43 protein-coding genes, 1 tRNA gene and 2 pseudogenes (1 of these 46 cut by a window edge) are annotated in these 57,671 nt (G+C 69.9%); 21 read left to right on the top strand and 25 right to left on the bottom strand.

Annotated elements, in window-relative coordinates; all coding sequences use genetic code 11:
• The 7 genes from kdpA to ACFXGA_RS00915 form a co-directional block, all read left to right on the top strand.
• Nucleotides 1–974 carry the 3' portion of a potassium-transporting ATPase subunit KdpA gene (kdpA, locus tag ACFXGA_RS00945; protein WP_378083058.1) on the top strand. Its footprint begins 649 nt before the window's first position, so 974 of the gene's 1,623 nt are visible here — the last part of the coding sequence; the start codon falls outside the window, past its left edge; it ends in the stop codon at nt 972–974.
• Entirely contained in the window at nt 971–3,025 is a 2,055-nt protein-coding gene (kdpB, locus tag ACFXGA_RS00940; RefSeq protein ID WP_378083056.1) for a potassium-transporting ATPase subunit KdpB, read from the top strand. Before kdpA ends, kdpB begins: the two co-directional genes overlap by 4 nt.
• Nucleotides 3,026–3,033: 8 nt before the next feature.
• The gene (locus ACFXGA_RS00935) at nt 3,034–3,576 is read left to right on the top strand and encodes a potassium-transporting ATPase subunit C (RefSeq protein WP_378083176.1); all 543 of its coding nucleotides are present in this window, start codon (nt 3,034–3,036) and stop codon (nt 3,574–3,576) included.
• Between the two features lie 23 nt (nt 3,577–3,599).
• Nucleotides 3,600–6,233 (top strand): DUF4118 domain-containing protein, encoded by a 2,634-nt coding sequence (locus ACFXGA_RS00930; RefSeq protein WP_378083053.1) that lies wholly within the window; start codon nt 3,600–3,602, stop codon nt 6,231–6,233.
• Nucleotides 6,230–6,910, top strand: a complete 681-nt coding sequence (locus ACFXGA_RS00925; RefSeq protein WP_378083052.1) for a response regulator — start codon at nt 6,230–6,232, stop codon at nt 6,908–6,910. Before ACFXGA_RS00930 ends, ACFXGA_RS00925 begins: the two co-directional genes overlap by 4 nt.
• Before the next feature lie 206 nt (nt 6,911–7,116).
• Entirely contained in the window at nt 7,117–7,770 is a 654-nt protein-coding gene (locus ACFXGA_RS00920; RefSeq protein ID WP_378083050.1) for an NAD-binding protein, read from the top strand.
• A 202-nt stretch (nt 7,771–7,972) separates the two neighbouring features.
• The gene (locus ACFXGA_RS00915) at nt 7,973–9,955 is read left to right on the top strand and encodes an amino acid transporter (RefSeq protein ID WP_378083174.1); all 1,983 of its coding nucleotides are present in this window, start codon (nt 7,973–7,975) and stop codon (nt 9,953–9,955) included.
• A gap of 639 nt (nt 9,956–10,594) precedes the next feature.
• On the opposite strand, the gene ACFXGA_RS00910 is transcribed toward ACFXGA_RS00915, so the two are convergent.
• Together ACFXGA_RS00910 and ACFXGA_RS00905 are read right to left on the bottom strand one after the other, a co-directional pair.
• On the bottom strand, nt 10,595–10,852 hold the full coding sequence (locus tag ACFXGA_RS00910; protein ID WP_378083048.1) for a hypothetical protein: 258 nt from the start codon (nt 10,850–10,852) through the stop codon (nt 10,595–10,597).
• 97 nt (nt 10,853–10,949) lie between these two features.
• Nucleotides 10,950–11,177: a hypothetical protein gene (locus ACFXGA_RS00905; RefSeq protein WP_378083046.1), complete on the bottom strand. Its 228-nt coding sequence runs from the start codon at nt 11,175–11,177 to the stop codon at nt 10,950–10,952.
• A gap of 26 nt (nt 11,178–11,203) precedes the next feature.
• On the opposite strand from ACFXGA_RS00905, the gene ACFXGA_RS00900 reads away from it, so the two are divergent.
• Both ACFXGA_RS00900 and ACFXGA_RS00895 read left to right on the top strand, forming a co-directional pair.
• A complete protein-coding gene (locus ACFXGA_RS00900; protein ID WP_378083045.1) occupies nt 11,204–11,512 on the top strand; it encodes a hypothetical protein in 309 nt (102 codons plus the stop codon).
• A gap of 57 nt (nt 11,513–11,569) precedes the next feature.
• On the top strand, nt 11,570–11,971 hold the full coding sequence (locus ACFXGA_RS00895) for a nucleotide disphospho-sugar-binding domain-containing protein (protein WP_378083044.1): 402 nt from the start codon (nt 11,570–11,572) through the stop codon (nt 11,969–11,971).
• A gap of 9 nt (nt 11,972–11,980) precedes the next feature.
• Here the strand turns inward: ACFXGA_RS00895 and ACFXGA_RS00890 are convergent, their stop codons facing one another.
• Nucleotides 11,981–12,823, bottom strand: coding sequence for a hypothetical protein (locus tag ACFXGA_RS00890; protein ID WP_378083042.1), 843 nt, complete (start codon nt 12,821–12,823; stop codon nt 11,981–11,983).
• Nucleotides 12,820–13,908: a hypothetical protein gene (locus ACFXGA_RS00885; RefSeq protein WP_378083040.1), complete on the bottom strand. Its 1,089-nt coding sequence runs from the start codon at nt 13,906–13,908 to the stop codon at nt 12,820–12,822. Before ACFXGA_RS00885 ends, ACFXGA_RS00890 begins: the two co-directional genes overlap by 4 nt.
• Before the next feature lie 250 nt (nt 13,909–14,158).
• On the opposite strand from ACFXGA_RS00885, the pseudogene ACFXGA_RS00880 reads away from it, so the two are divergent.
• Nucleotides 14,159–14,461 (top strand): annotated as a pseudogene (locus tag ACFXGA_RS00880) (IS481 family transposase); the annotation flags it as partial.
• Nucleotides 14,462–14,568: 107 nt separating this feature from the next.
• On the opposite strand, the gene ACFXGA_RS00875 reads toward ACFXGA_RS00880, so the two are convergent.
• A complete protein-coding gene (locus tag ACFXGA_RS00875) occupies nt 14,569–15,711 on the bottom strand; it encodes a hypothetical protein (RefSeq protein ID WP_378083039.1) in 1,143 nt (380 codons plus the stop codon).
• An 827-nt stretch (nt 15,712–16,538) separates the two neighbouring features.
• Between ACFXGA_RS00875 and ACFXGA_RS00870 the strand changes: the two genes are divergently transcribed.
• Nucleotides 16,539–17,699 (top strand): ImmA/IrrE family metallo-endopeptidase, encoded by a 1,161-nt coding sequence (locus ACFXGA_RS00870; protein WP_378083036.1) that lies wholly within the window; start codon nt 16,539–16,541, stop codon nt 17,697–17,699.
• The gene (locus tag ACFXGA_RS00865; RefSeq protein WP_378083035.1) at nt 17,696–18,934 is read left to right on the top strand and encodes a hypothetical protein; all 1,239 of its coding nucleotides are present in this window, start codon (nt 17,696–17,698) and stop codon (nt 18,932–18,934) included. Before ACFXGA_RS00870 ends, ACFXGA_RS00865 begins: the two co-directional genes overlap by 4 nt.
• On the opposite strand, the gene ACFXGA_RS00860 is transcribed toward ACFXGA_RS00865, so the two are convergent.
• From ACFXGA_RS00860 to ACFXGA_RS00850, 3 genes are all read right to left on the bottom strand, one after another.
• Nucleotides 18,864–19,550 carry a hypothetical protein gene (locus ACFXGA_RS00860; RefSeq protein ID WP_378083033.1) on the bottom strand — a complete coding sequence of 229 codons (687 nt, stop codon included), beginning with the start codon at nt 19,548–19,550 and terminating at the stop codon, nt 18,864–18,866. The two genes, ACFXGA_RS00865 and ACFXGA_RS00860, sit on opposite strands and share 71 nt — an antisense overlap.
• A complete protein-coding gene (locus ACFXGA_RS00855) occupies nt 19,547–19,867 on the bottom strand; it encodes a hypothetical protein (protein WP_378083031.1) in 321 nt (106 codons plus the stop codon). Before ACFXGA_RS00855 ends, ACFXGA_RS00860 begins: the two co-directional genes overlap by 4 nt.
• A gap of 175 nt (nt 19,868–20,042) precedes the next feature.
• Nucleotides 20,043–20,231 (bottom strand): hypothetical protein, encoded by a 189-nt coding sequence (locus ACFXGA_RS00850; protein ID WP_378083029.1) that lies wholly within the window; start codon nt 20,229–20,231, stop codon nt 20,043–20,045.
• An 86-nt stretch (nt 20,232–20,317) separates the two neighbouring features.
• Here ACFXGA_RS00850 and ACFXGA_RS00845 point away from each other — a divergent pair, with 86 nt between their 5' ends.
• Nucleotides 20,318–22,456: an ATP-binding protein gene (locus ACFXGA_RS00845; protein WP_378083172.1), complete on the top strand. Its 2,139-nt coding sequence runs from the start codon at nt 20,318–20,320 to the stop codon at nt 22,454–22,456.
• Nucleotides 22,457–22,479: 23 nt separating this feature from the next.
• On the opposite strand, the gene ACFXGA_RS00840 is transcribed toward ACFXGA_RS00845, so the two are convergent.
• Nucleotides 22,480–23,598 carry a HesA/MoeB/ThiF family protein gene (locus tag ACFXGA_RS00840; RefSeq protein ID WP_378083028.1) on the bottom strand — a complete coding sequence of 373 codons (1,119 nt, stop codon included), beginning with the start codon at nt 23,596–23,598 and terminating at the stop codon, nt 22,480–22,482.
• Complete coding sequence (locus ACFXGA_RS00835) at nt 23,598–23,762, bottom strand: hypothetical protein (RefSeq protein WP_378083025.1); 165 nt, start codon at nt 23,760–23,762, stop codon at nt 23,598–23,600. Before ACFXGA_RS00835 ends, ACFXGA_RS00840 begins: the two co-directional genes overlap by 1 nt.
• A gap of 251 nt (nt 23,763–24,013) precedes the next feature.
• Here ACFXGA_RS00835 and ACFXGA_RS00830 point away from each other — a divergent pair, with 251 nt between their 5' ends.
• The 3 genes from ACFXGA_RS00830 (at nt 24,014) to ACFXGA_RS00820 (ending at nt 29,647) form a co-directional block, all read left to right on the top strand.
• A complete protein-coding gene (locus ACFXGA_RS00830; RefSeq protein ID WP_378083023.1) occupies nt 24,014–27,790 on the top strand; it encodes a hypothetical protein in 3,777 nt (1,258 codons plus the stop codon).
• A gap of 487 nt (nt 27,791–28,277) precedes the next feature.
• On the top strand, nt 28,278–29,006 hold the full coding sequence (locus ACFXGA_RS00825; protein ID WP_378083020.1) for a hypothetical protein: 729 nt from the start codon (nt 28,278–28,280) through the stop codon (nt 29,004–29,006).
• Between the two features lie 26 nt (nt 29,007–29,032).
• Nucleotides 29,033–29,647: a hypothetical protein gene (locus ACFXGA_RS00820; RefSeq protein ID WP_378083018.1), complete on the top strand. Its 615-nt coding sequence runs from the start codon at nt 29,033–29,035 to the stop codon at nt 29,645–29,647.
• 269 nt (nt 29,648–29,916) lie between these two features.
• Here the strand turns inward: ACFXGA_RS00820 and ACFXGA_RS00815 are convergent, their stop codons facing one another.
• The gene (locus ACFXGA_RS00815; protein ID WP_378083015.1) at nt 29,917–31,095 is read right to left on the bottom strand and encodes a hypothetical protein; all 1,179 of its coding nucleotides are present in this window, start codon (nt 31,093–31,095) and stop codon (nt 29,917–29,919) included.
• A gap of 478 nt (nt 31,096–31,573) precedes the next feature.
• On the opposite strand from ACFXGA_RS00815, the gene ACFXGA_RS00810 reads away from it, so the two are divergent.
• A complete protein-coding gene (locus ACFXGA_RS00810; RefSeq protein WP_378083013.1) occupies nt 31,574–32,965 on the top strand; it encodes a hypothetical protein in 1,392 nt (463 codons plus the stop codon).
• A gap of 120 nt (nt 32,966–33,085) precedes the next feature.
• Here ACFXGA_RS00810 and ACFXGA_RS00805 read toward each other — a convergent pair whose 3' ends face one another.
• The 7 genes from ACFXGA_RS00805 to ACFXGA_RS00775 form a co-directional block, all read right to left on the bottom strand.
• The gene (locus tag ACFXGA_RS00805; RefSeq protein WP_378083011.1) at nt 33,086–33,670 is read right to left on the bottom strand and encodes a DnaB-like helicase N-terminal domain-containing protein; all 585 of its coding nucleotides are present in this window, start codon (nt 33,668–33,670) and stop codon (nt 33,086–33,088) included.
• 159 nt (nt 33,671–33,829) lie between these two features.
• Nucleotides 33,830–34,513 (bottom strand): restriction endonuclease, encoded by a 684-nt coding sequence (locus ACFXGA_RS00800; protein ID WP_378083009.1) that lies wholly within the window; start codon nt 34,511–34,513, stop codon nt 33,830–33,832.
• A 341-nt stretch (nt 34,514–34,854) separates the two neighbouring features.
• Nucleotides 34,855–37,170, bottom strand: coding sequence for a DUF6185 family protein (locus ACFXGA_RS00795; protein ID WP_378083007.1), 2,316 nt, complete (start codon nt 37,168–37,170; stop codon nt 34,855–34,857).
• 365 nt (nt 37,171–37,535) lie between these two features.
• Entirely contained in the window at nt 37,536–39,476 is a 1,941-nt protein-coding gene (locus tag ACFXGA_RS00790; RefSeq protein ID WP_378083005.1) for a hypothetical protein, read from the bottom strand.
• Nucleotides 39,473–40,042 (bottom strand): hypothetical protein, encoded by a 570-nt coding sequence (locus tag ACFXGA_RS00785; RefSeq protein ID WP_378083003.1) that lies wholly within the window; start codon nt 40,040–40,042, stop codon nt 39,473–39,475. The genes ACFXGA_RS00790 and ACFXGA_RS00785 overlap by 4 nt, the downstream gene beginning before the upstream one ends.
• Nucleotides 40,039–41,451: a hypothetical protein gene (locus ACFXGA_RS00780; RefSeq protein WP_378083001.1), complete on the bottom strand. Its 1,413-nt coding sequence runs from the start codon at nt 41,449–41,451 to the stop codon at nt 40,039–40,041. Before ACFXGA_RS00780 ends, ACFXGA_RS00785 begins: the two co-directional genes overlap by 4 nt.
• Before the next feature lie 683 nt (nt 41,452–42,134).
• Complete coding sequence (locus tag ACFXGA_RS00775; protein ID WP_378082999.1) at nt 42,135–42,635, bottom strand: hypothetical protein; 501 nt, start codon at nt 42,633–42,635, stop codon at nt 42,135–42,137.
• Between ACFXGA_RS00775 and ACFXGA_RS00770 the strand changes: the two are divergent.
• Nucleotides 42,516–43,208 (top strand): annotated as a pseudogene (locus ACFXGA_RS00770) (recombinase family protein); the annotation flags it as partial. The gene ACFXGA_RS00775 and the pseudogene ACFXGA_RS00770 overlap by 120 nt on opposite strands.
• Nucleotides 43,209–43,886: 678 nt before the next feature.
• Here ACFXGA_RS00770 and ACFXGA_RS00765 read toward each other — a convergent pair.
• Nucleotides 43,887–43,969 (bottom strand) — tRNA-Leu (locus ACFXGA_RS00765).
• Between the two features lie 335 nt (nt 43,970–44,304).
• Between ACFXGA_RS00765 and ACFXGA_RS00760 the strand changes: the two genes are divergently transcribed.
• The gene (locus ACFXGA_RS00760) at nt 44,305–47,295 is read left to right on the top strand and encodes a family 16 glycoside hydrolase (protein ID WP_378082997.1); all 2,991 of its coding nucleotides are present in this window, start codon (nt 44,305–44,307) and stop codon (nt 47,293–47,295) included.
• 46 nt (nt 47,296–47,341) lie between these two features.
• On the opposite strand, the gene ACFXGA_RS00755 is transcribed toward ACFXGA_RS00760, so the two are convergent.
• Complete coding sequence (locus ACFXGA_RS00755) at nt 47,342–50,119, bottom strand: BTAD domain-containing putative transcriptional regulator (protein WP_378082995.1); 2,778 nt, start codon at nt 50,117–50,119, stop codon at nt 47,342–47,344.
• A gap of 67 nt (nt 50,120–50,186) precedes the next feature.
• Nucleotides 50,187–50,774 carry an arginine deiminase family protein gene (locus ACFXGA_RS00750; protein WP_378082992.1) on the bottom strand — a complete coding sequence of 196 codons (588 nt, stop codon included), beginning with the start codon at nt 50,772–50,774 and terminating at the stop codon, nt 50,187–50,189.
• 198 nt (nt 50,775–50,972) lie between these two features.
• On the opposite strand from ACFXGA_RS00750, the gene ACFXGA_RS00745 reads away from it, so the two are divergent.
• Complete coding sequence (locus ACFXGA_RS00745; RefSeq protein ID WP_378082991.1) at nt 50,973–51,893, top strand: MBL fold metallo-hydrolase; 921 nt, start codon at nt 50,973–50,975, stop codon at nt 51,891–51,893.
• Nucleotides 51,894–51,896: 3 nt separating this feature from the next.
• Here ACFXGA_RS00745 and ACFXGA_RS00740 read toward each other — a convergent pair whose 3' ends face one another.
• The 4 genes from ACFXGA_RS00740 to ACFXGA_RS00725 form a co-directional block, all read right to left on the bottom strand.
• The gene (locus ACFXGA_RS00740; RefSeq protein ID WP_378082989.1) at nt 51,897–52,031 is read right to left on the bottom strand and encodes a hypothetical protein; all 135 of its coding nucleotides are present in this window, start codon (nt 52,029–52,031) and stop codon (nt 51,897–51,899) included.
• Nucleotides 52,032–52,357: 326 nt separating this feature from the next.
• A complete protein-coding gene (locus ACFXGA_RS00735; RefSeq protein WP_378082986.1) occupies nt 52,358–53,563 on the bottom strand; it encodes a hypothetical protein in 1,206 nt (401 codons plus the stop codon).
• 79 nt (nt 53,564–53,642) lie between these two features.
• Nucleotides 53,643–55,097, bottom strand: a complete 1,455-nt coding sequence (locus ACFXGA_RS00730) for a class I adenylate-forming enzyme family protein (RefSeq protein WP_378082984.1) — start codon at nt 55,095–55,097, stop codon at nt 53,643–53,645.
• A 50-nt stretch (nt 55,098–55,147) separates the two neighbouring features.
• A complete protein-coding gene (locus ACFXGA_RS00725; protein WP_378082982.1) occupies nt 55,148–56,635 on the bottom strand; it encodes a glycosyltransferase in 1,488 nt (495 codons plus the stop codon).
• A gap of 404 nt (nt 56,636–57,039) precedes the next feature.
• Between ACFXGA_RS00725 and ACFXGA_RS00720 the strand changes: the two genes are divergently transcribed.
• On the top strand, nt 57,040–57,671 hold a 632-nt coding region (locus ACFXGA_RS00720; protein WP_378082979.1), incomplete at its 3' end, for an alpha/beta fold hydrolase.

Below are 57,671 nucleotides of genomic sequence, written 5' to 3'. Positions count from 1 at the left end.
AGGCGATCAAGGAGTTGGGCACCAACGGCGGCGGGGTGCTCAACGCCAACTCCGCCCACCCGTTCGAGAACCCCAACGCCTGGTCCAACCTCATCGAGATCTTCCTGATTCTGGTCATCCCGGTGTCGCTCACCCGCACCTTCGGCACGATGGTCGGCGACCGCCGGCAGGGGTATGTGCTGCTCGGCGTGATGGGCGCGTTGTGGAGCGCGATGTTGGCGGTGATCTGGGCGGCGGAGGCGAGCGGCCTGCGTCCGTTGGAGGGCAAGGAACTGCGGTTCGGCGTCCCGTCGAGCGCGTTGTTCGCCAACACCACCACGGCCACGTCGACAGGTGCGGTGAACTCGATGCACGACAGCTTCACCGGGCTGGGTGGCGGCGGCGCGCTGCTGAACATGCTGTTCGGCGAGATGACGCCGGGCGGTGTGGGCACCGGCCTCTACAGCATCCTGGTGATGGCCGTGATCGCGATGTTCCTGGCCGGGTTGATGGTCGGCCGCACGCCCGAGTACCTGGGCAAGAAGCTGGGTCGCCGCGAAGTGACGGCGGCGGCGGTGTCGATCCTGGCCATGCCGACCGTGTTGCTGATCGGCGCGGGCGTCGCGGCCGTGCTGCCGTCCACGCAGGGCGCGTTGAACAACCCCGGTGCGCACGGCCTGTCGGAGATCCTCTACGCCTACGCGTCGGCGTCGAACAACAACGGCAGCGCGTTCGCCGGCATCACGGTGACCAACGACTGGTTCCAGGCGTCGCTGGGCGTGTGCATGGCACTGGGCCGGTTCGTGCCCGTCGTCGCCGTGCTGTGCCTGGCCGGGTCGCTGGCCGGGCAGCGGAAGGTGCCGGTCACGGCCGGCACGCTGCCGACCACCGGCCCGCTGTTCGCCACCCTGCTCGGCGGGGCGATCGTCCTGGTCGCCGCGCTGACCTTCGTCCCCGCCCTCGCCCTCGGTCCCATCGCGGAGGCCCTGCTGTGACCACCACCACCGAACACCCGCAGCGGACTCCGCAGGAGATTCGCGAACGCCACGCTCGGAATCCGAGCCGGCAGGTGGCTGCCGGGGTGTTCAACCCCCGCCAACTGCTGACCTCGCTGCCCGACGCGCTGCGCAAGCTCGATCCGCGTCACCAGGCGCGCAACCCGGTCATGTTCGTCGTGTGGGTCGGCTCGGTCCTCGTTACGGTGTTCGCCGCGACCGACCCGAGCGTGTTCACCGTCGCGGTGGCGGTGTGGCTGTGGCTGACCGTGCTGTTCGCCAACCTCGCTGAGGCCGTCGCCGAGGGCCGGGGCAAGGCCCAGGCGGACTCGTTGCGCGCGACGAAGAAGGACGCGGTCGCCCGCCTGACCGACGGCCGCACCGTGCCGGGCACCGAGTTGACGGTCGGCGACCTCGTCGTCGTCGAAGCCGGGGAGGTGATCCCCGGCGACGGTGACGTGGTCGAGGGCATCGCCACCGTCGACGAGTCCGCGATCACCGGCGAGTCCGCGCCGGTCATCCGCGAGTCCGGCGGCGACCGGTCCGCGGTCACCGGCGGCACCACGGTCCTGTCGGACCGGATCGTCGTGCGCATCACGGCCAAGCCCGGCGAGACGTTCGTGGACCGGATGATCGCCCTGGTCGAGGGCGCGCGGCGGCAGAAGACCCCCAACGAGATCGCGCTGACCATCCTGCTGTCCACGCTGACGATCATCTTCCTGCTCGCCGTCGTCGCGTTGCAGCCCTTCGCCGTGTACTCGGGCGGCGAGCAGTCGGTGATCGTGCTCACGGCGCTGCTGGTGTGCCTGATCCCGACCACGATCGGCGCGCTGCTCTCCGCGATCGGCATCGCGGGCATGGACCGGCTGGTGCAGCGCAACGTGCTGGCCACCTCCGGCAGGGCGGTCGAGGCCGCCGGGGACGTGGACACGCTGCTGCTGGACAAGACCGGCACCATCACGTGGGGCAACCGGCGTGCCACCGAGTTCATCCCGACGCCTGGCGTGGGGACGGACGCCCTGGTCGACGCGGCCCGGTTGTCGTCGTTGGCCGATGGCACCCCCGAGGGCCGCAGCGTGATCGAGCTTTGTGTGCAGCGTTACGGTCGGTCGGCCGACCCGACGGAGCAGGAGAAGACCGGCGAGTTCGTGCCGTTCACCGCGCAGACCCGGGTCAGCGGTATCGACCTCAACGGGCGGCGGGTGCGCAAGGGCGCGGCGAGCGCGTTCACCCTGGACGAGCCCACCCGCGCGGTCGTGGACGGGATCAGCGCCGAGGGCGGCACGCCCCTGGTCGTGGCCGTGGACGACCGGGTGCTGGGCGTGATCCGGCTGTCCGACGTGGTCAAGCCCGGCATGAGGGAGCGGTTCGCCGAGCTGCGCGCCATGGGCATCCGCACCGTGATGGTGACCGGTGACAACCCGCTCACGGCCCGCGCCATCGCCGCCGAGGCCGGTGTGGACGACTTCCTGGCCGAGGCCAAGCCCGAGGACAAGATGGCCCTGATCAAGAGGGAGCAGGAGGGCGGCAAGCTCGTCGCGATGACCGGTGACGGCACCAACGACGCCCCCGCGCTGGCCCAGGCCGACGTGGGCGTGGCCATGAACACCGGCACCTCGGCCGCCAAGGAGGCCGGGAACATGGTCGACCTGGACTCGGACCCGACCAAGCTCATCGAGGTCGTGGAGATCGGCAAGCAGTTGCTGATCACGCGCGGCGCGCTGACCACATTCTCGGTGGCCAACGACCTGGCCAAGTACTTCGCGATCCTCCCGGCGATGTTCGCCGCCATCTACCCGCAGTTGGACAAACTCAACATCATGCACCTGGCCTCGCCGCAGTCGGCGATCCTCTCGGCGGTGATCTTCAACGCGCTGATCATCGTGGTGCTGATCCCGCTGGCGCTGCGGGGCGTGCGCTACCAGCCCTCCAGCGCCTCCGCGCTGCTGCGGCGCAATCTGCTCGTCTACGGCCTCGGCGGCGTGGTCACGCCGTTCGCCGGGATCTGGCTGATCGACCTGCTCGTGCGACTCATCCCTGGAATCGGGTGACCCTGAAGGTGAACAACTTCGTCAAGCAGGCACTGGCAGGGCTGCGCGTCCTGCTCGTGCTCACCGTGATCACCGGCGTGCTCTACCCGGCCGCCGTGTGGGCCGTCAGCCGGCTGCCCGGACTGCACGCCAACGCCGAAGCCGTCGACACCACACTCGTCGCCGTCCCGCGCGAGGGCGACCAGTGGTTCGTGGCGCGGCCTTCAGCGGCCACGCTGCCCGCGTCGGGCGGCTCGAACAAGGGCGAGCTGAACACCGAGTACGACGCGGTGATCGCCGAACGCCGCACGGAGATCGCCCAGCGCGAGGGCGTCAACGAGGACCGCGTCCCGCCCGACGCCGTCACCGCCTCGGCCTCTGGCCTGGACCCGCACATCAGCACCGCCTACGCCGACCTCCAGGTGCCGCGGGTGGCCCGGGAGAACGGCCTGGGCGAGGACCGGGTGCGGCAGCTGGTCGCCGAGCACACCGGCGGCCGCGCCCTCGGGTTCCTGGGTGAGCCGGGTGTCAACGTCACCGCCCTCAACCGGGCGCTCGACGCGGCGGGGTGACAACGGGGAGGGGGACCACCGCGATGGTGGTTCCCTCCCTCGGAGTTGAGGCCGACGGGGTCCCGGAAAGGCACACTGACGTGGTGGACGGCAAGCGCAAGCGCGGGGAGCTGCGGATCTACCTGGGCGCGGCGCCGGGCGTGGGCAAGACCTTCGCCATGCTGGGCGAGGCGCACCGGCGGCGGGAGCGCGGCACGGACGTGGTGGTCGGTCTGGTGGAGACCCACGGGCGGGAGAAGACCGCCGCCCTGGTCGAAGGACTGGAGGTGTTCCCCCGTCGCACAGGCCACCACCGGGAAGTCGAGGTCACCGAACTGGACATCGACGGCTTGCTGGCCCGCGCCCCCGAGGTGGCGGTGGTGGACGAGCTGGCGCACACGAACGCGCCCGGCTCCCGCAACGCCAAGCGCTGGCAGGACGTCGAGGAGCTGCTCGACGCGGGCATCGACGTGCTGTCCACGGTCAACGTCCAACACCTGGAGTCGCTCAACGACGTCGTGGCCCGCATCACCGGGGTCGAGCAGCGCGAGACCGTGCCGGACGAGGTGGTGCGCCGTGCCGAGCAGGTGGAGCTGGTCGACATCACCGCGGAGGCCTTGCGTCGCCGGTTGGCGCACGGCAACGTCTACGCCGCGCACAAGATCGACGCGGCGCTGGGCAACTACTTCCGGGTCGGCAACCTCACCGCGCTGCGGGAGTTGGCCCTGTTGTGGGTGGCCGACCAGGTGGACGTGGCGTTGCGGCGCTACCGGTCCGAGCAGAGCATCACCGACACCTGGGAGACCCGCGAACGGGTCGTCGTCGCGGTCACCGGAGGCCGGGAGAGCGAGACGCTGATCCGCCGTGCCCGCCGCATCGCCGTCCGGGCGGGCGCCGACCTGCTGGTCGTGCACGTCCTGCGCGGCGACGGCCTCGCCGGCCCTCCGCCGGATTCGATCGCGAGGCTGCGCAAGACCACTGACGACGTCGGCGCGACCTTCCACACCGTGGTCGGCGACGACGTGCCCACCGCCCTGTTGGACTTCGCGCGCGGCGTCAACGCCACCCAGCTGGTGCTGGGCACCTCTCGCCGCTCGCGGTTGGCGCGGGTGTTGGACGAGGGCATCGGCTCGGCGGTGGTGCAGGCGTCGGGGTCGATCGACGTGCACATGGTCACCCACGCGGAGGCCCGGCGAGGCTTGCGGTTGCGGGCCGGCCGGGGCGCGTTGACCCCGTCACGCAGGCTGCTGGGGTGGGCCTTGGCGGTGCTGGTGCCCGCGTTGGTCACCGTGTTGGGGCTGCTCGTCCGCGACCAGTTGTCCTTCTCCACCGATCTGATCGGGTTCTTCCTGGCCACGGTGGTCGTGGCGCTGGTCGGAGGCCTCGGGCCCGCGCTCGGCGCGGCGCTGCTGGGCGCGGGCCTGCTGAACTTCTTCTTCACCGAGCCCTACTACAGCCTGGCGGTGGCGACCCCGGAGAACCTGGTCACCCTCCTGGCTATGGTCGTGGTGGCGGTCCTGGTCGCCCTGGTCGTGGACCGGGCGGCGCGGCTGGCCGAGCAGGGCGCCCGCGCCCGCACCGAGGCCGCGCTGTTGGCCTCCTACGCCCGCACCGTGCTGACCAGCCCATTCCCCCTGGCGCGGCTGCTGGAGAAGGTGCGCGAGAACTTCGGCCTGGAGTCGGTGGCGCTGCTGGAACACCGCGACGGCGAGTGGGAACGCGTCGCCTGCGTCGGGCCGAGGCCGTGCGACGAACCCGACGACGCCGACGTCGACGTGCCGGTCACCGCGGACGTGCACCTGGCGCTGCGGGGACGCGCCCTGCCCGCCGCCGACCAGCAGGCGTTGGAGGCCGCCGCGGGCCAGGCGTTGCTCGCCCTGCGCCAGCAGCGCATGGCCACCCAGACCGCAGAAGCCCAGCGGCGCGCCGAGACCACCGAACTGCGCACCGCGATCCTGTCCGCCGTCGGCCACGACCTGCGCACCCCGCTCACCTCGATCAAAGCCGCCATCGGCAGCCTGCGCGACCCCGACCTGCGACTGTCCCCCGAGGACACCGCGGAGCTGCTGGAGACCGTCGAGGTGTCGGCCGACCAGCTCACCGGACTGATCGACAACCTGCTCGACTCCTCCCGCCTGGCCACCGGCGCCGTCGCACCCCGACTGAGGCCCGTCACCTACGACGAGGCCGTCGCCCGCGCCCTGACCGGCATCGACGAGCGCCGGCTGGTCCTGATCGACGTCCCGGAGTCCCTGCCACCGGTGCTGGCCGACGTGGGGCTGCTGGAACGCGTGATCGCCAACCTCGTCAACAACGCCCTGCGACACGGCCGCCTCACCCCACGCCGCCCGGTCGACGTGGACGGCGACGGCACCATCACGGTCGACGAACCCGACATCGCCGTCCGCGCCAGCGCCCACGGCGACCAGGTGGAACTGCGCGTGGTCGACCACGGCCACGGACTGCCCAAGAACACCGCCGACACCGTCTTCGCGCCCTTCCAACGCCTCGGCGACCGCGACAACACCCCCGGCGTCGGCTTGGGGCTCAGCGTCGCCAAGGGCTTCACCGAGGCCATGGGCGGCGCCATCACCGCCGAAGACACCCCCGGAGGTGGCCTGACCATCGTCGTCTCGCTGCCCGTGGCAGCCCGAACCGACCAGGCGGCACCCGCATGACCACCGTGCTCATCGTCGACGACGAACCCCAGATCGTCCGCGCGCTGCGGATCAACCTGACCGCCCGCGGATACCGCGTCCTCACCGCCCACGACGGCGCCGGTGCCCTGCGGGAGGCGGCGGCGGGCACACCCGACATCGTCGTGCTGGACCTGGGCCTGCCCGACATCGACGGCACCGAGGTCATCGCCGGACTGCGAGGCTGGAGCACGGTGCCGATCGTCGTGCTCTCGGCCCGATCGGACTCCGAAGACAAGGTCCGAGCCCTCGACGCCGGAGCCGACGACTACATCACCAAACCCTTCGGCATGGACGAGCTGCTCGCGCGCCTGCGCGCCGCCCTCCGCCGCGCCGCCACGGCACAGGACACCACCGACCCCCTGGTGCGCACCGCGTCGTTCACTGTCGACCTGGCTGTCAAGAAGGTCCACCGCGACGGCACCGAGGTCCACCTCACCCCCACCGAGTGGGGGATGCTGGAAATCCTCGCGCGCAGCGGCGGCAGGCTGGTCACCCAGAAACAACTGCTCCAGCAGGTGTGGGGTCCGGAGTACACCTCCGAGACTCACTACCTGCGCGTGTACCTGGCCCAACTGCGCCGCAAACTCGAACCACACCCCTCACGCCCCCGGCATCTGCTCACCGAACCAGGCATGGGCTACCGCTTCCAAGCCTGACCCACGAACACCGTCGGATCCCTCTGTCCTCCTCTATTAGGCGGCAAGAGGCATCCTTGTCGCTACTACCGCGCCGGTATGTCCGACGTCCGCGTGATACCGAATGTGCAGGAGCGTGCCGGGTGCGGCTTCGGCAGGCGTCAAGACGGCGTAAAAGCCTCACGACTCCGAGCCGATTCGGCGCGGATATGTGTGACTGTGGCCGCGTGGATGTCCCCGACACGGCGACGCGGCCGGACGACTGCCTCGGATCGGGACCGGTGCTGATCATCGGCTACGGCGGGACCGGCGCGGCGGCAGCCGCCGCCGTCGGCGAACAGGCCGCGTCGTCCGAGGTCATCGTCGTGGAACGCCGGAGCGATCGCGCCAGGTCAGCCGAGTCGACGGGCTGGTCGGTGGTGGTCGGCGACGCCACCGAGGCCGCGGTGCTGCGCCGAGCGGGCGTGGCGCGGGCGCGGTGTGTGGTCGTGACCTGCATGGACGACGCGACGACCGCGATGGTGGTGACGTTGGTCCGCCGGTTGGCTTCCCCCGCGAGGGTCGTGGCGGCGATGCGCCAACCGCAGCACGTTCCGGCGTTGCGGCAGGCCGGAGCGGACCTGGTGATGGCCACCGAACGGATGGGCGCGAACCTTGCGGCCAAGACGGTAGCCGGACTGGATACCGCAGGCGCGACCCGGGTCATGCTCGCCGAGGGAGTACGGGGACGACGGCCGACCTCCGAGGAGATCGGGATACCCGTTCGGCAGTGCCATCCCGTGGTACTGGCCGTGCTGCGCGAGGGGATCCGCTATTGGCGCGACGACCCGGCGGTGAGCCACGTGAGCGAAGGCGACGTGCTGATCGGCTGGGCGCCGTGACATACGGCACCACCGGTACGCAACGCGGGAATAACCACCCATTCCGGTGTCAACCGCCAGATCAAGAGTAGCGCCGACTTTTTGTCCGTTTTGCCCTCTTGTTCGCCGACGTCGAGGCTGTTCGTCCGCCGTCGTCGCGCGCCACGGCAGGCAGCCCTGAATGCTGTTCGAGCACGACACGATCACCACCAGGAGAGATCGCATGACCGGCACGCCCGAACCCGCTGTCCCGGCACGTGTGGACAGTCCGGTCCGACCACCCGCGCCGTCGAGCGGCCTGGGGCGGTGGCTGCTGCGCCACCAGGTCGCCCCGGAGGGACCGGCCAGCGCCGAGAGCCACGCCGAGCCACACGCGTGGTGGAAGGTGATGTGCCTGACCGGCGTGGACTACTTCTCCACCCTGTCCTACCTGCCCGGCATCGCCGCGCTGGCCGCCGGGGCGATCTCGCCACTGGCCACCCTGCTGATCGTGGCGCTCACCCTGCTGGGCATGCTGCCCATGTACCGGCGGGTGGCCAAGGAGAGCCCGCACGGCCAGGGCTCGGTGGCGATGCTGGAGAAGCTGCTGCCGTTCTGGCGCGGCAAGCTGTTCGTGCTGGTCCTGCTCGGCTTCGTGGCCACCTCCTGGATCATCACGATCACCCTGTCCTCGGCCGACGCCACGGTTCACCTGGTCGAGAACCCGATCACCCCGTACTTCCTGCACGGCCACGAAGTCCTGATCACGGTGGTGCTGCTGCTGGTGCTGGGCGGCGTGTTCCTGCTCGGGTTCAGCGAGGCCGTCGGCGTGGCCATCCCGCTGGTGGCGGTGTTCCTGCTGCTCAACGCCGTGGTCGTAGGCGCGGGCGTGATCGAGGTGCTGGCCGAGCCCACCGCGCTGGACCGCTGGTGGGACGCGCTGACCTCCGGCGAGGGCGGGGTCACCGGCGTGGTCGGCCCGGCCGTCCTGGCGTTCCCGCTGCTGGTGCTCGGCCTGTCCGGCTTCGAGACCGGGGTGAGCATGATGCCCCTGGTCGCCGCCGACGGGCGCACCGAGCGGGAACGCCTGGACAGCCGCATCCGCAACACCCGCAAGCTGCTCACCGCCGCCGCCGTGATCATGTCCGTCTACCTCATCGCGACCAGCTTCGTCACCACCGTCCTGGTGCCCGCCGAAGCGTTCCAGCCGGGCGGTGAGGCCAACGGCCGCGCACTGGCCTACCTCGCCCACGACCTGCTCGGGAAGTGGGTGGGCACCGCCTACGACATCAGCAGCATCCTGATCCTCTGGTTTGCGGGCGCCTCCGCCATGGCCGGCCTGATCAACATCGTGCCCCGCTACCTGCCCGCCTACGGCATGGCCCCGGACTGGACCCGCGCCGTGCGCCCGGTGGTGCTCGTCTACACGGCCGTCTGCGTCCTGGTCACGATCATCTTCAACGCCGACGTCAACGCCCAGGCAGGCGCCTACGCCACCGGCATCCTGGCGATGATGGTCTCGGCCACCGTGGCCGTGGCCATCTCCGCGGGCCGCCGCCGGCAGCGCCGCCAGGCGATCGGGTTCACCGTACTGACCCTGATCCTGCTCTACGCCCTGGTCGAGAACGTCATCGAGAAGCCCGACGGCATCACCATCTCGTTCTTCTTCATCCTCGGCATCATCGCCGTGTCCCTGGTCTCCCGCGTCACCCGCACCACCGAACTACGCGTCAAGCACATCGAATTCGACGACGACGCCCGCCGGATCATCACCGACTCCATCGCCCACGACGGAGCCCTGACCCTGATCGCCAACCGCCGCCAGAGCGGCGACGCCGCAGAGTACGCGGCAAAGGAGACCGAACAGCGCGGCATGAACCCGGTCCCCGGCGCGGCCGACGTGCTGTTCCTGGAGATCGACGTCGTCGACCCCTCCGACTTCAGCGACGTGCTGCGCGTGCGCGGCATCGACGTCGGCGGCCACCGCGTGCTGCGCGCCGACAGCCCCGCCGCACCCAACGCCATCGCCGCGATCCTGCTCACCCTGCGCGACACCACCGGCGTGCGGCCGCACTGCCACTTCGAGTGGAGCGAGGGCAACCCCCTGGGTCACCTGTTCCGCTACCTGCTGCTGGGCCGCGGCGACACCGCCCCCGTCGTCCGCGAGATCATCCGCACCAACGAACCCGACCGCGACCGCCGCCCCGGCATCCACGTCGGCGGATAGCCACACGGGCTGGCTCGATCGGATGACTGCGGCGCCGGCGCCGCTATTCCATCCCTTGCCGACATGCGGGTCACGCGTTCGCGGGTGTTGGAGACACCAGCCGATCGGTCGACCCCTCACTCCACCGCTGCGACGCAATCATCGCGGGCGTGCTGGCCGACCTCGGTGTCAGTCGATCAGGACCGGCGACCTGAGGTGTGGTGGCGTTGCGCGATCCGACCACGTTTTCGGTTTGGCCGATGGTCGGTGGGGTAGCGGGGTACCCACCGCCGGGCGAACACGGCCGTGACCGCGGTCGACAGGTCGTGGGACGAGCCGGACGTCGGCCACTGCTCCTGCCCTCGCACCGGCAGACCTCCCACGAGCAGCGACCACCAGGTAGAGTCGAAGCAGGGTCGGGAACCACAAAGCCCCACGAGACTCCCAGGTGACCTGGAAATATCTCGCGGGGCAAATTATGTGTCCGAGCTTGTTGAACCCCCAAATGTGGGCTTCAGCCCATCTCGGACACCGCCACGGTGCCGCATAAGTCAAGCATAGCAACAACTTCCGCCCACTGTCCAGGTGGGCCACAGCCCCACCTCCGATGCGACGTGAATGCTCCGTTCATCACGCGAGCGGGCCAAACTTCTGGATACTTCAGGATAGCCTTGACGTAAACCCTTTTTGGACTTTGATCAATTCGCGCGTCGCGGCTACGGCCAGCGAAGAAACATGGTCATAGTCTGACTTGCAACCGATCGCGGCACTGATGGTGTGCCGGATGATGGCTGACGAGTGATCTTGCAGGTCGTTCAGCAGCGCATGAGTGTTGTCCGTGGGTGCCACTTCGGCAAGTACGAGCGCGACGGTTCGCGCAACGAGGGTGCCCGGCTCGGCGAGGCTGTGTTTCAGCATCGTGAGGATGAGCGGGGTGGTAGCTCCGTTGGCGACCAGGTCGGCCAGTGCGGCGGCATCGGCTCGTACTTCGGGTGCCGGTCGCGGATCAGAGGTATCAGGATGCCGGTGGCGGCGACGGGATCCAGGGGCAGCGCCAAGTCGTGGCGCGCTGGCGTTGTTCGGTGGTTCCGGGGAGCAGGTTGGGGAGCAGATCGTGGATGTGTGTGGAGTCGTCGTCGAGGTTGGTGAGTAGATGGGTTGCGACCCCGAAGTTGGTCGGTTGTCGGTGGAAGCGGTCGAGGACGGTGGCCGGGTGGGGGAGCATCGCTTCGACGATCGGCACGAGGTGCTGCTTGAACTCGGTGGGGAGTGGTTGGCAGGGTGTGTCAGCGTCTCGCTGGTCGCCCGCTTGTCGTGGTGCTCGACGTTGGGCTCGTTGAGCAGGGTGTAGATCGGTTCCCAGCGGGCCAGTCGGGGGTGGTTGTGGCGTGGGCGCTGCGCGCAGCGGGGCATGACGTCCGGGTCGCCGCCCGGCCGGACCTCGTCGACGCGATCGTCCAGGCCGGGCTGACGGCCGTCCCGGTCGGGAACGCGCTGGACCTGGCGGAGCTGAGCAGCAGGCCCGGCGCCGGGTCTGCGTCACCCTCGGCCTGTCTCGGCGCGACCTGTGGGGCGTGAAGCGGTTCTCCGCCGAGCACTCTGTTCGACGCGGTCGCGGACCTGGACATCGAGGTGGTGGCGACGTTGACCGCCCGGCAGCTCCGGTCGCCGACGGCGACGCCGGACAACGTCCGGCTGTTCGACTTCGTGCCCCTGGACGCGCTGCTGCCCACCTGCGCCGCGGTCGTCCACCACGGCGGCGCGGGCACGACCGGGAACGCGGTGGCGTACGGTGTGCCGCAGCTGGAGGTTCCGGGCAACGTGTGGGACAAGGCGGGGCTGGCGGACCTGCTGGCGGAGCAGGGCGGGGCCATGGTGGTGGACCCCGACGAAGTCACCCCCGAGGGGTTGCGCGCGGGGTTGACGAGGTTGCTGGAGGAGCCGTCGTTCGCGGCGGGCGCGGAGAAGGCGATGGCGGCGCCCACGCCCCACGAGAGCGTGCCGGAGCTGGAGCGCGTGGCGTCGGGGCCGGGGTGAGGGGATGCCTCACGAGCAGGGGGGTTCCTGGTCGGGAGCGGGGTTCGACACGGCGTCGCAGTAGGTGTGCGTGCGGGTGGGGCTCATTGTCCACAGTGCGGTGGGCGGCCAGTACCCCATCCCGCTTCCGTCCTCGGTAGCGAACATCGGGGCGTCCCCGTTTACCGGCACCACCCGGGACTCGCCGTCCTCTCCGACGCGGACCTCGACGCGGTAGGCGGAAGGGCCTGCCGAACCGCTGAAGTCGACGACTACCTCCAGGTCCGCCGACGACTGGGGTGTGAGCCGGTGCCGCTCGGTCAGCACCGCCGTTCGGAAACGTTGGTCGAAGATCGAGGATCCGCCGTTGACCGCCGCCCGAGGGGCCTCGGCGTCGGGGAACGGTATCTGCGCCCCGGGCCGCGGCAGACAGATCAGGCGGACCCTCGGCCCGTCGGCCGCGGTCTTCGGATACGGCGTGGTGTCCGGGGACACCTCGACTTGCACGTACTCGATGGTGGTGTGGTAGTTCGCCGACAACGTGATTGTGTGCGTCGCGTAGCCGGCGGGCAGCGCGCCCTCCTCGAGCGCCCACTCCCGAAGCCCGCGGCAGTCGGCCACGTCATCGGGCGGGGTGGCGCGAGCGAGTTGCTCCGATGCCATCAGCATCCACCCGTCATCGTCGGCGCGACCGCCCACCCGGACGCTTGCCTCGATCTCCGGCTCCCGGGCGGGCACCTCGCTCCACGACGTCTCCGGCGTCGTCGGCGGATTCTGCGGTTCCCGGGGTTCCCACCACACCACGAGGCCCGCGACGAGGCCCACGACGAAGGTTCCGACCAGGAACAGCGTTCTCCGCGTGCGCGTCTTCACCTGAACATCCCGCCCTCACCGCGCTCGACCCACTTGAGGCCGTTGGGCGGTCCGTAGCTGAAGCGCTGCCGGTAGTGGTCGGCGAAAGCCGTGGTGACGAACGGTTTTCCCTGGTCGTCCTTCACCTCGAAGACCTGCGGTTGCCCCTCGATCTCCGCGTGGATCTCTACGTGCCATTCGCAGTACGACTTGGTGGCGCGTCCGATGAGGTTGAACGGCTGGGTTTGACCCGGCTCCAGTTCGACGTTCTCGCCATAGGTCCACGGGTCGCCGAGGGTGCCGTCTTTGTTGGTGACGCGAGCTCGGGGATCGTCTTCTTCGAGGTCGAAACCGATGTCGATCACCTCGACACTGCCTTGCGCGCCCACCCACGCCAATGCGCCCGACAGCGGGGCTGTCCGCTTCACCTTGGCCTTGATGTCGGTGATCAGCACCGGTTTCGGCCAGTGGTTGACCACCGTCATCCTCAGCCTGGTGAAGTTGTGGAGCTCTCCCCAGTAGTGGTAGGCGATGTAGACCGGTTGCGCGGCGAGGGCGAGTGGACCGAGTTCCGGCTCGCCCTCGACCGCCAGCAGGTCCCGCACTTGCGTGTCCGAGAGCGGTTCGGCGAAGGCCCACCCGAACGCGTCACCGCGGATCTGGTAGGCCGCCTTTACTCCGAGGACGCCCTTGGATTGGGCTTTGGCCTGCTCCGCCTTGGTGACCTCATCCTGGGCCAAGGGTTCGATCGCGGGGTTGAGGAGCCAGTTGATCCCGCCGGCCGCCGCACCGCCCACGAGCGTTACCGCGATCCCGAGCACCAGATCGCGGCGCGGGATCAGCCTCCTGCGCCACAGCGCGCGGTTCGCCAGTTCCGCGATCCGGTTCGCGAAGCGCTCGTCGTGCCGCAGTTCGGCTGCGAGGGCGGCCGGGAGTTCGGGTGGAACCCGCCGGTCGCGGATGAACCCGGACCACAGCGCGGCGGTTCCCGGATTGTGAGCGAGTTTCGGTTCCACGAGATCGTGGAGGTGTTCCCGGGCGGAGCGTAGCGTTCTCGTGGAAGTCAGAGCTTCGAATGCCAACTCGGCTAAAGCATCCGGATCCATTGGCACTCCTCGTTCCGCGCGAAATTGCGCAAACTCTACCGAAGCGAAAATTCCACCTCACACGGCCCGGTGCCGCCGCCCGTAACCGCCCGGAGTGGTCCCGTGCCAGCGGCGGAAGGCGTGGATGAAGCTGGCCGCCTCGGCGCAGCGTGCCCCGCGGACCGTTCCGGGCGCGCACGCACGGCGTGCGCGGTGCTCTGCCAGTCGCGGCGGCGGCTGACCGGGTCGCGGCATCGGGCCAGGACCACCTCACTGGCCTCGGCGCTGGCACCGCATCGTCATCGACAACGGCGCCTGCCGCGGAAGCTGCGACTTCGTCATCGTGCTGCGCGACTTCGTCACCGGCGGCCCACGCCCTACATCCCGCGCCATGACGGCGAGGTCGGGCGCTACCCACGCACCTGACGAGGAACTACTCTGCGCTCACACCTGGACCAGCGAAAAGAACGCACCGATGCCCTGGCGGTCTGGAACGTGCACTGCAACTACCACCGCACCGCACCGCCGACAACCGACTGCCGCAATCCGACTCCACACCGGCGTCACTAACGTCCTGACGGTGGCCATCGTGTCGGGTGGTATGTGTGTGGCCTGCGCATGCACCTCTATAGCCGGAGTAGGTCCGAGGCCACCGCAGCTCGACCGAGAGGTGTGTCGTCGCTACCGTCCAAGCCGCGCGTCCGTGCGCGGCCAGGGCGAAACGTAGCTCAGCCCAGTCGTCATCTCCTGCTTGGAACTGTGCAGCGCGATCAAACGCCGTAGGGGATTCTGGTAGTAGCGGATCTCGTCCGTCGACAAGCTGACTGGGTCTCCAGGTGGCTGCAACTGCTTGGTCTCCCGGTAGGCCGCCCATGCGCGGCGGTTGGCTTCTTCATATCGATCATGAGCGTGAGGCGACTGGCCTGGGAACCACAGGTAGTTGCTCAGCTCCCAAGCGGCACTGCATGCCTGCTCAATCCCGTCCCGGCCGTCGATTTCAACCGAAGGTTTCTGCAGGGTCATCTCACAGAAGTTGCGCAGCTCAATGACGGCCAACACGATGATGTAGAGCAAGACGAGTTCACTGCTGTAGTGGTCGTACATCGGCCACCCCATCGAGGCATCCTTGCCGTACAGAAGCCTGGTGACGTCACTGATCGGATGGACGAAGGCACTCAGGAATCGATAGTGGACATCGAGCTTGGCCACCACGGCGTCATCAGCGAAGACGTTGGCCTTGAAGCTCTCTTTGAGACTCTGCCATCGTAGGTACTCCTCGTACATGGAGCGGTTCTGCTCGGCATAGGTCCGACGCTGTTCAGGGTCTGACAAGCCATCGTCCTCATGTTCGTGCACCGCTGGTGATGCCACGAACGGCGTAAAGTCTTGCAGCAAGAGGTAGTGCACGCTGATCGCCTGGCGGCTGCCGTCTTCGGCAGGCTCCGTGAGCAGGCCTTCGCGGACAATGCGGACTCTGCCGTTCCTGTTGCGAGTCCAGTCGGTAACGTCTTGCCACTTCGTACCAGCGGCACGTTCCTGCTCCCACGTCTGCCACATGTCTTCCGTCACGCCCGTGACGATCTGGACGTACCGGCGGCCGGAGAACACCAGCTTGTCCACCAGCGTCTGCTCCAACGCACTGCGCAGTAGCGCGCAGGCGGGGCCATATGCGTCGCGCTCGCCGAGGATGCCTGCCGACTCCAACGTGATGGCTAGCGACTTACATCGCTCTGCGGCATCAGCGTGGAACATGTGCATGGTCGAGCCGTGCCGAAGTGCCCGCGGCATGTCCATAAGGAAGCGGGCGAGCGACGAAGCCGCCACGTAAAGGTTCTGGTGTTCAACCTTGCCAGGCCAAGTCATCGAGGAGCCTCACCGCTCAGTCTGAGCGCGCTGGTGGTGCCCTACGCACGCTGCTGGAATATTGAGCTAGTTTACCGACAAGACGTCACGCAAGCAGACAGCAACACTCCCGAGCTTCCCTGCCTGCCCAAGTCAAATGAGCTTGTCTCGTTTTGACGGACATCTTGATCCTGCCATGGTTGTTCGGAGTCGGTGATGTGCCCTGGGTTCGATGGAGTCATGGCGGGACGGCACAGCACTCGGCCGAGGTGCGGCAGCGGGTGGTCCGGCTGGTCGCGGAGCACCGGGACGAGTGCCGTTCGTGGTGAGCGGCGGGGGAGCGTTACCAGTAGCGGCGGATGTCCAGGCCGGCGGTCATGCAGCCGATGGCGGCGTTGTCGAAGTAGCCCGATGGGTTGCGGCGTTCGTTGTATGGGCGGTAGGCGCGGCATCGCGCCTGCGGCGCCGACGTTGCAGCGGGTACCGGCCAGGTGGATGACCCAGCCGGCGATCCACAAGGGGTCGGCGGTGATGGGGAAGGACATGGTGCCGGTGCACTCCACATGCCGGAGCACGGTGTTGCCCTCGACGTGTAGTAGGAGGGCGCCGACGAGCTGTGGGCGTCACGGGCCCAGTCGGCGCCGATCATGGTCAGCACCTCCTCGCCGCGCACGATGCGCGTACCGCCGTCGATGGTCACCGGTTCTCCGGAGTGGCTGTTGGCGCGGTCATCGAGGCCGCGCCGCCATCGAGATGAATGGTGGTCGGTATATACCGTGGTACTCTTTCGAGGCGATCTTGGAGGTCAGGTGGTCGAACAGTCCGACGTCGCCGCGCAGCCGCGGATGCTGGTGCTCGCGCGCGAGTCGCGCGGGTTGAAGCAGGGTGACGTGGCTGATGCCATGAAGGAGCTGGAGGGCCACGGGTCGAAGGTGAGCCAGGCTTACGTCAGTCGCGCGGAGGCGGGTCGGCTGACGGTGTCCGGTGATCGGCTCGACCTGTACGCCCGCGCGCTCGAATACCCACCTGAACTGCTGGTCCTGCGCGAGGCGGAAGTCGGGGCTGGCCCCGGGCTGGTCCACCACCGGAAGAAGCAGGCGGTGGCCGCGCCGGACCTGCGTCGCATCCACGCGGTGCTCAACCTGACCCGCATCCAGCTCAAGGGCCTGCTCGGCGATGAGTCGCGCGTCGTGAAGTTCGCCATCCCGCGGATCTCGGTGGACGACTACACCCCGCCCGAGGAGGCCGCCGGCATGGTTCGCGTGGAGTGGGGGCTTCCGCGTGGGCCGCTGGACTCGGTGCTGTCGGTGCTGGAGGACGCCGGCGGGTTGGTGTTGCGTCGTGCCCTGGTCGCACCGGTGCCGCTGGACTCGGGCAACGAGAGCGTGCCGGTGGACGCGATCAGCGCGTGCGCGGCGGGGGAGGACCCGGTCGTGCTGCTCAACTCCGGTACTCCCGGTGATCGGCAGCGCTTCACGCTGGCCCACGAGCTCGGCCATATGGTGATGCACTCCATGCCGCATCCCGAGCAGGAGAAACAGGCCAACCGCTTCGCCGCTGAACTGCTGATGCCCGCCGCCGACATCCGGGACGAGTTCCGGGGTGCCGTCGACCTGCGGCTGCTGCTGTCGCTCAAGCAGCGGTGGCGGGTCTCGATGTGGGCGTTGCTGCGCCGGGCGCGCACGCTCGGGGTGATCAGCGACTGGCAGCACCGCACCCTGGCAGTCGAGATGTCCAGTCTCGGTTATCGCACTACCGAGCCGGGGCCGCTCGACGTCGAGCAACCCGTTGCCGTGCGGTCGCTGGTGGACTGGCACCTGAGCCGGGGAGCGGGCGTGGACGACCTCGCCCGGTTGACGCGCTTGACCCCCGACGAGTTCACCCGCCTCTACCTGGAAGGCACCGGCACCGAGGAGAGCGGTGTCACGGAGTCGTCCGCACCGTCGATCACCGCGGAGGTCGCACCATGACCAACACGTCCCCTGCCAACCTGCCCGCTCCGCGTCCGCCCACCGACGAAGCCCAAGCGCGTGCGGCCGCACTGCACGCGTTGGGCCTGCGGCCCGCACCGGCTGCTCCGCCGGGACCGGTCGGGGCGCTGACCGACCGGGTACTGGTCCACGCCAACCTCGACACCGACCGCAGCACGCTCATGCCGTTGCTCGCCGACGTCGACGGCCTGGTGCTCAGCGGCAAGAAGGCGTGCAAGGCCGTCCGCGAACTGCGACGCGGTCGCTACCAGGGACTGCTGCTCGCCGACCCGGAGGGCTACGCGAGTGCGGCGGCCACCGCGGAGGAACCCTTCGTTCTGCCGGCGGGGGACGGCTTGTTTGGCGCCTCGCTGAGTGAGGTGCTGCAGGGGCAGCGGGACGCGGGCGTGACCGCTGTGATGACCCCGACCGCGTACTTCCGCGCGGGCGAGATTGGCCCGCTCAAGGCGGCGGCCGAGATCGTGGCCGCCCTCGATGGCGACGACGTGCTCTTCAGCGTCCCGATCGACGTCGCCTGGCTCAGCAACGAGCACATCGACTCGCTCGTCGCCGTGCTCAAGCGCCTGGCCGTCCCCAAGGTCGTCCTGCTCGGAGGGCAGTTCGACCCGCTCAAGCGCTACAAGCCCGCGGTCGCCAACCTGCGCCGCCTGGTCGCCGAAGCTGGCCACGTCGCCGTCTTCCGCACCGATCTGACCGCCTTCGACGTCCTGAGCCACGGTGCCTTCGCGGCGTCGATCGGCACCGGCGGAAGCCTGCGCCACGTGGTGCCGATCGGTCAGTTTGCGCGGTCCAGCGGCAAGAAACCGGACTACTCGCCGAGCGTGCTGCACCCTGAACTCATGTCCTTCCACAAGGGCAGCCTGCTCGCCGAGCGCTTCGGTAACACCCAACCACCCCAGACCTGCCCGTGCCCCGCGTGCGGCGGCCGAGGGCTTGACAGCTTCACCGACAAGGCCGATCGCGGCGCCGCCCACGCCCACGGATTCCACATCTGGACCCCGTGGATCGCCGAGATGCACCAGTGCCGCGTGCTGGCCGAACGTGCGCAGTGGTGGAAGCGGCGCTGCGCCGACGCGGTTGCCCACTGCGACATCGTCAACGCGCTGATCGAACAGGAAGGCGCGTTCAACGCCCCCAACACGCTCAAGGCGTGGTCTGAGTTGCCCGCGTGGTGGGCTCCGGCACCGTCGACCAGCCGGTCGCACACGCCGTGATCTCGGCGTAGGCCTGCTCGGCGAACCGCCACTGCGCCGGGGTGTGCCGCCGGCGGGTGTACTGGCCGGGCTCGACCGCGACCTGCAACCGCTGACCGTCCAGCACACCGACACCGCAACCGTAGAACGACGCCCGGACGTGGAGCTCGCTCGGATCCGCCGGCACGGTGGGCAGCAGGATCATCCGGGCACAGAACGGGGCGAACCGACCCGCACGCCTCAACCCGACCTTCCAATCCCTGGCGGCCACGACGGCGAGGTGGACCGACAGCGGTGGCACCGCGCGACGTACGAGCTGACCGCCGTCGACGTCGACCGCGCCGGGCGGGCAGCGACGGAGGATTTCCCGTTCCCGATCCGTCAGGTCCTCCAGCGCGACCGGCAACCCTACCGGCATGCCCATGAGCACGTCCAGGACCGCCAGATCCGTCAACGGCTCGACCTGCTCGGTGACACGGCGGGACGCCTCCGTCTCGTCGAGCTCGTAGACAAGTCCCGCTGCCGACCCGAACAGGGTCACGATCGCGCTCTCGGCGAGGCGGACGTCCCGGCTCGAGCCGGTCGCCGGTGTGCTCTTGGCGGCGCGCACGGCCGCCGCCAGCGCGGTCGTGGTCATGACGCCTTCACCTCGATCATCGCGAGTTCTTCCGCCAGCGTGCGTAGGGACTGCCACACAGCACCCTCGGTCCTGCGGTACCAGCGACGACGATCAGGCAACTGCCGGGGTAGTTTCTCCGCAAGACCCGCTTGGAGCAAATCCTCGACGGGTCCGTAGTACACGCTCGCCGACACGCCCTGCTCGTCCGCGAGCGCCGAAAGGTTCACGCCCTCCTGTCCGGCAGTGGCCAGAGCGGCCAGTAACTCCAGCTTGTACCGGTTCCCGAACACCAACAACGACGCCCGGCGTCCTGGCGGGCACTCGGCGAGAGACATGGATCGAGAATAATGAATCGTGAATCGTGAATCAACCGCTCGGTCGTGACGGAGGTATGTGAGTTGCTCGGCCTTCGGCGGCGGTGACGGGAGCCGGGGTCTTCTGCAGATCGCGGGCCGCACGGACGAGAGCAGCGGCAGGGCGTTCACGACGCGCGGGTCGCCGTGGGCGCGGTCAGCCGTATCGCGGGTGCGGCGGCACCACACTGAAGATGTCGTCGAGGGACATGGTCTCGTCGGTGACCGCAACCATGCACTCCTCGACGCGATCGATGGAAGGCAATCCGGTTATGCGCAGTTCCAGCGGCGAACCGTCGTTGATCGCCGGGTGGCGGCAATCGGACGAGGTGGCCACGGCGGGCATCGCGATGGTGGTGGGTTTGCTGGCCGCCGCATGCCGTTGCGCGTATCCGGTCTCCGTGCTTCGGATTTGTCACCACTTTGGCGGTCGTGCTCGCGCGACGACGGACGACACTCGATTCGGTGGGGGACCGGTGGAGCGCGCGCAACGAGGTCAATGGAACGGTGGCGGGTTCCGTCGTGCAGGCGGGTGTCATCCATCAAGTGGTCCTGCCTGGGCACGAGGCAGTGCCCGTACCACGGCAGTTACCCGGCCCGGTGCCCGACTTCGTTGGCAGGGATGCCGCGGTGGTGGCTCTGGATTCCCTGCTCGCCACGACGAGCACGAGTGCGGTGCACGTCGTGGAGGGAATGGCGGGGGTGGGGAAGACGACGTTGGCGGTGTGGTGGGCGCACAAGGTCCAGGAGAACTTCCGGGACGGCACGTTGTTTGTGAACCTGCGCGGCTACGACCGGGAACAGCCTCTGCACCCGTCATCGGTGCTCGTGTCGTTCCTGCAAGGGCTGGGGGTGCCCGGTGCGCGCATCCCGACCGACCTCGACGCCCAGGTCGGCCTGTACCGGTCATCTCTCGTGGGGCGGCGAGTGCTGGTCGTGCTGGACAACGCCAGCAGTGCTGAGCAGGTCCGGCCTTTGCTGCCCGGTGCGACGGGTTGCCTCACGCTCGTGACCAGCAGGCGGGCGTTGATGGGCTTGGCCGTCAGCGACGGGGCGAGGTCGTTGTCGCTGCGGTTGTTCAGCCGCGGGGACGCGGAGCGGCTGTTGCGCGGTGTGATCGGCGATCACCGCGTCGACCGGGAACCGGAAGCGGTCGCACGCCTGGTGGACCTGTGCGCACGATTACCCCTTGCGTTGAGAGTCGCGGCCAGTCGGGTGGCTGCGCGGGGTCGGAGCCGGATCGCCGACCTGGTGGAGGAGATTGACGGTGACCGGCTCGACTCGCTGAGTGACACCGGAGACGAACGCAGCGCCGTGCGCGCCGTGTTCGACTGGTCGTTCACCCGGCTGCACCCGGACCCCGCGCTGTTGTTCCGGCGCCTCGGCTTGCACCCGACCCCCGAGTTCGGCTCGCACGCGGCGGCCGCGTTCGGCGGCACCGGCCCGCAGGCGGCCCGTCGGTACGTCGAAGCACTAGTGGACGCCAACCTGGTCGAGCCAATAGATCACCGGCGTTACCGCCTCCACGACCTGCTGCACCTCTACGCCGCGCGGCGGTGCGAGGCGGACGAGCCGCCGGAAATCCGTCTCGCCGCACTGCGCGCCGGCCTCAGCTGGTACGCGCACACCGCGCTCGTCGCCGATGCGTTGGTGTTCCCCGCGCACCCGCGGCTGGCCGTCGACCTCGGTGAGCCACCCGTGGAAGCGCCGGTGAGAGATCGGGACCAGGCGTGGGCCTGGTTCACCGCAGAGTTCGACACGCTGCTCGCGGCGCTGCGACAGGCGCTGGCGCACGACATGCACCGCATCGCCGTGGCACTGGCCGGCTCGTTCAGGTTCCTCGTGTTCAGGCCGCGCGCGTTGTGGCCGGTCCGGCTCGAAGCCGAGTCGCTGGGGCTGCACGCGGCGCGCGTCTTAGGCGACGTGGAGACCGAGACGACGTTCCTGCGCAGGCGGGCCGACACGTACCAGATGCTGGGCAGGTGGGCGGACTCGGACGCGGACCTGAGTGAGAACGTCGTGCTCGCGGAGAGGACCGGCGACGGGCTCCAACTCGGGAGGGCCTTGTGCGGCCTGGGACGCAGCCGCAAGTTGCAGGGCCAGCTCGAGGAGGCGCGGGAGGTGTACCTGCGCGCTCTGGACCTGGTGCGTGGCAGCGGGCACGTGGAAGCGGTCGTGGAGGCGAACCTGAGCCAGATCAGCGCCGGGCTCGGCCGCTACGTCGAAGCACTCGACCACGCGCGACGCGAGCTGGAGCTCCGCCGCGGCGGAGCGGATCCCGCGGCCGAGGGGTACGCCCTGCACGACGTCGCGGCGGCTTACCAGGGGCTGGGCGACGACGGGGCCGCCGTCGAGTTCGGAGAACGCGCCATCGACGTCTACCGGACCACGGCCGCGACCGAGGGCTACCTGGCCACGGCCTTGGAGACCGTCGCGCTCTCCTACGAGCGCCGGGGATCGGACGCCGCCGCTCGGCGCTGTCTCGTCGAAGCCGCGGCGATCCTCACCGAACTGGGCGATCCCCGCGCCGACCTCGTGCGGCGGAGGGTGAGCTCCGACCTCGCGTCGTGACCACGGGCCAGGTGCCGTCACGGTCAGTCCACACCGCCGCAGGTGGGGCAGTCGGGGTGAGGCACGTCCGGCCCGGTGTTGAGGTCGTAGTGGCGGCTCACGAAGTTGAGGTCGCTGATCCGGTTGACCGGCAGTGCCGGTACCCCGGTGAGCAGGCTGATCACCGACTCCGCCGCGAAGAGGCCGGTCAGCCCGGCGGTGACGGCCGAGGTCGCGTGGAGTGGCAGCACCGCCTCGGAGGATGGCGACCACGTGGTGCGAGGGGGCAGGCCGGCGAGCCGCTCCCGCTCGGCGGCGCGGGCGCAGTCATAGCAGGGGCCGGTTCCCGGCCGGTACGCACCCACTTTGGACAGCGGCCCGTGGTAGCCGCCGTACACCCACGGCACGCGGCTCTCGTGGCACACCCGGTTGGTCCAGGAACGGATGTCCGCAGGGCGGTCGGCGGCGAGGAGGACCACGTCGAAGCCCGCGACGACCTGCAACACGTCGTCGAGGTGGTCGAGGTGGCGGACCTCGCCGGTGACCAGGACGTGGGGGTTGCACGCCCGCAACCGCCGTACGGCGGCCTCCGCCTTGGGCGCGCCGACGTCCTCGGCGTGGTAGGTGAGCTGGCGGCTGAGGTTGGACGGCTCGACCACGTCGCCGTCGACGCAGTGCACGTGTCCGACCCCGGAGGCGGCCAGGGCGAGGGCGGCGATCCCGCCGACGCCGCCGAGCCCCAGCACCACGACCGCCGCGTCCTTGAGCGTCATCTGGGCCTCCCACCTGCTGCGGCGCGGCTTCCGATCCATCCAGGAGAACAACTCCGCGTTGCGGCTGTACCGCTCGAGCTCCGCCTGCGTCAGCCGGGTCGGCTCGGGCTCGGCGGCGTCCTCCAGGTGCCCGGCCGCGTGCAGTCGGTCGAGCGCGGCCGTGAGGTGGCCCTCGGACCGGTGCGGGAAGCGCATGCGCAGCTCGGCGGAGATCTGTTGGACGGTCCGTTTGCCGTCGAGCAGGTGCACCAGTGCCCACACCCACCCGTCCGGGTCGTCGACGAGGTCGCCGACTCCCTCCACCACGCCGCCGATCCGCACCTCGTGCAGGCCTTGGCGGACGGGGCGGTGGGTCGGCTTGATCCGCGGCCGGCGCATCGGTGCGGACATCAGCTCTCCACCGAGTCGTGGCAGAGCGTCGGTTCCCAGGACGCGGGCTTGAGCTCGAACAGGGGCATGTCCGCGAGCCGCAATTCGGCGGGATCGAGAATCCGCCCGGTCGGTAGGGTTCGCTGATCGGCCGACTCGACGGGACGTGCGATGAGCTGGAGCACGACGGACCTCCGCTGGGGCGGTCCCGACCCGGTGCCGGGGACCACGTGCTCCCGAGTGAAATACGAAGATCATTTATACGTCACTTGGTGAACAATGCCAGACCGTGTGACCTGCTTTTTTCGGATTTTGGCGAAGAACCGGAGCCAGTTCGGTGGGCGATGACCCAAGGGGCGGCAAGCCTGGCGCGCCCCCCAAGCCGGTGGTCGGCGAGGAACCGGGACTGTCCTATGTCACGGCTCTCGTCGCGTGGATGGAGGCTGCCGGCCTCGACCGGACGCGGCTGGCCGAGCGGATCGGCACCGTGCCCGCACGGGTCTCTGAGCTGCTCAGCGCCAAGGGCTGGAAAGCGAGCCCAGCGAAGCTCAAGTGGGCGTTGAAGATCATCAAGGCGTGCGGCGGCACGGAAGCGGACCTGCAGCATTGGACCACCTACCACGGTGAGGTCACGGCCTACCAGGTCGCCGACCACCCGACGGCGCTGCCCCGACCACCCGGTACCGAGGTCCGGCACGGCCGCGACGAAGCCGTCGACCCGGTGGTGCGCAGGCTGCGCCGCTTGTCCGCGCAGTTGGGCGCCGAGCTCGACGTCTCCGGCACCCCGCGTCTCGACGGCGACCAGGTCCTGCTCGGCCGCGGGCTGTACGTGCGGCGGACGCGGCAGACCGAGGTACTCGGCCTGCTGCGACCCGATCGCTACGACAAGCCGGTCCTCGTGCGCGCCGCCGCCGGAGAGGGCAAGAGCAGCCTGCTGTGGGGGCTGCACCACGACTTGGCCGGTGACCCGATGCTGGAGCCGTTCCTTCTCGACGCCACGTGGCTGTCCGAGGCACTGGACGAGCCGCCCCTGCTGTCCACCGACGATCTGCTGCGGGTCGCGGCTTCGGCGAGGGAGCGCGGCCACGTCGCGCTGTTCCTCATCGACACCGTCGACCTCGTCCTGCGCGACCGACGACCCCGGCAGCTGTTCGTCGACCTGTGCGAGGAGCTGACCGAAGCTGGAGCCGAGATCGCGCTCACCTCGCGCCCCGACGAGTCGCTGAAGCTGCCGGCGGCGCGGTTCCGCACGGTCGTGCTCGGAGAGTACGACGACGTCGAGCTGCCGGTCGCCGTCGACCGCTGCGTCGCCGCGTTCTGCACGGCGCCACCGACCGGTGCCCCGCTCGATGAACAGGTGCGCAGGCTCCTCATGGCGGAGGCCCGCGGGCTGCCCCTGCGCGACATCGTGCGCAACCCGCTGAAGCTGCGCCTGCTCTTCGAGCTGTACGCACCGGACTTCCCGCCGCAGGAGCACGACGTGTCCAGCCTCTACCGCGCCTATTGGCAACGCCGGGTGCACACCGACCAGCGCGGCGAGCTGGGCTTCGTGGACAAGAATGACCTGTCGCGACCAGCGGAGCTGACGGCCATCGCGATGCTCGCGGCGGGCCTGCCGGAGGTCAACGAGGAGCCTCTGCTCGAGTCGGCCGCCGCGGTGGCCTCGGCGTGGCACCGCGACACCCGGCGGCCCGCGGAGATCCGAGCCGAACTCGACGCGGGAGCCGACGGACTCGCCGGTCGGGGCGTGCTGATCCGCTCCGACCGGACACTGCGGTTCGTCCACCAGACGATGTTCGAGTACGCCGCAGCCATCGGCCTGCTCGACCGCGACCGGGAGCGCGCCCTGACCTTCCTGATCGACCACCTCGGCGCCACGCCGGATGACCTGTTCGTCGGTGCGATCGCCGAACAGGCGCTCATCCTGGCCCTTGACGACCCCCTCCTGGCACCCACCGCGCACGCCGTCCTCGACGCGGCCGTGACCGGCACGGTCCCGCTCCAGCGCATCGCGTTGGGCGTGCTGGCGCACCGCCCGTCGTTGCGCGACACGACCCGACGGCTGCTGGACGCCGTGGACGCGGCCGCGCGCCGCCGCTACGCCCGAACCGTGCCGACGGTGGCGGACGACGACGTCTCCCGGCAGGTAGCGGTGCTGGTCGGGGTGTGGCGCCTCGAACCGTCGGCCCGCGAGTCGGTCCTGGAGGCGCTGACCCGGTTGGCCGGGCGCGAGCCCGCGATCGTCGCGGGCGTGCTGAAGGACCTGAAGTGTGTCGCCAGCGCCCTGGCCTGGACGGACGCACCGGAGCGAATGGTCGAGATCACCGCCCGCGCGCTGGTGGCCGTAGCCGCCGCAGTCCCGCAGTGGGTGCGGGAAGGGATGTTCACGTTCTTCGACGACATGGTCAAGCGGAACAACCACCGTGCCGTGCCGCTGCGCCTCCTCGGCCTGATCGCCGACCACTGGGCGGAGTTGGGATCGTCGGAAGTCTGTGAGGCGGTCGAGACACGTGTCGTGGGGGCCCAGCGGGAGCGCAACGCGGCGGCGTCGGAGATGAAGAGGGCCCTCGGTCGCATCCGCGCGCTCGAGTGGCGGGACAGGCTGGCGGCCTCACTCGACCACGAGTGGTGGGACGACGTCGTCGACGAGTTGTGCGAGAAGCTCCAAGCCGACTACTACGACGTGCTCGCGAACGCCTGGCTGCACGCGATCGCCGAACTTGTGATCGGCGGCGCGCTGGACGCAGCAGGAGCCGTGCGCACCGTCCGCCGGCTGGCTATGATGCCCGGCTCCGGGGTGTTCGCGCTGGGCGACACGCTGTTCAACCGGCTTCTCGGCGCCGACGACGGCGCGGACGGTAACCCCGCGGTGGTGGTCACCCCGGCCGTCGTGGCACTGCTGGACGGACTGCCCGCTCCGGGGAACAGGCCCAAGCCCGGCGCACAACGGGCGGCGCACGCCGCGAGGCAGGCGCTGCGCAACGCCGAACTCCCGCCGGCACGGCTCGCGGCACTGCTCGCCGACGTGCCCGGCGCCGACGACGTGGACAACTGGCTCGCCGACGACCACCTGGTGGTGTTGGTGGTGCCCGCGGGTGTGGGCGGGCACGCCGTGGCACGCCGGGCCCTTGACCGGATCGCCGCCGATGCGGGCGTGCTGTCCGACCTCGGGCGCAAGAACGTCTCCTACGACCTGGCCCGGCACCTCGCCGCGCACCCGTGGCTGCTCGGCCCGCTCATCGACCTGTCGATCCGCCGCGCGTCCGCCGCACCGTTGTCCGACGTGGTCGACGAACCCGATGTGGCAATCCTGGCCGAGCTGAGCGCGCATTCCACGCGGCTGGTGGACCTGCTCGAACTGCTCTCCACAGGCAAGGGGGAGGCGCAGCGCGAAGCGGCGAGCCTGTGGCGGCGCCTTTACCGGGCGCGCGCCGTGCCCGCGCCGTCCCACAACGCGCTGACCGCGTGGTTCGCCTCCGCCTCGGAGCCCGCCGTGCGCGGCAACCTCGTCGACTTCACCGTGGATATCGCCTTGGACGACCCGAGCCGGCACCGCGTCGTGGACCGCATGGTGCGCGGGTTGTTCGAGGTGGACGCCGGAACGGGCGCGGTCGTGTCACCCCGCCACGGCAAGGCCGGGCACGTCCCCGGCAGCGCCAGGGCGAGCTGGCTGAGGTTGGCGTGCCGTGGGCTGCCGGTACATGAGGTCGACCTCGCTGAAGTGCTCCGCGTGGCCACCGCGTCGCCCGTCAGCGCGGACAACCTCGCGGTGGTCGGCCGGTTGGTGATCAGGCTCGTGGAACAGGGGGACACCGCGGTCGCGGCCGACCTGCTGCTGCGGATTGCGGGAGCCGCCGACCGGGTCTTGCTGTCGCTGAAGCAGGAGAGCGGCCTGGCGAACAAAGTGCGCACCCCGGCGCGGAGAATCTTCCGCACCGCGTCCGCCGACGTCCGGGACGCCCTGCTGGCGAAGGTGCCCGACCTGCCCCGGACCTTCGCCCGGGTGCTCGTGGCCTCCGCTGCCCAGGAGGACTTCGACGGGGCACGGCCCGCGCTCACCGCCCTGCTGGACCGCCGACTGCCCGACGGCGTGGCACAGCAGATCCACGACGACATCAAAGTGCGTTCGCGTTCGGCGGCCAGCGGCACCCTGCCCGAACTGATCGATCCCCTGACAAGAACCGAGGCTTCCGGCAGAAGAGGCCCCAGTTGAGCGATCAGGAGCCGCACCGTGGTCGAGAATGACTTCGCCGACCAGCGCCGGAGCACTGCGGGCAGGCCGGTCAAGCGGCTCGAGGGAACCGAGCCTGGCCTCTCGTACGTCATGGCCCTGCGGAAGTGGCCGGACGAGGTCGCCGGCATCAGCAGGACCGAACTCGCCAGGCTGCTCAAGTGCAGCGATACGACCCTGTCGACCACGCTCGGCACCCGGTGGAACTGGAAGGCGACCGACAGCCTCCTCAACCGGGCCCTGCAGATCATCGAGAAGTGCGGTGGCACGGACGAGGATGCGCAGCGCTGGGTCGCCTACCACCGTGCCGTCCAGGAATACCAGCGGACCGGATCTGGCGAGCTTCCGCAGCCGCCGGTGCAGCGTGACAGGGAAGCCGGGCGACCTGGGGAACCTGCAGCGGAGGGTGGCCGAACCGACCTGGGCAAGTCAGGCGACCCGTCGGCCGGACGTGTGCGTGGGGTGGGTGGTGCTCGGCTTGCTCGCGACCGCCGTTCTGCTGGCCGCCGGCGTTGTCTGGTACGTGCGCCAAGGACCGGTGGTGAAGATCGAGGTCGCAGCCGACTCGGACGAACTCGTGGTAACGCCGGCATTTCGGGACACCATGGGTAACTACGCGACGACACTGCCCATCGGCCAGGTTCCGGCGCCGCCGGACCGGCAGGACCGCTGCGCCGGAAGGCACCGATGGGCCCACAGCCCACCGATCAACGGAGTGGACGCGGGTTCCTCCGTGGCCAAGGTCGACATCACGGCGCTGAGTGAGGATCTCAAGATTGATCGAGCGGTCCTCGACGTGAGAACGCCGGAAGGCGACCCGCCCACCATGGTGCTCCTCGCCTGTCCTGGTCGCGGCGGCCCCAAGCCGCCACACTTGCTGGTGGCGGACCTCGACACCGGCGAGCTCCTCTTCTTCCCGGACGGGGACGACGAGCCTGACAACTTCGACCTGCGGATCACGGCCGGGGAGACCGAATCGATCTTCGTCATCGGGAGCATCCTAGAGACGCACGCCCGGTGGCGCCTCGAACTCGGTGGTGATAGCGGCGAGACCCGCATCGAGTACACGATCGGCCCGGATGGCGCCCGCGAGGGCAGGGCGGCCGCGAACCCGGACCAGCGGCCGTTCGAGACCATCGGGGAATTCCTGACGACGCCATACCGGTTCCGGGACGGTGCGTGGCAGCCGGGGCGTTGACCGACCGAGTGAGGTGAATCCCGATCATGTGGGTGGTACTGGCGGTTTCCGGGATCTTGGCGCTCTCCGGTTGCCACAGCGGCCCTTCCGACGACGGAGGCATCCCGCGATTGACCGTCGAGTCCACCGCCTCGACCACCGCCGAGCTCTCGTCGACCGCGAGCGTGCCGCCGTTCACCCCGCCGACCTCTCCCTCCTGCGCCCTGTTGACGGTCGACGAGATACGGGCTGCCCTGGGCGGCGGAGAGGTACAGGCGCCGTTCGGGACCCTGTTCCTCTCGACCAACGGATCCGCCGAGGTGCCGGTCGACATCGACATGTGCAGCTGGCAGCAACACGCCGGTGAGGACCCGGGTCGTCAGGTCCACGTCGAGGTGCGCACCACTCGATCGGCTCCCGACGCGGAACGGGAGTATGAATCCGCACTGGTCGAGCTGATCGACAACACGGCTCCCGGCTCCCGCCCGCTCCCGGTTGCTGAACTGGGTGAACAGGCTGCCTCGATCCCAGAGTGGCTGATCGCGCGGAAGGAGAGCGTCCTCTGCCTGGTCAGCGTGAGTCGGACCGACACCGGCGACGCACCGGACCCGGCCCTGCTGGAACGCCTCGCCCGCGCCGCAACCAACCGCCTCGGCTGGTAACCAACGATGGTGCCTGCCCTACTCACGTCCCGCCGAAGGCCCGGACGCGTGGCCACAGCGGTCGGGTCATAGTCGGAGCCGGCCGGAGTCCCGAGTTCGGCCAGGGTGCCGTCGTTCTCGACCCTGTGCCGCTCGAACAGTCATCGCTGCAAGTCACGTGCCGTGGGTGGAGGTTCGGCACCCGCAGCGTTCGACAACCCGGCTGAGGGCACCCAGGCTGGAGTCGACTGAACCGAAGTCAGATTTAGGTACGACGGTGGTAACAGAGGTCAGCAGCCTGATGAGCGCGGTCGAGGTGACGACGCGTTCCTGCCACCGGCGTGTCCTCGTCGCCTGTAGGGGTGTTTGACGCCCGTCATCGAGTAGGCCGTGTGTTCCAGGAAGTTCGGCACCGCCAAGGCGTCCTTCGCGGTGTCGAAGCCGGTCATGCGCTGCTGGCGGAGACGAATGCCAACCGGAACGACTACCCACAGTCGAGCAGGCCAGGCGCGTCGAGGCGCTACGGAGATGTCGACGCCGCATCTTGAGCAGGCGGCTCCTGCGGGAACTACCAGAAGTGCCTGTAGTCGGCTGGTTGCGCCGTCACGAGGGACCCCGACCGGCAGCCTGACATCGATCGCGATGTCGTCGGCTGGATCGAATTCGGTCCAGCTCGACACGTCCGGCGCGGTGCGATCGCTCTTCGGGCCGATCTCGGCGAGCCATGCGAAAGGGGTGTGAGCCACCTCCAGCAGCGCCCGCTCGGTCATCGCGGACAGGCTGATCTCCGCCGTGATCGGCTGGATCCGTACACGACTGCTGATGACCAGAGAGAGCCGTACCACGACCTCAGACGGTAGCCTCAGTCGTTCCCCGCCGAGCACGATCCTGCGCAGCACTGGGTAGCACGTCCCCAGGCCAGCGCTTCCGCTCATCGCCATCAGCATGAACAGCGCCTGCCTGATCACCGCCCCAGGGCGGAAAGCCCGCTGTGCCTGCAGTCGTAGGAAGTCGGGTGCACCTGTGTTCTCGACAGTGTCACCGGCCCATTGCTGCAGTCCGATGACGACGGCTGCGACGGCATCGCTGTACGCGGGGACGTACGCAGTGCCGCCGAAGGAGTTGCACGCAGCGCAGGTTGCGTATGCACCGGAGCCCTTCTGCATCGCCACCCACCCCGACTTGGGCATCTGCCCCACAGGGGAGTTGAGATCGGTGGCGAGGTCGATCGCCCGCCTGCGGTGTACGTTGCCGGACGACCGGGGTGGGACGTGCTCGAACGTCAGCTCCGCCGTCCTACCGCAGATCCGGCACGGTCCCAAGCCTCCCTTGACAACGGTGTGACCGCTGCTCGGCGCAGGGCCGAGCAGTACCGTCACATGATCGGCTGCCTGACGGGCAAGCTGGAGCTGTTCGGGCGTCAGCGCAGCGCTGTCCTGGTCGTTGAGGAACATCCGGTAGTCGGTCATCTGCTTTACTCTTTGGCGAGCAGGAGACGCTACCGGATTACGTGGTCCAGAACGAACGAGATATCGAGGCAAGGCTTTCATCGCAGCCGGGGTACGAGTACCGCTTGGCACGACCGCGCGAGAGCTTGATCGTTTTGTGCGAGTGGAAGCGCACCACAAGGGGGACTCCAGCCGCCTTGAGTGCCCGTAACCGCAGGTGTGCCGCTCGAAAGTCATCGCCGCTGGTAGAGCGAGGCACGACGATGCGGCCGGACTGTCATGAAGTGAAGAGTCGACGGAAGCTCGCAAGGGTTTTTGTGTCGATGGGCGGTTCGGATCCGTCGCAAGATCTGTCGATCGTTCGTCCTTCTGGTCGGGCGAACGGGTGAACCTGTTCGTACTCCGCCGCACGCGCAAAGGTCTCTTCTGCGTTGCCTACGTGCTGTGATCGATTTTCTGGTGATCGACTCTGGTGAGAAGGGGTGTACGAGGTGCGCTGGTGGAGGCCGTGTGTCAGCTGATGGCCCTGTGGTGTGGTATCGAGATGGCCGTGCGTGTATCCGGCGTCTTATGGGCCCTGTTGTCCACTCCTGTCTCGGTTCTCGTGGTGTTCGTCGGTCTGGCCTTGTCGGCATGGACGTCCTATGGGCTCAGCGACCTGAGCAGGCCCGTGCCCAGGGTCAAGGACGCACAGGTGCGTGAGGTGCCGAACCCTGCGCTGCGACCGTGGTTGCGTTCCTGTCAGGCACGCTGGGCCCGATCGCGGCGCAAGGCGGTCGGTTCGATCACCGGGGAGGTGATCTACCGAGTGAGCGTGCTGTCGCTCGCCGGGGCGATGGGCTTGGTCGCAGCCTCGGTCGCTCTTGCTCCCGTCATCGTCACGTTGACTCTTCGAGGACGCACGATGCCGGTCTGGAGCGCTCGTTCGATTTTGTTGCTCGGCGGGATCGCAGGTGTGGCGTCGTTGATCCACGTGTTGTGGTACTGGTCGCGTCGCTCGACGACCCCAAGGCGGTTCACCCCGCCGGTCCTGCTGCTGCCACGCGGAGAGATCGGTGTGGTCCGACGCGTGGAGTTCCTGAGGTCGGTGTACTTGTTCACCCAGCTGCGTCTGACGACGGGCGTCGCGTTCATCTGGGGCATGGCAGGCCCCGCCCTCGTATCACCGGACGAGGGGACCGGATTCCCGCTTGCGCCGGAACGTCTCCGTGATGTCGGCGGGGGTGGAGGCCAACAAGCCCTGTACGTGGGGCTGTGGTTCGGCGGAATCGCACTGGGAGCGATGGTCGCGCTGCTTCTCAAACGGCTGGTGGTGGTGCGTATGCCCGCTGCGGACGCCGCCGTGGCACTTCACCGCTGCCTGAACCCCAGCGACGGTCCGCGGGGAGGCGCCACCCGACACTCCGGCATCGTCGACCCCTTCGGTCAGCAACGCGTCCGGTTGGAACGCGCCACACGCACGCTCGAAGCGATAGGTCTCCGCATGGACCTCGTGCGCCACCATCATCCTGTGGCTTCGGTTCTGCACGGGTGCGCGCACTATCTCCGCAGGTTTGGGGCACGGACGGACTCTTTGACGCCGAACTGTCCAGCCGATGTGCAGCAGGTCCTGCGCGACGCGATCGCGGTCGTAGCCGGCGCTGTCCGCCCTGATTTCCTGCATCGGGTAGGCCGCGCGGTCGGTGCGTTTGACGAGGAAGGGATGCCTGAGTCGTCTCTACGGGCCAGGGCGCCCGGCCGTTGGGCGTCTCTGGTCGCCCGCATGGCCGACTCGGTGGACAAGTACGCCCGACTGGGCAACTCGGTGTGGGCCGTCGTCGTTCTACTGGTCATTGCCTACCTGCTCGCCACCGGCAAGCTCGATCCGACCAAGATCCAAATCCAGAAATGAGGGTGCGTCATCTCGGTCCATCGCCCGGTCAGATGACCACCGGCCGCCGGTGTTGATCGCCGTGGTCGGAATTGCGGCTTGCTCAAGCCTGCGCGCTCCTCGCCGAGCACAACGTCCGGGTCATCGCAGAACAGTCTGCCTGCGCAAGGCGATGTACTTCTTGAGCAGCACGAGGTCCGAGACGTGGGCGATGGTGCCCGAGTCGCGCAGGTCAGCCAGGCTGGGCCGCAGTGGCACCGGCTGCCGGGGACCGGGGTTGGTGGACAGTTGGGCGGTGACCACCACCGACGCGCCGGTGTCCAGGGCGAACCGCTCGGCGTGGGAGACCACGGCGTCCGCCTTGAGAGCCTTCGCCGGCAGCGACAGCACGTACTCCTCGCCGCCCGCCCGTTCCAGCAGGTTCCTGTGCCGCAGCAGCCCCACCACCTCAGTCGGACCGCCGGGCTGGCCGCTGCCGTACAGTTCCAGCACCGCGTCGGAGACCAAGTTGTGACCGAACCCGTAGAAGTCGTCATGCCGCAGAAGTTCGACCACGTCGGCGACGGCGTCCTTGCTGGTAATCACCGCGCCGAGCACCGCCTGTTCCGCCTGCAGGTCCTGCGGCAGCTCGACGCGGTCCGTATCGGCCGCGACGGTCACCTCGTCGACATCGGGCACCGATTCCGAGGTGGGTAAATCAGCAATCGGGTAGTTGTATCCGACCACCTCCGCCGCGCCCCACTACCGGGCACCGGATCCGTCCTGCACCCCTCGGCCAGCATCACCGGCACCGGTGCGGCCGGGTTGTTACGGGGCCAGTTCCGCTCGCCAACGCGAATTCAACCTCTATAAGTGTCCGGTCACTTCGGGTCGATATTTCGACTCTCAATCCTCCGCAATGGCAAAAGTGGACGCCTCGCGCTCCTCCAATACCCACTCCGAACCTTGTTTGAAGTAGTCGCCGTATTCATCAACGAATTGCTTAACGACCCAGTTTGAAGGAGGTCGGCCGATGATGTGCAGCAGTATGATATAGGCGATAAAACCATGCATCTTGGGATTGTTCCAATTTACGCTGCGACCCACGCAGAGGGGTGTGATGTTGTCGTCACAATCTATGTAATTAATTCTACCAAAAGTGTCGCAATCAAACTTTGAGGAAAGGCACAGGTCGACGTAGTCGCCGGTGTAGTATCCGTCCCCTGTCTTGGCGGGGAAATAACCGATTTCCTCCTGTGCGGACAATTTCTCGCACCGGATCGAAGCCTTCTCGGCTCTGCTCAGGGCGGGTTTTGTGAAGCCTGCACTGCTAAAAATTCGGCCACCTGTTGCGCCTATGTCGACCATGGTGCCGACCATGGCATCGACGATCTCGATCCCTACCACGTTTGAATAGTTTTTACACTCTACAATCTCGCGCGTTTTCGGCAACCAGATGTCGATCTGCCTCTTGCGCTGCCCTGTGGTGTCCGCGATCATGACATCGAGATCGAATTCAATATATTTGTCTTTCTCTGTCAAGTATCGCATCACTCGACGTTCGTAATTCTTGCCGTCAACAACGGGCACGTGGGTACCCTTTCGTGGATGTTCTTGGCTTCTATTGTTTTGGAGTCGAATTTTCTGTTCTGCGGACTCCCGGTCGACGACTTTTCGCTATGGCGGTAATCGCACTGTTCGATAGATTGGTGCGTGACCTGTCTAGAAGTGAAACGCTGTCGGGGTTGCTGTGGCGATGAATAGAGCGAGTTTCTTCCTTCTTTCTCGTGCGGACTTCCGCATTTTCTTGGCGGCTGATCGGGTGAAATCTGTGATGCTGAAGTGGCTGGTCGTACATAGTCGATCGCTCCAATCCGATCGACCCGCTGATATTTGCGGTATGCACCCTGTCTGGTATCCGGTGTTCCGGGTCATCGGCGTGTGAGTTGGGTTGGGTCGATGGTGGGGAAGGAGGCGTCGCCGCCGGTGAGGGCGGTCCAAATGGCCAGCACCGCGGCGGCCAGGGTGATGCCTTCGATGAGCCAGCGGGGCAGTCCTTCCAGGCCGAGGGCGGTGAGGAGGCGGTGCAGCCGGCCGGAGCGGGGTGCGTGTTCGTGCACGTCGTCGAGCGTGGCGAGGTCCAGGCGGAGGGCGACGAAGAGCAGGACCAGGGCGAACAATGCGACGTCGGCCAAGGGGATCCAGTCGGGGACGCCGTCGGAGGCGCGGGTGAGCAGGAACAGGGCTACCGGCGCTGCGGCGTAGGCGAGCACCGGGGATAGGGCCTTGGTGGGTCCGCGCTTGCCGGGCAGGTGCTGCCACGCCAGGCCGAGGGCCGCCGCAGCCAGGAGCCACTTGGCGGTTTCCCAGGCGATGGTGTCGACCAGGCCGAGCAGGACGGAGTCCTGCTGGTCGACCGACACCAGCGGGTAGGTGATCCACTTGGTGATCGTCAAGCCGGTGCCGGCGATGAAGGCGGGCAGGGCGGCCAGGCGGAGGGCGGTGCGCGCGGTGGCGGTCGGGGTGCCGCCCGGACCGGCCGCGATCAGCACGTGCACCGGCGACGGCGCGGGCCCGCGTGGTGGCCGGTCGGCGTACCACTGCTTCGCCCGGTGCCGCAGGTGTTCGGGGCGCAGGTCGTCGGTGTCGACGGCCGGGTGAGCCAGCACCGGGGTCCACAGCCTGGGCCACAACAGCCAGAACACCGCGACGGCGGCGAACCCCAGAAGCCAGGCCCACCACCAGATGCCCCACAGCGGGACGTCCCACCACATCGGACCGATCGCGAACAGCACGATCGCGGCGCCGACGGGGGACCGGTGCCCGCGTTCGAACCAGTGCTCGGCCCAGTACCGCCAGATCGCGACGGCGGCGATCAGCAGCGTCAGCCACGCCGCCTCGTCGAGCAGGTCGAGCGGGTAGTACCGGTAGATCTGCGCGGTGTCGCGGAACAGCGGCGGGTGGTCCAGCCACTGCTGCCGCTCGCGGTTGACGATCCTGAGCAGCAACTCCTCTAGGATCAGCACGGCCGCCGACACCGCTCCGACCCACCACAGCCACCGGGGCGTGTCCCTGCGGCGGCGCAGCAGCACCAGCAGCGCCTTGCCCACACCCACCACCAGCACCAGGCTGATGGTGAAGGCCGTGGTGGCGGCTGCGGCGTCGGTCAGCCAACTGCGCCCGGCCGACCGGCCCGGAACGGTGAGGGCCAACGCGGCGGCACCGAGGGCGAACAGCACCACCACCGCCGTCCGGGGCAGCCACCACAGCAGCGCCGCCGAGGCGAGCAGCACCAGCAGGACGACATCCGCGCCCCAGGCGATCACCGGCCAGGCGGGGGCATTGGCGGGCAGCACGGCATCGGTCACGGCCTGCGCGCCCGCCAACACCACGAGATAGGGCAGCGGGCGGACCGCCCGGCGGGCACGGCGGGCGGACACCGACTCGAACGACGCGGCCGGTCCCCGCGGCGCGCGGACGTGCCACCGCACGACCAGGCAGAAGGCCAGCGCCGACAGCCAGTACGCGCCCCAGGCGAAGGGCTTGTGCACGCGGTCGGCAGCCCGCGTGGTGACGGTGCTGCGCGTGTCCGGACGCAGCTCGGCCGACACCACCCGGTAGTCCGACGAAGCCGTCATCGCGCCGTCGCGGGAAGCGGCCGGCACGGACCGAGGCCACCGCAGCTCCGACCCGTCCAGCTCGGCCGACTGCCACGGTCGTGGTGCGGACAGCCACCCGTGCGGGGCGGTCAGCGTGACCTCCCAGGCGGCGAACCGCAGTCCGGCCGGGGAGTCGACGGCCAGCCGCCACGGCCGACCGGTCGTATCGACCTCGACGCTGGTGAAGTCGGCCCAGGCGGTGGACTGGTGCACGACGTCCGTGGTCGACCGGTGGGTGACGACCACGGCCCCGTCGCGCAGGACGACACCGGGCGGCGAGTCCCGCACCTCGAACGGCGACCGGTCCGGCCCCAGCAGGCACGCGAACGCGGTGCGGCCGTGCCCGCTCGCGGAGCCGGCCAGCAGGCTCTCCGTCCCGGGCACCGTGCGCGGGACCGTGATCCGCACATCGCTGGTGATCCGCGGGTAGTCCAGCCCGGCCACCGCCACCCGCACCCGCAGGTCCACCTCCGCACCCCGGAACGTGCCGGGATCGCACGTCGACGGCAGCCCCCGGTCCGGACCGCCCGGCGCCGCGAACCATCCCGCGCCCACCACCGCGACCACCGCCATGGTCAGGACGAACAAGACGGTAGGTAACCAGCGGGGCAGCCACCTCGAGGAAAGCCGCCACCCTGACAGGCAGAGGGCGACCAACGCGCGCGCTGGCGGTCCGGGACGCCGCAGATGGTGAGTCAACGCGGCAATCGAACGCCGTACGACACGCAAAGGATGTTGTCGCAGTTCAGCCAGGAGGACGCGGCGGGCACGGGCACGACGCGGAGACAATCCCACAGAACGACCTCACTACGGGGAAGACACAGCGAACACGGCGACTATCGGTACGGACCCCGTTCGCGTTAGCCGAGCTGCGATTCTCTCATCGATGAGGAAGGCCGTACTGCGATCCCGGCGCTGCATGTCCGTGTGGCTGTGAGTCAGTTCCGCTGGCTTCAGGCGTCGTCCGCTTCATCGATCTCACCGTGGATGGTGGTCACTCTTGCAGGACCGGGATGCTCGATAGTGGAAACGGTGGGGTGGTCGTAGTCGAAAACGATCTGAGCGTAGTGATTATGATAGGTATCGGGCAGTTCATTGTCGGCGATGATGACCTGGAGTCGCCCCGGCAACACGCCGACCTGAGTGGTCAGTCTGCGGTAGGTGGCCTCTGTGAGGTTGGTTGCGGTGTTCAACGCGAGCCGAGGGCTGTCGATGAGCAGAAAGGCTGGGTAGGCGGTCTCGGAGTGGCGCATGGCGACGGCAAGCAGAGAGCACCAGTAAGCGACCTGGGTGGCAGTCGTTACTCCGCCGGAGAGTTGGTTGTTCGCGGAGAAGACTTGCCCGTTGATGACCGGGAGATACTTCCGGTCGTCGATGGCGGCGGTGACGATGGTCGGGATCCTCATGGCTCGGACAGTCGCATCGAACTCCTCGCTCATCTCGGCGATGAGGGAAGTGCGGCGCTGCTCCAGAACGGATTGAGCCTGTTCGAGGCGGCTGAGTGCGGTCTCGCGTTGTACACGCAGGGCGTTGGTAGCGGCTTCCAAGTCCGCGACCTGATCCCACTGTCGCAGGATCGACTCCCAGTGTTCCTGGTCTGCCCGGGCCTTGGCCACTTGTTGGGAGGCGTCGCTGAAAGCTTGCAGGCGCGGGGTGATCCGTTCCGCGGTCCGCCTCTCCAGAATCTCGTTGAGGTGCGTGATGAGCCGCTCGCGTTCGGCGATCGCGCCGGTGACGGCGTCCTGCTGAGCCGTCAGCGCGGCGAGCTGCTCCTCCATCTCGGTCAACTGCTCGGTGAGCTGACGGATCTCGTACTGGTCCAGCTCCTGGTTCGCCGAAACCGGATCATCCTGGAGGCACAACCTGCAGGCATTGGCGGGTGCGGTTCGCTGTCGCAGCGACTGCATGCAGCGCGGGCAGACGGTGAACTCGATGTCGGCCAGGCGCTGTCCTGCTTCACGCATGCGGTTCAGGCGGTCGAGGTCGGCCTGTACGCGGCGATGCTCCGCCGTGTACTCGGCGTGACGGCGTGCCAGATCGGTATGTGCGGCGCGGGTATCGGCTAGGCCGCGTTCTGCATCGGTGAGCAGATCGCGCAACGTCCGGGTCTCCCGGTCGGAAACCGGGTCGAGGGATTCGCGCAGCTTGGCGAGCTGGTCTTCGGCTTCCGCCTGGGCCGCCTCGGCGAGGTCGAACTCGAGTTGGGCTTGTTCCCGGCCGCTGGTACCGCTGTCCCGGAGGAACTGCACCACGGTGCTGTGCTGGGTGTCCGCAGTCTCGATCTCACCTTTGAGTCTGCTGATCGTCGAGCGTAGAGCGAGGATCTCGGCATCGGTCAGTCCGAACAGGAGCTCGAAGACCGCTCTGCGCTTGGGTTCCCGGTAGTTCTCCTGGCTGTGGGCGATGTCGCGGTTGATCTGGCTTTGAGGGATGTAGAGGTAGGTCAGGATGTCGGCGAAGGTGATGCGGGCACCCTCGCGTGTGCTGTTGCCGCCTGCGGCGGCGCGCATGTCGTCGGGTAGACCCAAGCACTCCATCAGGAGGGTGTTCAGGGAAGGCTGGCGTTTGTCGCCGATGTGGTGGTCGGGTCGGCGTTCCTCGGTGATCAGGTCGGTGACGCGGACTGTTCCGCGTTTGGCCTTGTCCAGGCTGCGGGTCAGTCGCAGTCGTTCGTCACCGATCCATACATCGAGGCTGACGGACTCGATGTGGTTGACCGCCACCGGCGCCAGGATGGCATCGGTGCCGAACCCGAACTTGATCAGCTCCAGCAGGGTGGTCTTGCCGACGCCGGTGGGACCGGCCAGGACGGTGAGGTCGGAGGTGAACTGGTACTCGACGGGACCGTCGGTGGTGGTCAGGCCCACGGCGTCGATGCGGAAGCGGACGGTCACCGGATCACCTGCCGGTGTGGGCGGTCCATCAGATCAGCCAATCGTTGGTAGATGAGGTCTTTCAACGCGTTGCCGGTCATGCCGGTGGAGGCTTCGGCGATCGCTTCGCCGCGTTCGGCGATCTCGGCCCACTGGTTGCCCGCTGTCAGTTGCTCCGCCAGGCGCCTTCCAGCGGCGGTGGGCGTGACGGCCACGCTGCCCTTGCGAGCGGAGGTGTAACGCAGGAGCCCGCGGCCGATCAATGCGCCGAGGATGGCGTAGTACCGATCGTCCCAGGGGCCGTACTTGTAGCGTGTCATCGGGGCTTCGACGTCGGTGGGGGTGGCGATGTCTTCGGGGGCCAGGTGCAGGCGTGGGTCCCGTGCGTTGAGGCGGTCGAGTACCTCGGGTGCCAGGGCCGGGTAGCGCAGTAGGAAGTCCAGTTTGGCCAGCTTGGTCAGACCGTCGAGTTTTCTGGCGTGGCCCGTGGTGTTGGAGACGGCTGTGACCAACAGCAGGACCCGAGCTTGGTGGTAGGCGAGGTCCTCGCGCAGTAGCGCCAGCTCGGTTTGGTCCAGGTCGGTCATGACCCGGCCTCCCGTTCGGCGCGCAGGCGGTCGATGACGGCGTCGACGTCGAACCGCGGTCCGAACCACACCTTGCAGCGACCCGCCAGGTCGCAGATTCCGCCCAGCGCGAGGTCGGAATCCATACCCGTGAGCAGCTTGTCTTCAAGAGCGTCCACCTCCACCTGCAGGCGACGCCATAGGGCCACCCCTTGAGGTTGAGCGGACTCAGTGGCGTGATCACTGATCCTCTGGAGCAGCCGCTCGAACCGCTTGCGTTCCACTCGGGCCGTTGCCTCGCCGCTTTCGCGGTCACGCCAGTAGTCCTGGTAGTCGCCCCGTAGGCTCAGGGCGCGTTCCACGGCGTTGTCCGAGCAGCCACCAGCGTTCATCTTGACCGCCAGACGGGAAGTCAACGGCATCCGCGGCAGGGGTTCGTATCCACCGGGGATCATCAAGGCGGTGCTGATGGCCACCTCGATGTCGCTCATCGTCACGGTGCGTGCTGCGATCGTTCGCTGCATCTCTGGTGGGATCGTCGAGGAAGTGGCACCGCGCTGCAGGACGATCGGCAACTCACCGGCCGGCAGCGGTCCTCTGGCCTTCATCCGGGCACGGAACACGGTCAACACCGCTTCCCATACCGCTCCCGGCGAGCAGGTGGCACCCATCCGATCGAGCACCGGCTGGACGTACATGCCCGGAGCGGCGTAGCCGACGTGATCGCGCTGGACTCGTTTCTCGGCAATAGTGAGAGCGGCCAGGAAGCGGGCGACCTCGTTGTTGCGCTCCTGCTCGGCGACCGGGTGGGACACGACGTTGCCCGACGAATCCCTCCCCGTCCACCTTTTCTTAGTGTGCTCGCAGTGAGTGGTGATGGACTCACGCAAGTCGGCGACGACGTTGGCATGCTCAGGGCTCGTGATTACCGGTTTCCCGGTAGCGCGCATCCCTCGGAAGTGCTCGGCGGCAGTCAGCAGCTGCTGAGGTCGACCGTTGCCGAGACCGCCGGAGGTCACCAGTCGACACGACGGCGTTTCCTTCATGGCGGCCCATCGGTTGAACAGGTGTGCCAGGCCGCCATCGTCGGCGAGCTTGTTGATCGTGGTGTAGGCCCCGGCTGAGGGGTCGCGGTGCTTGCCCGACACCAACTCGACGTCGTCGCCCGACAGTAGGACCCAGTCTTCCTGCCATTCGCACAATACCTGGTCCTGACAGTCTGGCCGTAGTCGCCCGTCATCTCCCAGGGCATCGCGGTACAGAGCCAGGCCGTCTGCCGCCGCCATCGCCGCCTGCCAGTCGTAGCGGTCGGCCGTGTTGGCGCCGGAGTCGTCCAGCTGGGGAACCGCTTTGAGCAGCTCAGCCGCCGTCACGTCCGTCGAAGTCGGCTCGACAGCGACCGGCTGGGCGGCAACGGGCTCGGATGACACGCGGCGACTATATGTTCCGGTCACCGGGCATACGGCTGGCCCAACGGATTTTCACCCGAATGTCGTCGCATGTAGCTCATGTCCATCATTCCCAATCACGGTATTGCACTTTTGTCAATCTGATTGATCGGATCGGTATAACCCGCGATGTGGCTGGACCGTGCCCTGGGGGTGATGACATGGTCACTACCGTCTGTGTGCATTCGGTATGTATCCGTAAACAGGCCGTGTTCTCTTTGCTTCAAGTTGAGTCAACCCAGAGTCAACCCGGCCGAGTGGTGTCCTGTCCGTGCTTACGTGCGAAGCGGGCCCCCTTCCCCTGAGAAGGGGAGCAGGACTACGGAGAGGGCGGGCCGTCGAAGCGCGTCACCCAGATGGTGGGCGATGCCTATGGGTCCTGCTGTCGTCAACTGCTCCCTGTGGGTGAATCCGGCATGAGGCGCTGTCGGACACCGTCACTGCGGCGGTGGTGCCGCGTCACCTCGGCACGCATCTCACTCTCCGACACCAAGGACCGACCGTCGATGACCGTGTCCGCCCCTTTCCGGCCTGCGACGCTGGCCGAGTGGATCGCCGCCACCATCCCACCGGGCATTCCCGCCCTGGACGCCGCCCCGGCCGGGGTGTTGAAGTTCCTGTTCTACGGTCGGGCCTCGACCGCCGAGCATCAGGATCCGCGCACCTCACGGGCGTGGCAGTTCGACGTCGCCCGCAGGCTCACCGCCGGGCACGGCACGATCGTCGGCGAGTACTTCGAGACCGCCTGCTCCCGCCAGGTGCCCTGGCCACAACGACCCCAGGCCGCAGCCCTGCTCCGCGCGATCGCCGATCCTGCCAACCGGGTCGACGCGGTCGTGGTCGGCGAGTACGAACGGGCCTTCTTCGACAACGCCCAACTCGATGCCCTGCGCGTGGTGCTGGAACGGCACGGCGTGCAGCTGTGGCTGCCGGAGGCGGGTGGTCTCGTGCGGTTCGGCAGTCCTCTGCACGAGGCGCTGCTCACGGTGCTCGCGGCCCGCTCGCAGGCCGAGGTGGTCCGTTCTCGGCACCGGGTCACGATCGCCATGCGGATGCAGACCGTCGAGCAGGGCCGCTACCTCGGTGGCCGGCCACCGTACGGCTACCGCCTCGTCGACGCGGGAGCCCACCCCAATCGTGCCCTCGCGCGCCGCGGCGTGCGGCAACAGCGCCTGGAACCCGACCCCGCCACCGCGCCCACCGTGAAACTGATCTTCGCGTTACGCCTGGCCGGGCACAGCACCGCCCGCATCGCCCGCCACCTCAACGAACAGACGACCGTGGGACCCTCCGGCACCGACCCGGACCGCAACCCGCACCGCTCCGACCACGGCTGGTCGCTGCGCAGCGTCGCCGAGATCCTGCGCAACCCCCGCTACACCGGGCGCCAAGTGTGGAACCGCACCAGCGCCGACCGCGCCCAACGTTCGGCGACAGGCCGGCGCGCCAGTGTCCGCAACGACCGCCACGACTGGGCCGTCTCCACCGGCATCGCCCACACGCCACTGGTGTCCGAGCACGACTTCCTCACCGCCCAGACCGTTGACACTGAGCACCGCGACACCGAGCACGGGAAACACGTCTACGTACTGTCCGGAAGGCTTCGGTGCGGGCTGTGCGGTCGACGTCTGGACTCCCACCGCGTCCACGACCGGCCCGCCTACCGCTGCCGCCATGGACACATCAGCGCCCGCACCCGTCCCGAGAACGCGCCGCGCAACCTCTACCTGCGCGAGGACCAACTACTCACCCGCATCGGCAAACACCTCATCGAGGCGGGTATCACCACCGACCCCACCCCCGAGCAGACCATCCGACTCGTCCGCGAACTCGACCTCGTCTTCCTCTGCGACACCACCGGCATCACCCTCGTCGACCGGGGCACCAGCCCACCGCGAACGAGAAGGCCGCGCGGACGCACCGCCACGGCGGCACAACGTCAGTCCGGCGCCGACCAACTCGTCCTGCACCTAAAACCCGAGCCGGATGTCCCGGAGACCAGCCCTCCCGGCACGCCCGCCGAGCCACCAGACACTGCCCGGTCCAGGACACGCCGTACCCGACACGCAGGTCAGCGGACCCGAAAGCGAACCCCGCACCGCGCGCCATCACGCCGCCAACCACCACAGGACCGGATGTCCCTCGCCACCGGCAACGTCATTCGATCGACGGACACCGTCCGATCCGACATGGAAGGAAGACGCGACGCCGCGCGAACCGACAGTGCGGGGGAGCGGCAGAAGCGGAGACGAGGCGTCAGGCGATGCCGGACACTGCCGGCACCGACCGCACCCCTACGACGTGCCTCGAGCCGCAGAGGTGGCAGTCCGTCACACCAGCCGGAGCAACCTGCGAAAACACAAAGCCCCACGCCGCCTCCTGATAGACTCAGGGAAAGCTTCGTGGGGCAATTGATGTGTCCGAGGGGGGACTTGAACCCCCACCCCCTTGCGGGGACTAGCACCTCAAGCTAGCGCGTCTGCCATTCCGCCACCCGGACTCGGCTCTCGCCGTGGTGTGTGCATAGATTACATGATCGTCTTCCGTGGTCCAAATCGGGGTCGGTTGTTGGGGTTGTGGGTGGGTTTTTGCTGGTAGCGGAAGTGTGAGTGGATCATGGGTCGGGTGGTGGCGGGGTGGGGGGTGGTGGGGGTGGTTGATCAAGGTGGCGGGTGGGGCGACTTATGCTTGAACTGGACAAAAGTTCGGTCAGATTTGACGAAAGTTCTGGACTTGCCTGGTCAGGGGCTCGTAGCGTTCAGGCTCCCTGCAAAACCGTGCGACGACGACGTCGGTCACGGCGTGGTCGTCCCTGTCCCTGCCAGGAGCATGGATATGAGATGGACAGCGCGATGGACGCGGACCTCGGGGTTTGGGCTCTTAGCGGCATCTTTGGTGATCGGCGCGACGCCGGCGGTGGCGGATCCGCGCAGTGATGTGGTTCCTCCGCAGGAGCCCGGGGTCACCTTGAGGGTGTTCGACGTGCAGGTCGGGTTGGATCGGCTCTGCACGTTGAAGCCCGCGCAGACGCCCAACGTCGACAAGCTCATGCCCACGATCGACTGGACGACGACGGAGCAGTTCGGGTTCGCCGATCGGTTCGTCGTGCAGGTCACGGGCAACATCAACGTCACGCAGGCGGGCGCGTACACGTTTCGGGTGCTCAGTGACGACGGGTCTCGGCTGAGCGTCGACGGCACCGTGGTGGTGGATCACGACGGGTTGCACGGGCCGGATCCGAAGGACGGGACGGTCAACCTGTCGGCCGGGTACCACTCGTTGTTGATCGATCACTTCGAGCGGGACGGTGGTCAGCAGCTGACTTTGCAGTGGAAGCCGCCGGGGGCGTCGGGGTTCTCGGTGGTGCCGAACTCCGCCCTGAGCACGGATGCCGGGGTGGTCCGGGTGACGGCCCCCGGCCGGAAGGACTGCGCGACGACCGGTGATTCGCCCGGTGACGGGTTGCCGCTCAACGCGGTGCACCCGGACTTCACGGTGACCAACCTGCGCCCGTCGGGGTTCCAGCCGCGGGTCAGTGCGATGGATTGGTTGCCGGACGGCCGGTTGGTGATCGCGACCTGGGACGGCAAGAGCACGGACACCGGCGAGTTGTGGGTGCTCGGGAACGTCACGGGGGCGACGTCGCCGGATCGGGTCACGACGAAGCGGATCGCGACGAACCTGCGGGAGCCGATGGGGGTGAAGGCGCTCGACGGTCGGCTCTACGTGTCGCAGAAGCACCAGCTCACCGAGCTGACGGACACCAACGGCGACGATGTGGTGGACCAGTCGCGGGCGGTGGCGACGTGGCCGTACGGCGGGAACTTCCACGAGTTCGCGTTCGGGTTGCTGTACCAGGACGGGTTCTTCTACCTGAACCTCTCGGTGGCGATCAACACCGGTGGGGCGACGACGAACCCGCAGCCGGCGGTCAACCGGGGGACGACGGTGAAGGTGAACCGCTCCACCGGGCAGGTCACGTACCTGGCCGGTGGCCTGCGCACGCCCAACGGGATCGGGTGGGGGCCGGAGGGCGGCATGTTCGTCACCGACAACCAGGGCGGTTGGTTGCCCGCGTCGAAGTTGGTGCACGTCAAGCAGGACCGGTTCTTCAACCACTACACGAACCCGGCCGGGCCGTTCGACGCGAACCCGGTCACGGCTCCGGTGCTGTGGTTGCCGCAGAACGAGATCGCGAACTCGCCCAGCACGCCGTTGCACCTGACGACGGGCCCGTACGCGGGGCAGATGGTGTTCGGCGACGTCACGTACGGCGGCCTTCAGCGGGCGTTCCTGGAGAAGGTCAACGGGGAGTACCAGGGTGCGGTGTTCCGGCTGACGCAGGGCCTGGAGGCCGGGGTGAACCGGATCAGCCTCGGCCCGGACGGCGCGATCTACGTCGGCGGCATCGGCGACGGCGGGAACTGGGGCCAGGACGGCAAGCTGCTGTACGGGTTGCAGAAGCTGACGCCGAACGGCGGCCGCACGTTCGACCTGCTGGCGGTGCGGGCGATCGCGGGCGGGTTCGAGTTGGAGTACACGCAGCCGTTGTCGGCGGAGACGGCGGCGGGGTTGGCCGGTCGTTATCGGGCGACGCAGTGGCGGTACGCGGCGACGCCGTCCTACGGCGGCCCCAAGGTGGACCAGGAGAGCCTGCGGGTGGCGTCGGCGGCCCTGTCGGCGGACGGGCGGAAAGTCACGTTGAAGCTGGACGGGCTCAAGGCCGGGCGGGTGGTGCACCTGCGGTCGCCGCGGCCGTTCACGTCGAGCACCGGGGTGCCGTTGTGGAGCACCGAAGCCTGGTACACGGTGAACAACCTGGTCGGCAGCGCGCCGTCGCCGACGCAGTTGTTGGAGGCGGAGAGCGCGGCGCTGTCCGGTGGCGCGGGGGTCAACACCGATCACACCGGCTACTCGGGCGCGGGGTTCGTGGACGGGTACGGCACGCAGGGTGCGACCACCCGGTTCGCGGTGAACGCGTCGGCGGCGGGGGCGCACACGGTCGGGTTGCGGTACAGCAACGGGCCGAACCCGTCGTCGGGGACGAAGACCGTCAGCGTGCACGTCAACGGCGCCAAGGTGCGGCAGGTCGCGTTGGCGGACACGGGCAACTGGGACACGTGGGCGACGCACACCGAGTCGTTGACGTTGCGGGCGGGGGCGAACACGATCGCCTACCGGGTCGACAGCGGCGACATCGGGCACGTGAACCTGGACTACCTGACGGTCACGCCGGCGCAACGGGTCGTGCTCTACAACGGCGGCGGCACGGAGCAGTGGCGCAACGCCGACGGCAGCGCGCCGTCGTGGCCGGTGGCGAACGGGTCGATGGAGGCGTTGGGCGGGGACATCCGCAGCCGGCAGGTGTTCGGCGACTTCCGGCTGCACCTGGAGTTCTGGCTGCCGAACCTGCCGTCCAACGTCACCGGGCAGCAGCGCGCCAACAGCGGCGTCTACCTCCAGGACCGCTACGAGGTGCAGATCCTGGACAGCTACGGCAAGCAGCCGTTGGCGGCCGACGACGCGGCGAGCATCTACCTGAAGCGGGCGGCGTCGCCGAACGCGGGCACGGCGCCGCAGACGTGGCAGACCTACGACATCACGTTCCGGGCCGCGCGGTACGACGGCTCGGGCGTGAAGACGGAGAACGCGCGCGTCACCGTGGTGTGGAACGGGGTCACCGTGCACCAGGACTTCGCGATCGACGGGCCGACCGGCGGTGGCGCGGCGGAGGGGCCGAGCACGGGTCCGCTGCGGTTGCAGGACCACGGGGATCCCGGTGAGAACGTGCGGTTCCGCAACATCTGGGTGGAGCCGCTGAACTAGCGGCCGGCGCGTCCCGGGTCGTCGTGGCGGACGGTCCGGGGCGCGGTCAGGTCGTGCCGAGGTCGCCCAGGCGTCGCCGGACGCGGTCGACGTCGGCGGCGCGGCCCTGGTCGCGGTACAGCTCCAGCGCTTCCTGCCAGGCCGCGCGGGCCCGGTCGGTGTGGCCGAGGGCGGCGTGGGGCTCGGCCAGGTGGTCGAGGGTGCCGGCCACGCCGACGGCGTCGCCCAGGTCGCGGAACAGGGCCAGTGCCCGCTCGTAGTGCCCGACGGCCTGCCGGTGGCGGCCGGCGTGGTGCTCGATCCAGCCGAGGCTGTGGTGGATGTCGGCCTCGCTGGCGGTGCTGTGGTGGCGGCGGTTGGCGGTCAGGGCGGCCAGGCAGTGCTCGCGGGCGGTGTCGTAGTCGCCCAGGCGGACGGCGTACCAGCCGACCTGGTTGAGCGCGCGGACCTCGCCGACGGTCTGGTCGAGCGCGCGGTAGAGGTCCAGGGCCGCGCGGGCGTGGGCCATGGCCCGCCGGTCGTCGCCGCGGCGTTCCCAGGTCCACGCGAGCTGGCGGTGGGTGTTGGCCTGCTCGGTCGGGTCGCCCTGCCGTTCGGCCACGGCGAGTGCCCGGTGCAGGTGGTCGGTCGCCCGGTCGTGGTGGCCGAGGTAGGCGTGGGAGACGCCGAGGTGGCGGTGCACGAGGGCGGGCGGGTCGGGCAGGCTCGCGGCGAGCGCCGCCTGCCAGAGCGCCAGGTTCTCGTGGGTGTGCCCGCGCCGGTAGTGGAACGTGTAGAGGGTCCACGCCAGTTGCCACACGACGTCGCGCCGCCCCGGGGCGGCGGCGACCGGTTGGGGGGCCAGGACGTTGGCGTGCTCGGCGTCCAGCCACGCCATCGCCTCCGGCAGGTCGGCCGGTGGCCGCGCGGGGACGCTCGGCGGCGGCAACGCGACCGGTTGCCGGTCGGGTTCCAGGAGGCGGTCGGCCGCGGCGGCGGTGTGCAGGTAGAAGTCCACGACCCTGGTCAGGGCCGCGTGCCGCGTCGGATCGGGCAGGTCGCGGGCGGTGTCGGCGGCGTAGGCGCGGATCAGCTCGTGCATGCCGTAGCGGCCCTGCGCGTCGCGGTGCAGCAGCGAGGCGTCTTCGAGGGCGAGCAGCGCGCGGCGCGTGTCCGGCACGGGCAGGCCGGTGAGGGCGGCGGCGGCGAACAGGTCGGTGTCGGCTCCGGGGGCGATGCCGAGCAGGGCGAAGACCTCGCGCCGGTCGTCGGGCAGGGCGCGCACGGACCAGGACAGCACGGCGGGCAGGCTGGCGGTCGGGTCGCCGGTGTCGAGCGCGTCCAGGCCGAGGTCGCGCAGCTCGGCGGCGAGCACGGCCAGCGGCAGCCGGGGCCGGGTGTGGGCGTGGGCGGCGACGACGCTCAACGCCAGCGGGAAGCCGCCGCTGAGCTTGATCAGGTCGTCCACGGCCTTGGCCTCGCTCTCGACCCGGTCCACGCCGAGGCGGGCGGTGAGCAGGGCGCGGGCGTCGGCGATCGGCAGCACGTCCAGCGCGAGGTGGTGCGCGCCGTGGCCGCTGATCAGGCCGGGCAGGTGGTTGCGGCTGGTGACCAGGACGGTGCACGTCTCGCTGCCCGGCAGCAGCGGGGTGACCTGGTCGGTGTCGGCGGCGTTGTCCAGCACCAGCAGCACGCGCCGGCCCGCGACGAGGCTGCGGAACAACGCGGCCTGCGCGTCCGGGTCGGCGGGGCGGCGTCGCGGGTCCACGCCGAGGGCGTCGAGGAAGTTGCGCAGCACCGCGGCGGGCGTGACGCGGTCGCCGGTGGGGCCGAAGCCGTTCAGGTCGGCGAAGAGCTGCCCGTCGGGGAAGCGGTCGCGGTGCGCGTGCGCCCAGTGCAGCGCCAGCCACGTCTTGCCGATGCCGCCCGCGCCGCCGATCGCGGAGATCAGCACGGTGGCGGCGTGGTCGGCGACCTTGAGCGCGGTGTCGAGGCGGTCCAGCTCGTCCAGGCGGCCCACGAACGGCGCGGGCGCGGCCGGGAGTTGGCGGGGGACCGGTGTGCGGGTGTCGCCCGGGGCGGCGACGGGCTCGGTGGTGAGGATGCGCTGGTGCAGGCGTTGCAGTTCGGCGCCGGGGTCCACGCCCAGCTCCCGCGCCAGGCTCGTGCGCAGCCGCCGGTAGTGCTCCAGGGCGTCGGCCTGGCGACCCTCGCGGTACAGCGCGAGCATCAGCCGGGCCGTCACGCGCTCGTCCAACGGGTCTTCGGCGGCCCGCGCGGTCAGCGCCGGGATCAGGTCGCGGTGCCGGCCGCACGCCAGCGCCCAGTCGACGCGGTCGGCCTCGGCGGCGGCGCGGTCGAGCCGTAATCGCTCCCGCACCGACCGGGCCCAGGGCGTGTCGCTCTCGGCCAGCGGCTCTCCCCGCCACAGCGCCAACGCCCGCTCGACCAGCGCCAGGGCCTGCTCGGGGTCGTCGGTGTCGCGCGCCCGGGCGTGCAGGCGGGCGAAGCGGTCCACGTCCACGGTGTCCGGGTCGACGGTGACGACGTAGCCGGTGTCCCGGCGGGTGATCGTGATCGGGGTCGGCGCCAGCGCCCGCCGCAGGTTGGACAGGTAGGTGCGCAACGCCGCCCGCGCCCGCCCCGGTGTCCGCCCGCCCCACACCCGGTCGACCAGGGTGTCCGCCGGCACCGGACGGTTGCGGTCCACCAGCAGCGCCCCGAGCACCGACCGCTGCCGGGCGTGCCCCAGCGGCACCGGCACGCCGTTCAGCCGGACCTCGACCTCGCCCAGCACGCCGACCAGGACATCGCGCGACCCCCCGTGACCGCTGTTGTCACCCACCACTCCTCTTTACCGAAAGCGGCGAAGCGGATCAACGACGGTGGTGCGCCGGCGGGACGGGGGCCGCTCAGCAGTCCACCGGTGTTGCCGCTGTCCCACTGGCGGCGTAGGCGTCGCCGCCCGTCTCCACGACGCGCAGCCCCGGCAGGTTCAGCGCGTCGGCGACCACGTCGACGAACGACAGCTTCTCCACGGTGACCTCGATCGGGTCGCCGGGGCGCAGGGTGAACGTGTGGATGCCGTGCACGATGTTCGGGAACGTCGTCACGCAGTCGCGGTCGGCGAAGGTGAACACCGTGTCCAGGCGCATGGCCGCGCGCGGCTTCGGCATGCCCGCCACGATCACGCGCTCGGCGGCGCCGCGCTCGAACAGAATGGCTGCGAGCTGGGTGATGGCCTGGCGCGACGACCGCTCGCTCATCCCGATCAGCACCACGCCGTTGCCGACCGGCATCACGTCGCCACCCTCCAACGTGGACAGTCCCCACGAACGCTCGGGGTCGCCCCACCACACGGTCGAGCCGACGAAGTCGGGGTGGAACCCGGAGACCGCCTTCATCGGCAACGTCTCGTCGTGCCGCGCGGGCCAGTACAACGGCCCGAGCACCGAGACGATCAGGCCCGCGCCGATGAACGCCGAAACCCACGCGCCCACGACTCCAGCACGCCCATCATCGACGGCTGCCGCAGCCCGGAGAGGTCTTCCTTGCCCAACGCGCCGTAGGACAGATCCGGCCCGGCCCGGCCACGGGTAGGTCGGGGTCGGCGGACCCGCAGGGCCACGGCCGGGGCCGACGCCCACTCTCCCCGTTCGGGTGATGGGTGTGCGCGGCTGGGCGCTAGATTGCCGATCATGACGACGGAACCGAGCCTGTGCGAGCTGGCGCCGGGCGTGCACGCCTGGGTCCAGCCGGACGGCACGTGGTGGATCAACAACGCGGGCGCGGTGCACGCCGGGGGCGACGTCGTGCTCGTCGACACCTGCGCCACCCGCCGCCGCACGCGGCTGTTCCTCGACGCCGTGCGCGACGCCACCGACTGCGCGCCGATCCGGTCGGCCGTGAACACCCACCTGCACGGCGATCACGTGTACGGCAACGCCCTGCTGCCCGACTCGACCGCGATCGTCGCGCACGAGCTGACCCGCCAGGGCATCCTCGCCGACTTCCTGCTGGCCGACACCCCGCCGCTGTGGTCGCCGACTCCGGACTGGGGCGTGGACGCCGTGCGCCCGCCGACGGTCACGTTCCGCGACGAGCTGACCCTGCACGCCGGGGACAAGCCGGTGATCGTGCGCCACCCCGGTCACCCGGCGCACACGGCGGGCGACGCGGTCGCGTGGCTGCCGCAGGACCGCGTCCTGTTCGCCGGCGACCTGGTGTTCAACCGGGTCACGCCGCTGATCGTGATGGGTTCCGCCGAGGGCGCGCTGCGGTCGCTGGACTGGCTGCGCGCGTTCCGCCCCGAGCACGTCGTGCCCGGCCACGGCCCGCTGGTCACCGGCGCGGAGTTCGACGCCGTGCTCGACACCCACGCGCGTTACTACCGGTTCGTGCTGGCCACCGCCGAGGCGGGCATGGAGCGGGGGCTGACCCCGTTGCAGGCGGCGCGGGAGGCGGACCTGGGCGAGTTCGCCGACCTGCCCGACGCGGAACGGCTGGTGCTCAACCTGCACCGCGCCTACGCCGACGCGGCCGGGCGCGAGCTGGACGTCGTGGCCGCGTTCGGCGACGCCGTGGCCTACCACGGCGGGCCGCTGGCGTGCGCGGTGTGACGGTCACCAGCGGGTGGTGACCGGCCAGGTCGTGCAGAGCACGGAGGCCGCCACGAACGCGCCGCCCTCCCGGCGGCTCGACCGCCGCCGGGTGAAGAACGACGGCACGCACACCAGCGCGGTCGCCACCGTCGGCACCGGGTAGGGCCGGCCACCATGGGGATCGGGCGCGGGCCGGCGGTCGGCGCCCGCCCCATAGTCGGCGGCCCGCCCCCCCCCCCCCCCAACCCGGCGGAGGGGGGGGCCCGCGGGGGGGGGGTGGGGGGGCACCCCCCGCGGGCCCCGGGGTCGGGCGCCCCCCCTGGGGGCGGGGGGGCGGGCCGGGGGGGGGCCCGCCCCCCATCGTCGGCGGCCGGCCCGCCCCCCCCGCAACCGGGACGTCGGGTCGGCCACCGGGTGGGGGAGTGGGGCGAACCCCCGCGCGGGGAGGGGCGATCCGCCGGTGGGCGGAACGGTGGTCGGGGTCAGAGTTGGCCGGTCGGGAGGCGCCCGGCGGTGAGGGCGGCGACCTGCTCCGGGGTGAACGGCGGGTCGAGCAGGTCGGCCCGCTGCGCGTGGCAGCGGAACATGTCGGCGATGTAGTGCATCCGGTCCGGCAGGTCGGCCCAGTCGCGGGCGGCCGTGTCGAGCAGGCTGTCCGGGGTCGGGTCGACCGTGCGCAGCAGCGCCAGCAGGTCCGGGTCGACCAGTTCGGCCAGCAGCGGCGGGAAGGTGGCGCGCAGGTCCTCGGCCAGGTCGAGCAGTTCGCCGCCGGGCAGCGCGAGCGTCATCAGGTGCCGGGTGACCGCGCGGCGGGCCAGCGCGCGGGCGTGGTCGGCCAGCCGTTCGGCGGCGACGCGCACCGGCGTGCGCCTGCCCAGCACGGTCAGCAGGGCCAGCCGCAGCCACTTGACCACCCGGTTGCCCGGCAGGAGCAGGTCGAACAGGCGGCGTTCCAGGTCGCGCGGGTCGATCACGGGCGCTTCCAGGGCGGCCGCGATCTCCGGTTGCAGCCGGGTCTGCTCGTGCAGGCCGACCTCGACGTTGGCCAGCAGCAGCAGTTCGGCCCGCTCCTTGGCGTCCGCGGTGAACCGGGCGCGGTGGTAGTGGGTGAACGCCTGCCGCAGGTAGCGCTGCCCCTCCGGCGGCTCACCGGGGCGCAGCCCGTCCACGAACCGCGTGATCCGCTCCTCGTCGTAGGCCGGGGCGTCGGCGAACTCGGCCAGGAAGCGGGCGAACTCGCGGGCGATCTCCTCGAACACCTTGAGGTTCCCGCGCGCCGCCGCCGCACCGGCCGCGTCCAGCCGCGCGGTCGTCACGACGGCCTGGCGCACCAACCGCTCGACGCCCTCGACCGCGTGCTTCGGCACGGCCCGGCGCAGGCCGCCGGCCACCAGGTCCACCGCGGCGGCGGCCTCGGGGGAGGACCGCAGCAGCCGGTCCAGCACCCGGACCAGGTCCTCCTGCCGGATGGTCTGCCCCACCTGCTTGGACGCCCACACCGCGAACGTGCACCAGTTGGCCCACCCGCCGGTGGTGCCGGCCAGCGCCCGGGACAGCTCGTGGTAGCAGTGGGTGATCCGCAGGTTCCGCACGACCGGGTCGCCGTCCGCGGCGATCCGGTCGACGTCGGCGACGGTCGGCGGGACGCCACCGCCGAGCCCGTGCAGGTGCCCGCTGGTCTGGGTCATGGACGCGGCCTTCCTCCCCCTGGGGTGTACACGTGGTTGGTCGTCGCGGACGCGACGAATGTGACACCCCGGGGTCGGATCAGGGCCGCCAGGTCCGCACCACGTGCCGGCGCAGCTTGCCCGAGCCGGTCCGGGGCAGCGACGGCACGAACACCACCTCGCGCGGCACCTTGTACGCGGTCAGGTGGGCGCGGACCAGCGCGATCAACGAGTCCGCGAGCGGCCTCTCGATCTCCGGCGGCCCCTCCTCGCGCACCACGTACGCGCACAGCCGCACCGACCCGTCGTCCAGCGTCACGGCGCACACCGCCGCCTCGCGCACCATCGAGTGCCCCAGCAGCAGGTGCTCGACCTCCAGCGGGTGCACCTTGATGCCGCCGACGTTCTCCAGGTCGTCCAGCCGCCCGGTCACGCGCACGTAGCCGTCCGCGTCGATCGAGGCCAGGTCGCCGGTGGCGTACCAGCCCCGGACCCGCCGGGCCCGGCCGTCGAGGTCCACGCCCGCCGTGACGGTCGGGCCGCGCACCTGCAACCGGCCGAGCACGTCCGGCTCCACGGGCTCGCCCGCGTCGTCCACCACCCGCACCTCGAACGGCGGCAGCGCCCGCCCCACCGTGTTGAACCGCCGCGCGGACCGCGTGTTGTGGGTGAACGCCTGACCCACCTCGGTGCTGCCGATCCCGTTGAGCAACCGGTCGCCGAGCAGCTGCGTCAACCGCTCCTCCAGCGCCGGCGCCAGCACCTCCCCGCCGGTCGCGGCGAGGCGGAGGCGGGCCAGCCGGTCGCCGCCGGGGTGGTCGACGAGCCTGCGGTAGAACGCGGGCACCGCGAACAGCGCGGTGACGTTGTACTTGTCCAGGATCGCCAGCACGTCGTCCACCAGCGGCGGCTCCGGGTTCAGCACCACGCGGCTGCCGCTCATCAGCGGGAACAACAGCGAATTGCCCAGGCCGTAGGCGAAGTGCATCTTCGACACCGAGTGCACGACGTCGTCCGGGCCCAGCCCGAGCGCGGCCACCGCGAACGACCGGTGGTGCACCGCCGGGTCGCCGTGCAGCTGCGGGCACAGGCGCGGCACGCCGGTCGTGCCCGAGGTGAACGTCGCGTACACCTGGTCGTCCGGCGCGCGGGGCGCCACGGGCGCCGGGGCCGCGCCCTCCAGCTCGGCGAACGTGGTCGCCGGGGACCCGGTGTCGGGCGGCACGTCGCGGTGGCGGCGCACGACCAGCGCGGGCCGGGCGGCCACGAGCACCCGGCGCAGCTCGTCGGGGTGCAGCCGCGGGTTGACCGGCACCGCCACACCGCCGGCGTGCACCGCGCCGAGGAACGCCAGCACGAAGTCCGGGCCGTCGTCCAGCACGAGCGCGACCCGGTCGCCGGGCCGCACGCCCCGGTCGACCAGCGCGCCGGCGATCCGCGCGGCGCCGTCGTAGACGTCGGCGTGCGTCAGCATCGCCCCGTCGACCTCGTAGGCCGGGCGGTCGAGCCACCCGCCCGCGTCGGCTCCGGCGCGCAGCGCCTCGACCAGGTTCATCCCACTGCTCTCCCTGCTCCCGCCCGCCCGTGCCGCCGGGCGGGGACGTGTCACGAACCCGCGCCGGACCGGTCCGGCGCGGCGACCTCCGAACGCCACCCGCGCACCAGGCCGAACACCCCGGCGACGGCCGCCCACCCGGTCAACGGCGGCGGTCCGCCGCGCAGCGCGCCCACGAAGTCGGAGTACGCGCCGCCCACCGGCGGCACGTCGAGGTCCGCGACGCCCTCGACCGACACGCGCAACCGCGGCGCGCCCCGGCCCAGCCCGACCGTCCCGGCCACCCCGCCCGCCACCGCCTCGGCCCGCACGCCGTCACGGGTCGCGGCCACCGTCCGCACCGCGGTGACCGGCACGCCCAACACCCGTTCGACGGCGTCCAGCGCGTCCGCGCCCAGCTCCGCGACCAGGTCCGCGCCGGGGTGCTCGACCCGCACCGCGAAACCGCCCGGCACACCGCCGCCCTCGCTCACCGCCTTGCGCAGCGCGGTCAGCTCCGGGTGGTGCGCCCAGGGCAGGTCCACCGAGCACCGGTCGGTCGCCACGTCGGCCAGGTCGACGGCCGCCTTCCTGCCCAGCAGCACCGGCAGCGCGCGCCGCGACGCGGTCGCCACCGCGGCGGCGTCCGGCAACGCCACCACCACGCCCTCCGCGGGCACGGTCTCCACCAGCCGCACGGCGTCCCGCAACGCCCACGGCGCGCCGTGGGCGCGGGCGGCGGGCAGCAACGCGCGCACGTCCGGATCGGCCACGCCGACCACCCGCACCCCGTCCACCACCCGCACCCCGTCCACCACCGGCACGTCCCGCGCGCCGACGAGGACGACCCGCACGTCGGCGGGCTCCGCCGAGGCCGGCGCCCGGTCGCCGGCGAAGAAGCTCACGTCGGTCGCCCCGGGCTCGGCGGCCACCCACGCGCGCGGCCGGTCCAGGTCGGAGTGGTCCTTGTGGACCGGCACCCACTCCAGGTCCGCGGCGGGGTGCGCCGGGCCGGCCGCGAACACCTCGCGCCACCGGCTGCGGATCACCCTCGTGTGCCGCTTCCAGATCGGCAGCTTGTCGTCGGCGCTCAGCGGCTGCCCGCGCCCGGCCGGGCCGATCCGCCCGTCCGCCGTGGACACGCCGCCCGCGCACTGCACCAGCGCCCCGTCGCCGGGGTAGAGCAGCAGCGGCGGCACCGCGCCCAGGCCCGGGTCGGCGGCCGGCTCGGCGGCGAGCACCTCCACCACGTCGAGGTCGTCCACCAGCACGTCGTTGTCCAGGAAGAACAGGAACTCGCCGCGGGCCGCCGCCGCGCCGACGTTGCGGCGTTCGCCGCCGCCCCGGTCGTCCTCGTGCCGCAGCACGGTCAGCGGACGGGGGTACGCCGGCCGGGCCAGGTGGTCGGCGGTGCCGTCGTCGGACCCGTTGTCCACCACGACGACCTCGAAGTCGCCGGAGGCGCGGGCGAGCGAGGCCAACGCCCGGCGCGTGCACTCCCAGCGGTTGCGCACCAACATGACGGCCGAGACCAGGCCCGGTACCGGGGTCGGGTTCACGCCGCGCCCTTCAGCGGATGGGAGTCGTCCTGCCGCGCCACGCCGCCGCGCTTCGTGGGCACGACGTGCGGCGGGGTGTGCCCGCGGCCACGGCGGCACCGCCGGTCGCCCGGTCCCCCGCGGTGGGCACGGGCCGCGACGGATACCGCGATCGTGCGGAAGAATCCCCGGGCACCACCCGCCTCCCGGCGGGCCGGATCGTTCCAGGCGCCGATCGTAGGGATCGGCCCGGACCCGCGCCAGACCGGGAATCGGATTCCCGAAGGGAAGACCGTGGACCACACCGCCGCACCCGCGACCCCGTACGGTCCCTACCCGATCGGCGCGCCGGGACGACCGGCAGCGCCCATTCGGACGGCGTTGTTCTGCCACGCTGCGGGTTTCACCGGGCTCGTGTGGCGCTCGTGCGTGAAAAGCTGCGCACCCCGCTGCGCGCCGCCGCGCTGGACTTCCGCGGCCACGGCTCCGCGCCGCCGCTCGCGCCGGACGCCGACTGGGGCGTGTTCGCCGACGACGTGATCGCGGCGGCCGGTGCGCTCGCACCCGGACCGGTGACCGGCGTGGGCCACTCGCTCGGCGGCACGGCCCTGCTGCTCGCCGAGGCCCGCGCGCCGGGCACGTTCGAGCGGATCGTCTGCTACGAGCCGATCCTGGCGACCACGCACGACCCCGCCTTCGCCGAGGCGGCGGCCCGGCGGCGGGCGGTGTTCCCGTCCCGCGCCGAGGCGCTGGCCCGCTACTCCACCCGGCCGCCGCTGTCGCTGCTCGCGCCGGACGTGCTGCTCGACTACGTCGACTCCGGCCTGGCCGACGAACCGGGCGGCGGCGTGCGCCGAGCTGCCCTCCGGCCGGTACCGGGAGGTGCCCGACCTCGACCACCTCGGCCCCCTGGTCCGGCCCGACGTCGTCGCCGACGTGCTCGACGCGCTGTTCGCCGAGAACGAGGAACGGTCCGCTTGACGGTCCTCAGTGGACGACTCGGGGCGGGGGGGGCCCCCCCCCCCCCCACCCCCCCCCCCCCGGGGGGGGCCCCACG

The organism is Actinosynnema sp. NPDC059335 (assembly GCF_042752395.1).
Classification (GTDB): Bacteria; Actinomycetota; Actinomycetes; order Mycobacteriales; family Pseudonocardiaceae; genus Actinosynnema.
The sequence above is the reverse complement of the archived record's forward strand: the minus strand, read 5'-3'. Positions and strand labels throughout refer to the sequence as shown.

Coding starts and splice junctions, on each gene's coding strand:
- ACFXGA_RS00885 (WP_378083040.1), bottom strand. CDS start 13,908: ATGGATCCGGATGCTTTAGCCGAGTTGGCATTCGAAGCTCTGACTTCC.
- ACFXGA_RS00745 (WP_378082991.1), top strand. CDS start 50,973: ATGACGACGGAACCGAGCCTGTGCGAGCTGGCGCCGGGCGTGCACGCC.
- ACFXGA_RS00860 (WP_378083033.1), bottom strand. CDS start 19,550: ATGACCACGACCGCGCTGGCGGCGGCCGTGCGCGCCGCCAAGAGCACA.
- ACFXGA_RS00925 (WP_378083052.1), top strand. CDS start 6,230: ATGACCACCGTGCTCATCGTCGACGACGAACCCCAGATCGTCCGCGCG.
- ACFXGA_RS00910 (WP_378083048.1), bottom strand. CDS start 10,852: ATGCTGAAACACAGCCTCGCCGAGCCGGGCACCCTCGTTGCGCGAACC.
- ACFXGA_RS00915 (WP_378083174.1), top strand. CDS start 7,973: ATGACCGGCACGCCCGAACCCGCTGTCCCGGCACGTGTGGACAGTCCG.
- ACFXGA_RS00735 (WP_378082986.1), bottom strand. CDS start 53,563: ATGACCCAGACCAGCGGGCACCTGCACGGGCTCGGCGGTGGCGTCCCG.
- ACFXGA_RS00930 (WP_378083053.1), top strand. CDS start 3,600: ATGGTGGTTCCCTCCCTCGGAGTTGAGGCCGACGGGGTCCCGGAAAGG.
- ACFXGA_RS00730 (WP_378082984.1), bottom strand. CDS start 55,097: ATGAACCTGGTCGAGGCGCTGCGCGCCGGAGCCGACGCGGGCGGGTGG.
- ACFXGA_RS00840 (WP_378083028.1), bottom strand. CDS start 23,598: ATGTCCGCACCGATGCGCCGGCCGCGGATCAAGCCGACCCACCGCCCC.
- ACFXGA_RS00855 (WP_378083031.1), bottom strand. CDS start 19,867: ATGTCTCTCGCCGAGTGCCCGCCAGGACGCCGGGCGTCGTTGTTGGTG.
- ACFXGA_RS00865 (WP_378083035.1), top strand. CDS start 17,696: ATGACCAACACGTCCCCTGCCAACCTGCCCGCTCCGCGTCCGCCCACC.
- ACFXGA_RS00760 (WP_378082997.1), top strand. CDS start 44,305: ATGAGATGGACAGCGCGATGGACGCGGACCTCGGGGTTTGGGCTCTTA.
- ACFXGA_RS00815 (WP_378083015.1), bottom strand. CDS start 31,095: ATGACCGACTACCGGATGTTCCTCAACGACCAGGACAGCGCTGCGCTG.
- ACFXGA_RS00820 (WP_378083018.1), top strand. CDS start 29,033: ATGTGGGTGGTACTGGCGGTTTCCGGGATCTTGGCGCTCTCCGGTTGC.
- ACFXGA_RS00830 (WP_378083023.1), top strand. CDS start 24,014: ATGGAGGCTGCCGGCCTCGACCGGACGCGGCTGGCCGAGCGGATCGGC.
- ACFXGA_RS00785 (WP_378083003.1), bottom strand. CDS start 40,042: ATGACCGACCTGGACCAAACCGAGCTGGCGCTACTGCGCGAGGACCTC.
- ACFXGA_RS00850 (WP_378083029.1), bottom strand. CDS start 20,231: ATGCCCGCCGTGGCCACCTCGTCCGATTGCCGCCACCCGGCGATCAAC.